The following is a 49,558-nucleotide window of genomic DNA, read 5'->3' on the forward strand; positions in this document are numbered from 1 at the left end:
CAATAAAAATATTTTGATTTCTGTTGAACCGACTAAGCAAGAAAAAGCCGGTGTTATTGATTTCTCTTTAGCCGAAGATTTACGTGATGTTAAATCTATCGGTAGCGGCTCAAAAGATGCGACAGGCACTGCGGCACGTTTAAGCTTTAATAGTAAAAACGGCGATACCGCTGCCAACATTACGGCTAGCAATGTGAAATTAACCGGTTTAGCCGATGGTGATATTAGCAAAACTTCCAGCGATGCGATTACCGGTAAACAAATCTTTAATATTATTGGTGCTAACAATAGCGAACATGGCACTATTACTGATCGTTTGAATGATTTGGAAAGTGGTTTAAGAGGCACTGTGGTTTATACCGATAAAGACGGTAATAAACTGGTGAAAGTGACCAATGCAACCGGTGCAAGTGAGTTCTACAAAGCGACAGATGTTGCCGGCAAACATTACTACAATGGTCAATGGTATGAGACGACAGCGTGGAATGATGCTGAGGGTAAACCCACTGCCGAAGGTACAGGGACAGCTACTGTAGCAACGGTTAACACCGACAATATCTTGCTTTCATTGGTAAGTGCAAAAGATGGTGCAACCACCACCCCAATTACTTTAGCTAACTTGGCAAGTGCCTTGGACTTACCAACCAGTAACTCAGCGACGGCAGTAACTGCCGATATTGCCAAAACCAAAGTGACTGATTTATTAACAAAATCAGGTGCAGGTCTTGGTCGTGCAGCGACTGTAGCGGATTTGCAAGCGATTGCTCAAGCTGGTATCAGCTTCTTGGGTAATGAAGCTGATACTAATGCTATCCACAAAACGCTCGGTTCTGTGATGAAAATTGAAGGTAAATCAGGCGCTACTTATGGCTCTGGAGATAGTGTAGCTACTAACTATTCTGCTGATAATCTTATTACCTATAAAGATGGTGATGTGCTTCGTATCGCAATGAAAACTAAACCAACTTTCCAAGGCGTAAGTTTACAAAATGGTACAGATCCAGAGATTAATTTAACACCAGGAAAAACCGATAACAATTCGCCAACATTAACCGTATCTTCCGGTACTGACAGTAATTCAAAAGATGTTGTTCTCAATGGTATTGCTGCTGGTACTGAACCAAATTCTGCAGTGAATAAAGCTCAATTGGATGTGGTGGCTAACGCGGTGGGGCTTAATGGCGAAAATGGTATTAATGGCGTAGATGGTGCTAATGGTCCATCTGGTCAAGACGGTTTAAACGGTCAAAGCCTAGCCAACAAAGTACAAGCTTTGCGTGACGGTTTGGCTGGTACCGTGGTGTATACCGATGCCAAAGGAGTTCGGGTAATGTCTGAAGATGGTAAATATTACTATCCAGAAACCTTAACCAAAAATATGAAGAAAGCTAATGACGGCTTATGGTATGTTGCCAGCAATGTGAATGCCGATGGTACGGTGAAAGAAGAGGGTAAAAATACCGGTAAAAAATTAGAAGCTTTAGATGGGGCTGGTGATAAAAAATTGGATGCCAATGAAGTTATTCTTTCAGCGGTTAATGCAACTGGCAATACCACCACACCGATTAGTGTGTCTAATTTAGCCAGTGTGTTGGGAGCTATTCCAACAACAGTCACAACGATTGATGCAAAATTTAACGATGCTAAAGCCAAAGTGGGTGCATTATTAGCGGGTATTAACCCTACGGATAAAGATAAAGAACCTGAGCAACAAACTAAAGTAGATCTAGATCGTGCTGCTACAGCGGCTGATCTTCAAGTGTTGGCTCAAGCTGGCCTTGCTTTCCAAGGCAATGATGAGGCGGTAGTCAATCGTGCTTTATCACAGACTTTAAGCATTAAAGGTGAGGGCATAACAAAACAGAATTACTCTGCTTTCCAAAGTGCCTCAGGCAATATTGTGGTGGGTAAAGATGCTAGCGAAGGTACTTTAGTGGTGAAATTAGCTAAAGATCTTAATAATATCCACTCGATTGGCGCGGGCGCTTTAGGCAATGGCAATTCTGCGCGTATCACCTTTACAGATAAATCAGGTACGATGACGGCACCTGAGATTTCTGTGAATAATGCCAAACTTAAACAAGTGGAGAATGGTGAAATCAGCGCAAGTAGTCAAGATGCGATTAACGGTCGTCAATTAAACACCTCTATTTCCAGTTTTGCGACAGTATTGGGCGAAGACTTTAGCAATAAAAATGGCTCAATAAGCTATACAGGCGAAAAAGGTATTGGCGGCACCGGTAAAAACACTGTGGCAGAGGCGATTTCTGCGTTAAATACAAGTGTTACTAGTACGGGCATTACCTTTAAAGCCGAAGGCCCTTCCAATGCACAAACCATTACCAAAACACTGGGTCAAACGCTTGAATTTGTGACCGAAAATGACGCGACAGATACCAGCTTCAAAGGAGAGAATATCGTCACTGCGATAAAAGATGGCAAGGTAAATATTGCGCTTAAACAAGCCAGTGCACAGGATGTAAAAGATGGCAAAGGTGGTCTTGTTACTTCTGATGTGCTTAAAAAATATGTCACTGACCAAGTGGGTACTGGTCAATTGGCTTATAAAGCCAATGGTGAAAATCCAACTAAACATGTGGCTTTAAATACTGGATTGACATTTGCTGCGAGTGCAACCAATGGTAGCGGAACGACTAATTTAACGGCGAGCACGGCAGATAGTGGTGTTGTGAATTACAAACTTAATGATGTCTTAACAGGCATTACCTCTATCTCTGGTGAAGGGGGCAATGACTTAGCAGCTAAATTAAGCTTTATTAAAGGTGTGGCACAATCAGGCGATACGCCTGCACAAGCGCCACAAATTTCTGTCAACAATGCCAAAATCACCAATGTGGCTAATGGTGTTGAAGATAGCGATGCGGTTAATATGGGGCAGTTATCTGCGGTGAAAAAATCTATTACGGATTTGCAAACTGCCAGCAATAGTGCTTCTATTGCGTATAAAGTTACCGATAGTAAAGGGGTAACCAGCGATGGCGGTAAGACACCGTTGACTACCGGCTTTAACTTTACCAGCCTTTCTGACAATATCGAGATTAGCAAAGGGGCGGATAATGGTGGTCAAATTAAGTTTAATCTTAAAGATCAGTTGACCGGTATAAGTTCTATCCAGGGACCAAAAACCTCAAGCACACCATTGTTGATCACATTGGGCGAAGGTATCCTAACCTTAAGTGGTAGCGGTACTAAAAATGGCGCACAAATCAAGGGTGTGCTTAAAGGTGTGGATGACACGGATGCTGTGAATATGGCTCAACTTAAAACGATGGCAACAACAGTAGGTGCTAAAGTGGGTCCAGATGGTGAAATCACGGCACCGACATTTGATACCGCTGTCAAAGGTAGTGGTACTAATAATACAGCACCGGAAAAACCAGAAAGCTTGAAAGGTGCGGTAGATGATTTAATCACTGCCAATAATAAAGGGCTTACCTTTAGTGATGGTAAAAACACTACGACGAAGTATTTTGGGGATACTTTAGTGGCGAAATCCGCTGATTTGAGTGATACCGCTTACAAAGGCAAAAATCTCAAAACAGAGGTGCAAGACGGTAATTTATTGCTTGCAATGAAAGACAAGCCAGAATTTGCCGCGTTGGCTTTAAAAGCAGGCGATAATGCGCCGATTATTAACCTTACTCCGAATACAGATGCCAATAAACCTGCAATTAGTTTATCTTCGGGTACTGATGGTAATTCAAAAGATGTCGTTCTCAATGGTATTGCAGCCGGTACTGCTGATAATTCTGCAGTTAATCTTGCACAATTGAACAATTTGAGAAATTTTATTGGTGTGGGTAAAGACGGTAGCAACGGTGTTAATGGTGTAGATGGTGTCGATGGTAAAAATGGTACGCCTGCTATTGGTCAGCAAGGGGTTCCAGGCAAAGAGGGACAAAATGGTCAAAGACTCGTAGGAGCAGCGGGTCAAGATGGCTTAAATGGCACCACTGTCATCAACAAAGTACAAGCCTTGCGTGATGGGGTAGCCGGCACTATGGTGTATACCGACACAGCAGGTAATCGTTTGATTGCCGAAAACGGCACTTTCTACAAAACAGACTTGGTAAATAATTATGCCAAAGCCAATGATGGCTTATGGTATGCCAAAGACAAAGTTAATGCTGACGGTTCTGTCGCGACAGATGTTGCTGGTCAAGGTAAATCCTTAAAAGAGCTTGCTAAGTTAGCTGGCAATGAGGATTTGATTGCGAAATCCGATAAGGTGATTCTTTCTGCGGTCAATGCCGATGGTCAAACTACGCAACCAATCACGATTGCCAACTTAAAAGACAATCTTGTGGTTGCTGAGGTAACTTCTGCAGAGCAGGCAAATGCTGAAAACTTAGCCAAAGCTGCCAATGGCGGTAAAGACTTGACTGACGAGCAAAAAGCAGCTGTCGCCAAGGCTTTAAAAGAGCAAAAAGTAAATGCCACTGTTGCTAGTTTATTAGCCAACACCAATACCAATACCAATGAGCTTAGCCGTGCTGTAACCTTGCGTGACTTACAAACTGTGGCGCAAGCCGGTTTAAGCTTTGCCGGTAATGACAGCAACAATCCAATTCATCAAGCGTTAGGCACAACCTTGTTGATTCAAGGTAAATCTGGTGCGACCTATAGTGAGGCTGTTTATTCAGCGGATAATTTAATTACGCGCAATGATAAAGGCACACTTCGCATAGAAATGAAGAAAACTCCAACCTTTGATGGCATTATCTTGGATGGTAAAGGTCAAGACGGTAAAGATGGCAAAGACGGTTATATTGGCGTCGATGCTGAGGGTAATGTTGTCGTGAAAAATGGTGTGGATGGTCTTGCTGGTAAAGATGGTAAAGACGGTGTTGATGGTGCTTCAAAAGTCCTCACTGAGGGTAGCGTCAATGCTTCTGCACAATTGACCTACAAAGCCGAAGGTCAAGGTTACACCGATAAAGACGGTCAAAAGGTTGATAAACCAACCGTTTCACTTGCCGATGGTCTTAACTTTAAAGGGGATAGCAATATCAAAACTGCGGTCAATGCCAACGGTGAAGTTGATATCACCTTAAATAAAGACTTAACCGTAGATTCTATTGGTGGTGGTAAAGATAAAGGTAGTTTGAGTTTTGGTTCAACTACCGATACAAATGATAAAGGTGAGGAAACCATTGTCAAAACCATTAATGTTAATAACTCACGTATTATCGGTATTGCGGACGGCAAAAACCGAGGCGATGCGGTGAATAAAGGTCAAATGGATGACGCAATTGGTGCAGTGAATACCAATATCAACAACATTAAAAATGAGGTTGTGAATAAAGGTATGAATTTTGCGACCAGCAATGATGGTGGTAAAACAAAGAATTCACAAACAGCGAAATTGGGCGATACTGTAGTGGTGAAAGCCGGTTCGAATGTTAGTATTTCTGAAGTGAAGAAAGATGATGATAAAGGAACATTCAGTTATACCATTAGCGTCAAAGGTATTCCAATGACCTATGTTGATGCGGATGGTAAACCGTTGGTTCAAGTCGGTGATGACTTCTATCATTTGCAGGAAAACGGTGCAGTCAACTTTGCCTCTACCGCAACACCGGCAGGTGTTAAAGTGGTGAAAGATACCACTAAACTTAATGACAAAGCGGTTGTTAACGATCAGTTGAGTACGGTTGATGTTGCCAAAGGTGAGATCAAAAATGGTTCACAACAGGCGGTAACCGGCGGTCAAGTGGCAGATCTTTTAGGTGTGACAGTTGATAAAGACGGAAAAGTCAAAGACAGTAAAAGTGGTGAAAACGGTATTGGTGGCACTGGTAAGAATACTATGAGTGAAGCAATTTCCGAAACAGTGAAGATTGCTAAATCCAGTAATACAGAAGTGAAAGCAGGCAAGAATGTGATTGTAACTAAAGGTACAGGCACAAATGGAACAACTGCTTATACCGTAAGTATGGATACTAGAAATTTGGAAGTGGAAAAATTGATCCTAGGTAAAGGAGACAATAAGACCACGATCTCGGTTGTTAACCAGTCACAATATCAAGGCAGTGAAAAAGCGATTGATGTTGGTGGTACACGTATTACCAATGTTAAAGATGGCATTGATCCGACCGATGCGGTTAATATTCGTCAAATGAATAAATTGGCGAATGCAACCAGCAAAGCGATTAACAATGTTAATCGTCGTGTTGACCACTTAACCCAAGAATCAAGAGCCGGAATTGCCGGAGCAATGGCAACTGCTGGATTGCAGCAAGCCACTGAACGTGGACGTACTACGGTTTCTGTTGGCTCAGCGGTGTTCAAAGGTGAAAGTGCAGTGGCGTTAGGGATTTCCAAACTTTCTGATAGCGGTAAAGTCGGCATTCGTATTTCCGGTATGACCACCAGTAACGGTGACACTGGCGGTTCGGTCAGTGTTGGTTATACTTGGTAGTTTTTGCCACAGCTATAAATGAAAATAGAAGAAGTGCATTGCGAAATGTACTTCTTTTTTGAGTATAAAATAGTGAGTTAAGTGAAATTAGCGCAAGCACAATTAACCGATATTTTTAATATAACCTCCTTGAATCTGTTGCACTGCACCGAGAATTTCCAGTTCCAATAGATCGGTAAGAATTTGATCGATAGGGCGATTTAATGCAGTCGAAAGTTCATCCGGTGAAATCGCAGTTGCACTGTTTAATTGTTGCATTAATGCTTGATGTTGTGGCGGAATATCAAGTTTGATCACCGCTTTTTTGTTGATGGTCGGCGGCGTGTAACCGGATTTTGCTTGTGGTGATATTGCGATCGTGCTTTGTGCAGTAGAGCTATTGCCGGTTGGCGTTTGTATCTCCATTGCTGGTGTAAACGGCATTAATGATGAAATTTGCGGTGTTAGAATCTCTAATACATCCTGTGCATTTTCAATTAACCACGCCCCTTGTTTGATTAAGTGATGGCAACCTTGACTCAATGGATTGTCCAATGCACCTGGAACGGCGAACACTTCGCGATTTTGTTCCAATGCCAGACGTGCAGTAATTAATGAACCGCTTTTTTGCGAGGCTTCGATGACGATGGTGCCGAACGAGAGACCGCTGATAATTCGGTTGCGGCGTGGAAAATTTTCTGCAATGGGAGGTGTGTCGGGGAACAGTTCCGACAGCAATGCACCGTTGTTTTCTAGAATCTGTTGTGCCAATTTTTTGTGGCGAGCCGGATAGAGTTGATTCAATCCACTACCCAAAACGGCAATGGTTTTACCGTGATTATCCAAAGCGGCACGATGACAAATGCCGTCAATGCCTAAGGCTAAACCACTGTTGATAGTAATTCCGCTATGTACCAATTCGCCGGCAATAGTTTGGGCGTAATGTTCGCCATAAGGTGAACAATAGCGACTACCTACCATAGCGATTTGTGGAGAAGAAAGTACATCAATGTTACCTTTTACAAACAGCAATGGTGGTGCGGAGCGAGTTTGTTTCAACAAGAATGGGTACCTGTGATCAAAATAGTGCAGAATATGATTTCCTGCCTGTTGCTGCCAATTTAGAATGGAGTCAATAATTGCTTGTTGCGGCGAGTACCAAGCTTGAATTTGAGTGCTATTCCAACCAATATCTATCAAATTTTTCTTATCATAGGTGAGTAAGGTTTCGATTGTTATCTGTTCAATTAATTGTTGAATTCTAATCGCACCAAAATTTGGTAATAATGATAAACGTAAAAGCGTGGTTAATGTTTGCATAGTAGAAAAAAGATTGAAAAAAATGCACTTTACCTCATTAATAGAGGTTGTCAGGAATATCATTGAAAAAATGTGAAGCTGATCGAAAATTAAAGATAAAACGATTTTTACGTTATAATTTGCGGTGTTAATTGCTGAAAAAATCAGTAAAATGCGAGATTTTAAAAAAGGATGAGAATATGGCGATATTAGATGTGTTATGTTTTCCCGATGAACGTTTGAGAACAGTTGCAGCACCAGTGGAAAAGGTGGACGATGAAATTCGGGAGTTTATCGATAATATGTTTGAAACAATGTATCAACAAGAGGGGATTGGTTTAGCTGCAACACAAGTTAACCGTCATCAACGTATTATCACGATTGATGTTGAGGGCGATAAAAGTAATCAATTGGTTTTGATTAATCCGGAAATTGTCGAGAGTGACGGCGAAACCGGAATTGAAGAGGGATGTTTATCAGTACCCGGCTTTAGAGGTTTAGTGCCACGTAAAGAGAAAGTTACAGTTAAAGCGCTGGATCGCAACGGCGAACCGTTTACGCTTGAGGCTAGCGATTTGTTGGCAATTTGTATTCAACACGAAATTGATCACTTAAATGGTGTGATGTTTGTTGATTATTTGTCTCCGCTAAAACGAAATCGTATTAAAGACAAGCTAGTGAAATATAAAAAACAATTGGAACGTGCTAATAAGTAATAAAAAATATTCGCTTAATGCAAGATTTCAGGCTGTTGACAAACCTACGATATTTCATCGTAGGTTTTTTTATTTCTTAAATATTTTAATGCTTTTCAATTTAAATTAGGATTAAAAATGTTTAGTGAGGTTTTATTAGATATTGTGATTGTGAAGTAGTTTTTATCAGATTGTGCCGTAAAATTCTGTCCTTAAGTGCGGGGATATAAGGTACAAACGGTGTGAGCCGTTTCAAACCTAACTAATAGGATGTTTGTTGTTGCTCGATGTATTGGCGAATATATACACATTAAAAATACAAGGTTTGCTGTGTCTAATTTCCTTTTCTTTTTTCATAGACCAAGTGTAGAATGCGGAAAAATTACATTCTAAATCTTGTTAATGCAACTACGCAAAGCCTTTAAGTTTGAGATAATGCCAAATGGCAGCCAAATCCGCAGAATTAAGCAGTTCTGTGGTTGTTCTCGTTTTGTGTTTAATAGGGCGTTAGCGTGGCAAAATGAGCAATACAAGCAAGATAACAGCTTCAAATTTAGCTACACCAAAATCGCTAACTTGCTTCCGCAATGGAAAAAAGAGCTACTTTGGCTTAAAGACTGCCATTCTCAAGTGCTGCAACAGTCGTTAAAAGACTTAGAAAGTGCGTTTAAAAATTTCTTTCAACAGCGTTCTGATTTCCCGAAATTCAAGAAAAAAGGCTTGAAAGAGTGCTTTCGCTTTCCGCAAGGTTGCAAACTAGAACAACAAAATAACCGCTTGTATCTGCCAAAAATTGGCTGGGTTCGCTACCGCAACAGCCGTGATGTCGTAGGCGAAATCAAAAACGTTACGGTGGGCCACAAGTGCGGTCGCTTTTTTGTTAGTATTCAAACGGAATTTGAATACGAAATCCCTACTCATAAAAGCGGAGAAATCGGTATTGATATGGGTGTTGCACGTTTTGCAACGCTTTCAAATGGAGAATATTTTGAACCGTTAAACGCCTAAGGAAAATCGCCAAGCACAGGCTGATTTTGAGTGTGTAGAATGTGGCTACACAGAAAATGCAGATGTCGTTGGAGCGTTAAATGTTATTGGTGCGGGGCGAGTAGTCGTCCAAGCGTAAAAATATCAGGCTGGGACACAGTCATCGAGCTTGTGAAGTGAACCGCATTAGCGGTCAGCAGCAAGAACCCACCGAGAGTAGCCGATTGTTTGAAATGGGCACTGGTAGGAATCCCCGTCCTTTAGGACGGGGAGGATGTCAAAATATTTGATGGTTTGTTAGGAGGCAGTGAAATGAAAGATAGACATAATTTAATTTTAGAAATGGTTAATCAGCAAGGTAAGATTTCGGTTAATGAGCTAGTTGAGAAATTGAATGTTTCAGTTGAAACTGTGCGGAGAGATTTAGCTTTATTATCAAAACATCAATTACTTTATCGTACTCACGGTGGAGCGTTGAGCAAAAAGACGAATGATATTGGCAGTGCATTTCATATTCGTCAGCGTACCAATGCAGAGGCAAAAAAGGCTATTGCACAGCAAGTCGTGGAGTATATATATGAGGGAGTTGTTGTTGGATTAGATGCAAGTAGCACTAGTTGGTATGTGGCGCAACTTCTACCCGATATTCCTTGTTCAGTAGTGACTAACTCAATGCGTAATATTACAGCATTGGTAAATAAACCGAATATTAAAACAATTGCGACAGGTGGAGTTTATTCCGCAAAATATGATGCTTTTTATGGGCCGTTATCCGAACATTTACTTTCTCGTTTGCATATTCATATTGGTATTTTTTCTTGTGTTGGAGTAGACAATGAGGGAGGCATTTGGGAGTCTAATGAGTTAAATGCATCGATGAAACGTAAAATGATGGATATGTCTGAACAAAAGTTTTTATTGGTTGATCCCTCTAAATTTGGCAAGCAAAATCTGGTTAAGCTAGCTGAGGTTTCTCAGTTAGATATGTTATTTACACAGGGAACAGTTCCTAAAAAACTGCAACATTATTGTGAAAAAATGGCAGTGAGCCTTTCTATTGTTTAAAATGACTGAATTGACCGTTTTGTATAAAAAATAGTTTAATCAGTCATATTTTAGTGCAAAAAAATGAATTTTTTGCCTGTTTTCTGTGATAACCCTCACAAAAAAATACCTTTCTCAAAAAAATCCTTTGAATTACCGTATTAGGGGTAGAAGATTTCCTTAGTGAATTTTTACTGCGTGTAAAACATTTATTTACAGCGTCAAACTAAGGAGATAGCTATGCAATCAACAAAAATTAAAATTGGTATTCGTCCAACGATTGATGGTCGTCGTATGGGGGTTCGTGAATCATTAGAAGTACAAACGATGACAATGGCTCAATCTGTTGCCGATTTGTTACAAACTCACGTTCGTCATACAGACGGTTCATTTGTTGAGTGTGTAATCGCCGATAGTTGTATCGGTGGTGTTGCAGAAGCTGCACAGTGTGCAGAAAAATTTAAAGCACAGAATGTCGGTGTTGTCATTACCGTTACCCCTTGTTGGTGTTATGGTTCGGAAACGATTGATATGGATCCACATATGCCAAAAGCAATCTGGGGATTTAATGGTACAGAGCGTCCCGGAGCGGTTTATTTGGCTGCTGCCTTAGCTGGACATACCCAAATGGGATTGCCTGCATTTTCTATTTATGGCACAGAAGTTCAAGAGGCTGATGACACCACTATTCCTGATGATGTGAAAGAAAAACTGTTACGTTTTGCTAAAGCGGGTTTAGCTGTGGCAACGATTCGAGGTAAATCTTATTTATCTATCGGTTCTGTATCAATGGGAATTGCTGGCTCAATAGTAGATCAATCTTTCTTTCAACATTATTTAGGAATGCGGAATGAATATGTTGATATGACAGAAATTAAACGCCGTCTTGATCGTGAAATTTACGATCCTGAAGAAGTTAAATTGGCATTGTCTTGGGTGAAGCAATATTGTCAAGAGGGTATAGATGTCAATAAAGAAGAATATCAGCGTACAGCAGAGGAGAAAGAAGCACTTTGGGAAACTGTTGTTAAAATGACCATTATTGCGCGTGATTTGATGATAGGAAATCCAAAGTTGGCTGAGCTTAATTTTGGCGAAGAAGCATTAGGACATAATGCTATCGTTGCTGGCTTCCAAGGTCAACGTCATTGGACAGATCACTTGCCAAATGGTGATTTTATGGAAGCAATGCTTAACTCCACTTACGATTGGAATGGCGTTCGCCCACCTTTCATTATGGCGACTGAAAATGATTCACTTAATGGTGTCACGATGTTACTCGCTCATCAATTAACTGGACAAGCACAAATTTTTGCTGATGTACGAACTTATTGGAGTGAGGATTCTGTTGAGCGCGTTACAGGCTTCCGTCCGACATCAGGTTTTTTGCATTTATTAAATTCAGGATCAGCCGCATTAGATGGTACAGGCCAACATTTAGATGAAACAGGAAATCATTTGATCAAACCGGTATGGGAAATTACTGAAGAGGACGGTAAACGTTGTCTTGCTCATACTCGGTGGTGTGCTGCGGTACACGAATATTTCCGTGGAGGCGGTTTATCCTCTCAATTTCTCACCAAAGGTGGCTTACCATTCACAATGAGTCGTATCAACCTTGTTAAAGGGCTTGGGCCAGTGCTACAACTGGCAGAAGGATGGTCAATTGAACTACCTGAAGAGGTACACAATACCTTGAGTCAACGTACTAATGAAACGTGGCCTTGTACTTGGTTTGTTCCTCGTTTAACAGGACAAGGTGCTTTTAAAGATGTTTATTCAGTAATGGCTAATTGGGGAGCAAATCACTGTGTAGTGAGTTATGGACATATCGGTGCTGACTTGATCACATTAGCATCAATGCTCCGGATTCCTGTTTGTATGCATAATATTAAAGAAAGTGACATTTTCCGTCCGAGTGCTTGGAGTGCTTTTGGTCAAGATAAAGAAGGACAAGACTATCGTGCTTGCACTAATTTTGGACCTTTATATAAGTAATGGAAATCACTTTTCAAGTGCAGTGTTTAAGGCTGCACTTGAATGAAATATCGGAGGGATTATGTCAATTTCGCTGATTTTAGATTGCGGTGCGACGAATGTGCGAGCCATCGCAATCGATCAACAAGGACAAATCATCGCTAATGCACATCAAGCAAATCAAACCACTGAAGATCCGCAACATAAGGATTATCAAATTTGGGATTTTGAGCAGATTGTGGAAAAACTTTTTGCTTGTGCAAAACACGTCTGTCAACAGTTGCGTGAAAAACAACTGTCTGTTGATGTGATTGGTGTTACTACTTTTGGAGTGGATGGGGCATTTTTTATCAATGGTAAACAAGCTACGCCAATAATTTCTTGGAAATGCCCGAGGACGATCAGTGTAATGCAACAGCTTGCTGATCAATTTGATGTTGCCGCCTTATATCAACGTAATGGTATTGGACAATATAGTTTTAATACGTTGTACAAATTACGTTGGTTACAACAAAACGATGTAGAACATTATGCCAGTTTTGAACAATTCTTGTTTATTTCTTCGATGCTTACTTATCGTTTAACGGGTGTGCTAAGCACTGATAGCACAATGGCTGGCACTTCAATGATGACAGATTTGCAAACGCAAGATTGGGATTCGGAAGTTTTAGCATTGCTACAACTTGATAAGAGTCAATTCCCACCATTAGTCAATGCTGGTCAAAAAATTGGTACGTTGTTATCTGAAATTGCTAAACAATGGGGCTTGTCATCAGGAATTCCGGTTATTTCCTGCGGACACGATACGCAATTTGCGATATTAGGATCGGGTGCAGCATTAAATCAGCCTGTATTAAGCTCAGGAACATGGGAAATTTTGATGGCAAGAACTGAACGAGCTATCGTTCGCCCAGATTACCTTTCACAAGGGCTGACCACAGAATGGGATAGTGTCAAAGGTCTATTTAATCCGGCAATTCAATGGGTGGGTTCAGGTATTTTGGAATGGGTTGGTAGGTTGTTATTCAGTGATTGTTATGGCAAAGAAAATTATTACCGAACAATGATTGATGAAGCAACTGTAGTTGGTGAAAGCACCGTATCTTTACAAGGTAATTTTGAATTTAACCAACAATCATTACAGCTTGGGCAATTTCTTGGTCTAACAATGCATACTACTCGAGGTGAGATTTATCGAGCTACTTTGCAATATTTAGCAAATAAATTGAAACAGAACCTAGCTTTATTACAGCAAGTGGGACATTTCCAAGCGGAAAGTTTGATTTGTGTTGGTGGTGGTGCGAAGAATGCTTTGTGGAATCAATTGCGTGCCAATACTTTGGGATTACCTATTGACGTTGTACAGGTTTCTGAGGCTACTGCATTAGGGGCAGCGATGACGACATTTACTGGCATTGGTGTTTTTCCTGATATTAATGCTGCCCAAAGTGCAATGCAATCTTTACGGCAACGTGTTGAACCTCAAATATAAGGAGTTGCAATGTTAAAAGGTATCGATCCTGTTATTTCACCAGAATTACTTAAAGTATTAGCTGAAATGGGTCACGGTGATGAAATTGTGTTTGCTGATGCTCATTTTCCAGCACACCAATTGCATCATCGGGTAATTCGTGCAGATGGTATTGGTATTCCCAGATTATTATCAGCAGTTAGTCCATTAATTGAATTAGATCAATATGTGGACGCACCGTTAATTATGATGCAAGCCGTTGCAGGCGATCAGCTAGATCCATCAGTAGAAGGTCGCTATTTAGTAGCAATGCAAACAGCAGGCGAATCTATTTTGCCTAATATCAAGCGAATTGAGCGTTTCGCCTTTTATGAAAAAGCAAGGCAAGCTTATGCCATCGTGGTAACAGGTGAAACAGCAAAATATGGCAATATTTTGATTAAAAAAGGGATTATCCCTGTTAAGGATTAAATTATGAATCGACAACAACTTTCACAAAAAATTATTGATACTTGTTTAGAAATGACTCGCTTAGGATTGAACCAAGGTACAGCGGGTAATGTTAGTGTGCGTTATCAAGATGGAATGTTGATTACGCCAACGGGAACACCTTATGAGCAAATGACAGTGGATAGCATTGTTTTTGTCGATAAAAATGGGCGTTATGAACAAGGAAAACTACCATCAAGTGAATGGCATTTTCATTTAGCCGTTTATCAATCACGACAAGACGTTAATGCCGTAGTACATAATCACGCAATTAATTGCGCGGCAGTTTCTATCTTAGAAAAATCAATACCACCTTTTCACTATATGATCGCTGTAGGAGGGACAGATCATATTCCGTGTGTACCTTATGCTACCTTTGGTACACATCAATTAGCTGAATATGTAGCAGATGGTATTAAAACTTCAAAAGCCATTTTATTGGCTCATCACGGCTTGATTGCAGCTGAAAAAAATCTTGATAAAGCACTATGGTTAGCCCACGAAGTGGAAGTATTAGCCGAATGGTATATCAAATTATTGGCAACAGGATTAGATATTCCACTATTGTCAAAACAACAAATGGCTGAAGTACTGGAGAAGTTTAAATCTTACGGATTACGTATTGAAGAGTAATAAGGTATTAAAAAAGGAGACTATATTATGAAAGCAAAAGTGTTAGAAAAACAGTATGTGATTCCCTTTATTCTTCTGACGACATTATTTGCATTATGGGGATTTGCAAATGATATTACTAACCCAATGGTGGCGGCATTTCAGACTGTAATGGAAATTCCTGCATCGCAAGCAGCATTAGTACAATTTGCCTTTTATGGTGGCTATAGCACAATGGCGATACCTGCTGCTCTATTTGTGAGTCGTTTTAATTATAAAGCAGGGGTGTTATTAGGATTAGCACTATACTGTGTTGGGGCTTTATTATTTTACCCGGCAGCAAAATATGAAATGTTCTCATTTTTCTTATTTTCGCTTTATATTCTCACATTTGGTTTGGCTTTTTTAGAAACAACAGCAAATCCCTATATTTTATCAATGGGTGATCCTCAAACAGCAACTCGTCGTTTGAATTTAGCTCAGTCTTTTAATCCTTTAGGATCTATTTTGGGAATGTTTGTTGCATCACAATTTGTTTTGACAAATTTAGATTCAGATAAGCGTGATGCCGCTGGGAATTTGATATTTCCAACATTATCTGCTGCAGAAAAAACAGTGATTAAAACACACGATTTAGCAGTTATTCGTGATCCTTATATTATTTTAGGTTTTGTTGTTTTGGCGATTTTTATCATCATTGCATTATATAAAATGCCTAAAACACGCACGGAACAGCAACCTAAAATTAAATTTGGTGAAGCACTTGGTCGATTATCAAAGAATGCTAAATATCGAGAAGGGGTAATCGCACAGGTTTTTTATGTTGCAACACAAATTATGTGCTGGACCTTTATTATTCAATATGCAGAACGTTTAGGTTTTACTAAAGCGGAAGCACAACATTTCAATATTATGGCTATGGCTCTTTTCTTAATCAGTCGTTTTGTTAGTACAGCCTTGATGAAGTATTTAAAAGCTGAATTAATGTTGATGTTATTTGCATTGGGCGGATTAGTTACGATTTTAGGAGTTATTTTCAGTGATAGTGTTGTTGGTGTATATTGCTTAATTATGACTTCAGGCTTTATGTCACTAATGTTCCCAACAATTTATGGGATCGCCTTATGTGGTTTAAAAGAAGAGTCCACTTTAGGGGCAGCAGGATTGGTAATGGCTATCGTAGGTGGTGCATTGATGCCTCCATTACAGGGTGCAATTATTGATCTCGGTACAGTAGCTGGTTTGCCAGCAGTGAATGCATCATTTGTTCTACCATTAATATGCTTTATTGTGATTGCTATTTATGGTTATCGCTGTTGGAAGGTATTGAAATAATAAATAATATTGACCTGCACCTTAAAATATTTAGAAACATAAGGTGCAGGTTTTTTCTGTTTGATTGACAGTCGTCATCATTCTGTAAAGGTATTAGCTAGTAAAATTTTGACTTCCGTCCCTCCTGTTGGGCGGCGTTGAATAGTTAAGGTAGCATTCAGTTGAGCAGTACGTTCCTGCATAATATTTAAGCCGTAATGTCCCTCCGGTTCATCCAAAGAAGGAATGCCGATACCGTTATCGGCAACGATAATTTCATTTTCGCCGTCTTGATTGGTATGTGCGATCACCTCAATTAAGGTCGCTTCAGAATGTTTAATCGCATTCAGTAACGCCTCTCTCACAACTTGTAGTGCGTGTACCAACTGTTGTGCCGTGAAAATTTGTGATGGCAGTGAACATTCTAAGGTAATTTGGGCATCACTTTGATTGCGTAATGATTCAATCACCTGTTCCAACGCCAATTTGAGGTTGGCTTCCTGAATGGTTAAGCGGAAAGTGGAAAGTAGTTCGCGCAGCTGTACATAACCATCGTTCAGTGCTTGTTCAAAATCGGCGATAATTTTAAAACTCTTCTCTTTGGCTTGCGGATCGCTGCTTTTTAAGGCGTGTTTCAACAATGTCAGCTGAATTTGTAAAAATGCCAACACCTGTGCCAACGAATCGTGCAATTCTCTGGCGATAATTGAGCGTTCTTCCATTAATACTAATTGTTGTTGCTGGCGTTGAGTTTGAATAAAGTAAATTGCTCGCCCAAGCATTTGTGCAACACTTTGCATTAGGCGTAAATCAGGGCAAGGTAAGCCTGCTTGCCAACGTAAACAGGAGAGAATTTTGCCGTTGACACTGATTTTTTGCTCTTGCCACGGATAATTCTCTTCCGCTTTGCCTGATGAGAGATCAAGATGCTCTGCGCCATAAACAATCAGTTTAATATAGCGTAAATGTTCACTGGCGCGAATTTCGGAGATCACTTCAGTTAATTGATTGTAATCCAGATCAATGTGGGTAATTTTTTGTGAAGTATGAAACAACATTGAGAGTGTACGATTTAATTGACTTAATTTTTTCGTTTTTTCGTTCACTTTTTCTTCTAAGAACCAGTAAAGTTTCTGTAACTCGTTAGCCATTTTGGTAAAAGTTTCAGAAAGCGTGCCAAGTTCGTTTGGTTTATCCACATCTAACGGAATATGTTTAAAATGTCCGTTTTGAACTTGCGTACTCGCTTGTACTAATTTTTCGATTGGGTTCAGCACTTCACGCTTCATATACCACAGCATATAAGAGCCGATCAGCAAAATAGTGATAATTGAGAAGATACTAATTAGTATCGCCATAATAATTTTACGTTCGGAGAAATGTTGCAATTCAGCGACAAAATCATCTACCTTAGTAACATATTGATCGACTTGAGCTTGATATTGGTTAATTTGCTGTTGTCGAACAAAACTACTCATCTGCTGCCAATTATTGACTACATTTTGATAAGCAGCTTTTACATTATCTGGCACAAAGTAGCTATTTTTTAGATCATTTAATGTTTTTTCTTGCAAAGTTTGTGTATATTGCTGCAAATTGTGTGCAACTGTATCTCTCTCGTGTTCCATTTGGTAAATCAGGCGATAAGCCTGCATACGCAGTGAACCGGCTAAATTGATCGCTTCAGCATCACTTTGACTACTGATTAAAAGCGCAAATACTAAGGAAATACAAAAACTTGCCAATAAAATAATACCGATTAAATATTTTGCAATGCGAGTTAAAACCGAATACTTCGCCACGTTTTTCTCCGAATCGTTAAAAAGTAAGGCTGGCATTTTACTCCGGTGACAATATTATGGCGATAACTGACCACTGTTTTTGTAAAAAATAGGAACTCGTTGTTTTGATTTATCTCAAGAAAAAAGCAAAAAAACATAATATACCTCATAGCGGTTACTGACTTGCGGTAGTTTATTTCGATAATAATAACCGGTTAATTAATCGTTATAAAGCTTGCGTAAATTATGCAGAATGTAGACTTATCTCGGCGAAAATTCCTTAGTGGAAAGATCCGTGAATCAACAGTGGTAGTAAATAAAAAAACGATTTTACCGCCGTGGGCGGACAAAGAGATATTTTTCCAACAATGTACACAATGCGGAGATTGTATTACGCAATGTGAAACGCAGGTGTTAATCAAGGATGAATGCGGTTATCCGCAGGTTTCTTTTCAGCAGTCGGAATGTACATTTTGTCAGAAATGTGTTGAAGCCTGTCAACAACCGATATTCCGGCCGACCACAACTGAAGCTTGGCAACATAAAATTTCAATAGCAGATAATTGTTTGACTAATAAACAGGTTGAGTGCCGTAGTTGTCAGGATAGTTGTGAGTGGCGAGCGATTTTTTTTAAACCGATGTTAGGAAAAGTTGCCCAGCCACAATTGGATTTGCAAAGTTGTAATGGTTGTGGTGCTTGTGTAGCGGCTTGTCCGGTGCAGGCAATTTCAATGTTAGTACAGAATCAGATATAGAAAATGACTGAAAATATTTCTATGGAAAATGCCCAAGAGTGGCACGTATGCGGTGTGGTGGTGCAAGGTCGTCCGGAAAAACTGGATCAGATTTCCGCCGCGTTGTTAGCAGTTCCGCATACTGAAATACACGGTTCCGATCCGAAGTTGGGAAAATTAGTGGTAGTAATGCAGTCACATAACCAACGGATTTTATTGGAAAATATGGAGAACGCGCGCAATATTGACGGCGTGATCAATGTTTCTTTGGTCTATCATCAACAGGACTTAGGCGAGTGATTTTTTAGTGGGGAGATGATGATGAATTTAAGTCGACGCGATTTTATGAAAGCCAATGCGGCAACAGCAGCCGCAGCGGCGATCGGTATGACAATTCCTATCAAAAATGTTGAAGCGGCAGATACTTCAATCAGATGGGAAAAAGGGGTATGTCGTTTCTGTGGTACCGGATGCGGCGTATTAGTGGGGACTCAAAATGGTCGAGTTGTGGCATCACAAGGTGATCCGGATGCGGAAGTAAACCGCGGTTTAAACTGTATTAAAGGATACTTCTTGCCAAAAATTATGTACGGAAAAGACCGTTTAACCCAACCGATGTTAAGAATGAAAGACGGTAAATATGCCAAAGATGGCGAATTCCAGCCGGTAAGTTGGGATGTTGCTTTTAAAACAATGGCGGAAAAATTTAAAGCGGCGATGGCGAAAAATGGTAAAAACGCTGTTGGTTGTTTCACTTCCGGACAATCTACTATATGGGAAGGTTATGCTTTAAATAAATTATTTAAAGCCGGTTTGCGTTCTAACAATGTTGATCCGAATGCGCGACACTGTATGGCTTCTGCTGCAGTTGCCTTTATGCGCACTTTCGGTATTGATGAGCCTATGGGCTGTTATAACGATATTGAACAGGCGGATGTCATGGTGCTTTGGGGCTCAAATATGGCGGAAATGCACCCTATTTTGTGGTCACGTATTTCCGACCGTCGTTTATCCAATCCGGATTGCAAGATTGCCGTACTTTCTACTTTTGAACATCGCAGTTTTGAATTAGCGGATTATGGGTTGGTATTTACCCCGCAATCTGACTTGGCAATTTTGAACTATATCGCTAACTACATCATTCAAAATAATGCAGTCAATGAAGATTTTGTCAGCAAACACGCCGTTTTCAAAAAAGCAGCGACCGATATCGGTTATGGTTTGCGCCCAACTGATCCGCGTGAAAAAGCAGCGAAAAATCCGGGCAGCGACAAAATGGAAAACTTCACTTTTGAAGAATTCAAAGCATTTGTTTCCGAATATACATTAGAGAAAGCACACGAACTCAGTGGTGTGGATAAAGGCTTATTGGAAGAATTGGCGAAAATTTATGCCGATCCGAATAAGAAAGTGGTCTCTTTCTGGACAATGGGCTTTAACCAACATACACGTGGCGTGTGGGTAAACCAAATGATGTACAACGTGCATCTATTAACCGGCAAAATCTCTAAACCGGGTTGTGGGCCGTTCTCGTTAACCGGTCAGCCTTCCGCTTGTGGTACAGCGCGTGAAGTGGGAACTTTCGCTCACCGTTTGCCGGCGGATTTAGTGGTCACCAATCCTAAACATCGTGAACACACAGAACAACTTTGGAAGATTCCGGCTGGTGTTATTTCCGATAAAGTCGGTTATCACGCAGTGCTACAGGATCGTATGCTCAAAGATCGTAAGATGAATGTGCTTTGGGTAATGTGTAATAACAATATGCAGGCTGGGCCGAACATCAATCAGGAACGTTTGCCTGGTTGGCGTGATCCGGAAAACTTTATTATTGTTTCCGACCCATATCCGACATTAAGTGCGATTTCTGCCGATTTGATGTTGCCAACCTCAATGTGGGTAGAAAAAGAGGGAGCTTACGGTAATGCGGAACGCCGTACTCAATTCTGGCATCAGATGGTGAAAGGACCGGGTGAATCTAAATCCGACTTGTGGCAATTAGTAGAATTTTCTAAATATTTCACCACTGATGAAATGTGGCCGGCAGAAATTTTAGAGAAAAATCCTGAGTTTAAAGGTAAAACACTTTATGAAGTGTTGTTTACCAACGGTCAAGTTAATAAATATCCGAACAGCGAAATCGGTGATCATCCGAATGATGAAGCGGAACATTTCGGTTATTACATCCAAAAAGGATTATTTGAAGAGTACGCCTCTTTCGGTCGTGGTCACGGTCACGATTTAGCACCGTTTGATATGTATCATAAAGCGCGCGGTTTACGTTGGCCGGTGGTTGACGGTAAAGAAACATTATGGCGTTACCGTGAAGGCTATGATCCATATGTTAAAGCCGGTGAAGAAGTCAGCTTCTATGGTAAACCGGACAAACGTGCCGTCATTCTTGCTGCACCTTATGAGCCGCCTGCGGAAGTACCGGATCAAGAGTATGATTTGTGGTTATCGACCGGTCGTGTTCTTGAACATTGGCATACTGGTACTATGACTCGTCGTGTGCCGGAATTGCATCGTGCATTTCCTACTAATGTGCTTTATATGCACCCATTGGATGCAAAAGATCGTGGGTTACGTCACGGCGATAAGGCTGTGATAGCTTCTCGTCGTGGACAGATGGAAACCATTATTGATACTCGTGGACGAAATAAACCACCAAGAGGTTTAGTGTTTACTACATTCTTTGATCAAGGACAGTTAACCAACTTGCTGACATTGGATGCAACGGATCCAATTTCTAAAGAAACTGATTTTAAGAAATGTGCGGTTAAAGTCACTAAAATCTAAACAAAATTAATAGTTTAGTTGGAGTGGTGATGAGTAAAGAGCGTGTAATTACCCCAGAACGTCGACGTTTCTTAAAAGATGCTACTAAAACAGTCGGTGGATTGGCAAGTTTAGGTATTTTGCTTGGATTGCCGCAAAAGCAGAGCTTAGCGAAAGATGGCGTAGCATTACGCCCTCCGTTTGCTTTGAGTGATGAGCAACAGTTTGCCGAAGCCTGTATTCGCTGTGGACAGTGTGTGCAGGCTTGCCCATACGATATGCTTTATTTAGCATCGTGGGTTTCTGATTTACAGGCAGGAACTCCCTATTTTATTGCGCGTAAAAAACCGTGCGAAATGTGCGAGGATATTCCTTGTGCGAAAGCTTGCCCGAGCGGTGCATTGGATGCGAATGCCGATGATATTAATCAGGCAAGAATGGGGTTGGCGGTGCTGCTTGATCACGAAACCTGCCTTAACTGGCAAGGTTTACGCTGTGATGTTTGTTATCGTGTCTGCCCGTTAATCGATAAAGCGATTACGCTGGAAATGCAACATAACGAACGCACCGGCAAACACGCCTATCTCATTCCGACAGTGCATTCCGATGCCTGTACCGGCTGTGGTAAATGTGAAGAGGCTTGTGTGTTGGAAGAAGCGGCGATCAAAGTGTTGCCGATGCAGTTGGCAAAAGGGGTTCTCGGGCATCATTACCGTTTCGGTTGGCAAGAAAAAGATAAGGCAGGTCATTCGTTGTTTGAAGGCGAAACCATCAGTTTGCCAGTACGACAACCGGAGGTGAAATAATGGCGAACTCACCAAAAGAGGCAGGAAAAGAGGCTAGACAAAAATTGGGTTGGTGGCACGCCAATCGTTTTTTGTTGTTACGTCGTTTAAGTCAATTCAGTATCTTGGCGATGTTTTTGAGTGGGCCTTTATTTAATGTTTGGATTTTAAAAGGAAATTATAGTGGCAGTATGCTGCTAGATACTATTCCTTTAACTGATCCATTAATTACTTTGGAGAGTTTAGCCAGTGGTTTTCTTCCAAGTTTGACGAGCTTAATCGGCGTTGTCATTGTGATTGCCTTTTATGCGATTGTCGGTAGTAAAGTGTTCTGCGGCTGGTGTTGCCCTTTGAATGTGGTCACCGACAGTGCGGCTTGGTTACGGCGCAAATTGGGCTGGCGACAAACATTAAAGCTTTCACGTAATTTACGTTATTGGCTGTTAGCCTTAATTTTAATTGGCAGTGCAATCAGCGGCACATTATTGTGGGAGTGGCTGAATCCGGTGGCAGCGTTAGGACGCGGCTTAATCTTCGGTTTCGGTGCCGGTATCTGGTTGATTGTGGCTGTATTTGTGTTTGATTTATTAGTGGTGGAACACGGTTGGTGCGGGCATTTATGTCCGATTGGCGCAACTTATGGCGTGATTGGTGCCAAAGGCATTATCCGCGTAAAAGTGATCGATCGGCAGCGTTGTGATAACTGTATGGATTGTTATAACGTCTGTCCTGAACCACAAGTTTTACGTTCACCATTACACGGTAAAAAAGACGAAAGCCAACTTGTGCTTTCCAAAGATTGTATCAGTTGCGGACGTTGTCTTGACGTATGTGCTGAAAATGTTTTTAAGTTTTCGACAAGATTTAATCCTTCTCAGGAGTGAAAAATGGTAAAAAAAATCAAAGTATTCTCTGCCACCGGTTTGTTGTTGGCGAGCTTATTCTCTGTATCGGTACTTGCTGCAGAAGAAAATCCCAATAATGTTCCTTTAGAAAAAGAGGGTATTCCTATGGCAAATGCGGCAGAAAATGTTGCACCAGCAGTGCATAATGTACCGAAAGAACAGAATGCACCAGCATTAAACTATGTGAATCAGCCACCGCTTATCCCTCATAGCGTTAGCGGTATGCAGGTGACTAAAAATGTAAACCAATGTTTAAATTGCCATAGTGTGGAAAATTCGCGTATTACCGGGGCAACTCGTATCAGCCCGACTCACTTTATGTCACGTGACGGTGCGATTTCGCCGAATACATCGCCAAGACGTTATTTCTGTTTGCAGTGCCACGTGCCGCAAACAGATGCTAAAGCGATTGTGCCTAATGAATTTAAACCGTTGCCGGGTTACGGACAATAAGAGGTAAACTATGACAACAGAAAAAAAACCGAATATTATCAAGCGTTTTTGGAAATGGTTTAGAAGCCCGAGCAAAATTGCAGTCGGTACGTTGTTAGTGGTGGCGTTTATTGCCGGTATCGTTTCTTGGGTCGGATTTAACTATTCACTTGAGCAGACCAACACTGAAGAGTTCTGTGCAAGCTGCCATACCAACGATGTCTATCCGGAATATTTGCATACCGCGCACTATCAAAACCGTAGCGGTGTCAGTGCAAGTTGTCCTGATTGCCACGTTCCGCACGAATTTATTCCGAAAATTGTGCGTAAAATTAAAGCGGCACGTGAGGTTTATGCCTATTATATGGGTTACACCGACACGTTGGAAAAATTCAATCAGCGTCGTGCGCATATGGCAGAACGTGAATGGGAGCGTATGAAAGCCAACAATTCACAGGAATGCCGTAACTGTCATAAAATTGACCGTATGGACTTCTCTCAACAAAAATCAGTGGCTGCCAGAATGCACGAATTGGCGATTAAAGAAAATCGCACTTGTATTGACTGCCACAAAGGTATTGCACATCAACTTCCTGATATGAAAGGTTTACCGCCAACATTCAGTAATGTGAAAGAACAGGATAAATAAGCGTTAGGCGCTTGGTGGAAAAAAGGAATGGTGTCGAAATTTCGACACCATTTTTTTGTTTAACACAGAGAGAAATGGTAATCGTATTAAGCAAAAAAGTTCTTAAGTATGTGCAAATCGATGCGCAAAGTTTGCCACTTTTATTAGCCTAGTGCTGTAAAACTCTGTCCTTCATGATAGGGAGGATGTCAATGATAAAAAGGTAAACAAATTTGTCTATTAAAATGATAGATTTTACTGGGAAGTGCTAAACGACAAAAGCCAAGTCAGTAACGACTTGGCTTAAATTTAAGATAAATAAGAAAATTATTTAATTAATTGTTTCGCTTCTTCAATTGCTTCAGCGACACGTTGCGGTGAAACACCACCTTTAGCACAACGTTTATTTAAACAGGATTCCAAAGAGAGAATCGCATACACATCTTCGCTGATGACATCGCTGAAACGTCTAAATTCATCGACACGTAACTCTTCCAACGCTTTGGATTTGCTAATCGCATAAACCACTGCTTCACCGACAATATGATGAGAATCACGGAAAGGAACACCCTTCGCAACTAAATAATCGGCAAGTTCGGTGGCATTTGAGTAGCCTTTCAAGGCGGCGTTACGTGTTTTTTCTTGATGCACTTTGATGTCTTCAAGCACTAATGCCGCCATATCAAGGCAAGCGTGCCAAGTGTCAAGCGCATCAAAAATGCCCTCTTTATCTTCTTGCATATCTTTGTTGTAGGCGAGCGGTAAACCTTTGACCGTTACCAACATTCCGTTTAATGCGCCGATAACACGTCCGGCTTTACCACGAATTAATTCGCAAGCATCCGGATTTTTCTTTTGTGGCATTAATGAAGAACCGGAGGTGACGCGATCGGATAATTCAAGGAAATTGGCTTCACCGCTGTTAAAGATAATTAAATCTTCGGCATAACGGGAAAGATGCACCATACTTAACGAGGCGGTTGCCAACAGTTCAATGATGTGATCACGATCGGAAACGCTGTCTAAGCTGTTGCGAGTGGCACGTTGAAAACCGAGATCTTTCGCCAACTGCTCACGATCGACTGCATAAGCTGTTCCTGCCAAAGCACCCGAACCTAACGGGCAGGTGTCCAAACGGCGATAAGCATCGGCAAGGCGAGAAAAATCACGTTCCAACATTTCAAAATATGCCATACACCAGTGGGCAAAAGTGATTGGTTGAGCGCGTTGTAAATGCGTGTAGCCCGGCATTACCGTATTTTGGTTATTTTCCGCAGTAACAATAAGTTGGCTTTGTAAATGGCGAATAGATTGTTGCAAAGAGGTGATCTCCTGTTTGCACCATAATTTAATATCCAACGCCACCTGATCGTTACGGCTACGACCGGTGTGCAATTTTTTACCGAGATCGCCCACTTTTTCAATCAGCTTACTTTCCACCCAACTATGAATATCTTCCGCATCATCCTGCAGAATCATTTCCGGGTTATTTGCCACCGCCTCTTTCAGTTCAAGCAGTGCCGCTTCAACCTGTTTCTGTTCCGCTGCGCTGAAAACATTCACGCTGACCAGTGCTTTCGACCAGCCAATAGAACCTTCGATATCCTGTTGTGCCAACCGATAATCGAAACGTAATGAATCATTAAAATTTTTAAAACGTTGATCCGCCGCTTGTGTAAAACGACCGCCCCAAAGTGCCATAATTTATTCCTCAAAAAACGAAACCGCCAAAGCCGGCGGCATGCTTTATCATTAAGATCATTAAGTTTTTTTGCACCGAATTAAGGTGCAATTCTTGTGCCAATACGTTGTCCGGAAAATAAATCTACTAATTTTTCCGGTTTTTTCCAGTTTGCAATTTCAATGGCTTGATTTAATGCTTGTGCTGCAGTTAGAGCCGCTTTCACCTTGACAATCATACCATCTGTAATCACTTGTTCTGCAATTAATTTTTCGATTTGATCCGTATTCAGTTCGGCAATCAGGTTTTTTTGCTGATCAAGCACACCATCAACATCAGATAACATCACTAATTCGGCTTGCAACAAAGTTGCAATCGCGGTGGCTGCCTGATCGGCATTAACATTCATTAGCCGACCGTCATCATCAATCGCAATTGAGCTGATAATCGGTAGAAAATCCGCCTTTAAAAGGGTATTTAATAAAGCAGCCTGTTTAGGTTGAACGGTTGCAACGTGTCCTAATTCCGCATCAAGTTGTGTTGCAGTGGTTAAATTACCATCTCCCAAGCTTAAACCTACAGCTATCAAACCAGCAGTTTTTGCCATCGCAACCAATTTTTTATTGGCAATTCCGGCTAATGCACCGGTAATAATATCAATTTGATCTGCCGGTGTAACGCGTAAACCCTGTTTTTTCTTTACCGGCAGATTTAAACGTTGCATTAGTTCGTCAACAATACAACCGCCGCCGTGGACAATCACAATTTGTCGCTGTTGTGTGCGTTTAAATTGTGCCAATGTTGAAATCAGATTTTGCATAGCTTGCGGTGTATCCAGCAATGCACCGCCAACTTTAATAACTAATGGTTTCATTGTGTTAAATTAATCCTAAAGTTGGTTCAAAACCGAAACGAATATTGGCACATTGAACCGCTTGTGCCGCTGCGCCTTTTAATAGGTTGTCTTCCGCACCGACAATAATAATATGTTGATCTTTAATCGCAAAAGCGATATCGCAATAAGGCGTGAATTCCACCGCTTTAATGCTTGGAAAACCTTTGTCATAAAGACGCACTAACGGTTTATCGTGATAAGCCTGTTCAAATGCAGATTTCACTCGTTGTGTATCGACATTCGCTTTTAATTTTGCCGTAATTGTCGCCAAAATACCACGTTTAAAGTTGCCCAAATGTGGGGTGAAAATCACTTCTCTGCCTAAATGAGTGGCGATTTCCGGTTGATGGCGATGGGTAAATACGCCGTAAGGATTGAGGCTGACTTCGCAAAAACTGGAGGTGAGGCTGGCTTTGCGACCGGCACCGCTGACACCGCTGACCGCATTGATGATCGGTAATTGTTGTTCATCTAACAAGTCATTTTCAATTAACGGTTTAAGGCAAAGTTGTGAAACGGTCGGATAACAACCGGCAACGGCAACCAAATCGGTTTGTTTAATCTGCTGTTCATTCCATTCCGCCAAACCGTAAACCGCCTTTTCCAATAATTGTGGATATTGGTGTTCAAAGCCGTAAAATTTTTGGTAGAACTCGGCATTGTTCACGCGGTAAGCACCGGATAAATCGAACACTTTGCAATCACCGGCTAAAAAGATGGGTGCGAGGCGGTGGCTTACTTCGTGAGCAGTAGCAAGAAAAACGCAATCTGCATATTTAGCCAATTCAGTTAAATCTTGTGGTAATGGTTGTAAAGGTAAATCAACAACGTTTTTTAGTTGTGGATAAATCTCGGAAATAGGTTTATCTTTATCCAGACTGTTTTCAGAAACATAGAGTCCGCAAAGTTCAAATTGTGGATGTTTAGTAATAATGTTGGCGAGTTCAGCTCCTGTATAACCACTCGCCCCAATGATGAGTGTTTTTAGCATAGTAAATAAAATAATGATTAATTATGCTAATATTTTGCATAATTATTTTATTTGAATCAATGTTTATTTGAGGTAAATATGGCAAATCTTCCCGATTTTCTTTCTTTATATTCACAACTTATTGAAATTCCGACAATCAGCAGTACAGATAATCCTAAACTCGATCATAGTAACCAACTGTTAATTGAGAAATTAGCAAGTTGGTTGCACGATCTTGGTTTTAAAGTCGATATTTTACCAATTGCTGGTTCAAATTATAAATTCAATTTATTAGCGACTTATGGCGAAGGTGCTGGTGGATTATTGTTGGCAGGGCATAGTGATACCGTGCCGTTTGATGCTGGTCGTTGGCAGTTTGATCCTTTTAAACTAACTGAGAAAGATGGGCGTTTTTATGGCTTAGGTTCAGCCGATATGAAAGGTTTTTTTGCCTTTATTGTTGATACTTTGCGAAATATGGATCTAACAAAATTGCAAAAGCCATTGCGTATTTTGGCAACAGCGGATGAAGAAACCACAATGTTGGGGGCAAGAACGTTTGCGCAGCACGCGGAGATTCGTCCGGATTGTGCTATTATCGGTGAGCCAACTTCGTTGCAGCCGGTGCGCGCTCATAAAGGACATTTCGGTGATAGCGTGACAGTAATCGGACGTTCCGGACATTCTAGTGATCCTGAAAAGGGAGTGAATGCGATTGAAATTATGCATCAAGCGACAGCACATTTAATTGAATTGCGCAATGAGCTGAAAGCGAAGTTTCATAATGATTTTTTTGCGGTACCGTATCCGACAATGAATTTTGGCTCTATTCACGGAGGTGATGCCGTTAATCGTATTTGTGGTTGTTGTGAACTACAGTTTGATATTCGACCGTTGCCGAATATGGGATTGGAATCATTGGATGAAATGGTGCAGGAAAAATTACAACCGTTGATCGAACAATACGGTGATATGATTCAGATTAAGCACCTTCATGATGGTATTCTGGGTTATGAATGCTCACACAAAGCAGAAATTGTGGCTGTGGTAGAAAAATTATTAGGTAAGCCTTGTGTGTCTGCTAACTATTGTACTGAAGCGCCGTTTATTCAACAGCTTTGTCCAACTTTGGTGTTAGGGCCGGGTTCAATCGAACAGGCGCATCAACCAGATGAATTTTTATCGGCGGAATATATTCAACCGACCAAAGCATTATTAGAAAAATTGATTAGGCATTTCTGTGCCTAAGCAATTTGTGATAATAGTTAAGAAAAATAAATTATTGAACTGTTTTGAATTTTTAAGAAGTTTTATTATGTTAGATATTGTCCTTTATGAACCTGAAATCCCACAAAATACGGGAAATATTATTCGTCTTTGTGCTAACTGTGGCTTTCGCTTGCATTTGATTCATCCGCTTGGCTTTCAGTGGGATGACAAGCGTTTACGCCGTTCCGGTTTGGATTATCACGAATACACCACAATTAAACATCATCAAAGTTATGCTGAATTTCTAGAGAGTGAACAACCTAAACGGTTGTTCGCTTTAACCACTAAAGGCGGGCCAGCACACAGTCAAGTGAAGTTCCAGTTGGGAGATTATTTGATGTTCGGGCCGGAAACAAGAGGCATTCCGATGGCTATTTTAAATACAATGCCGATTGAACAGAAAATTCGTATTCCGATGTGTGCCAATAGCCGCAGTATGAATCTCTCCAATTCAGTGGCGGTTACTGTTTATGAGGCTTGGCGACAGCTGGGTTATCAAGGTGCGGTTAATCTTTATCAAGGAGAAGTATGAACGCTTTTATTCACGGCGTGTTAGTTACAGGCAGTTTAATTGTTGCTATCGGTGCACAAAATGCCTTTGTGCTGAAACAAGGATTGTTGAAACAGCATATTTTTACGGTTGCTTTAATCTGCTTTTTGTGTGATGTGATGCTGTTTACCCTCGGCGTTTTGGGGTTGGGAACCTTTATCAGTAACAATAATGTTGCTTCCGTTACATTAGCTTTCATTGGAGCTGGTTTTTTATTGATTTATGGTTTGCGAGCGTGGCGCAGTGCTTATAGCAGCAATACCGGTTTACAACTGCAAGCTGGGGAAAATAGTGCGTCTTTAGCCAAAACCATCTTATTAACCTTGAGCGTCACTTTGTTGAATCCGCACGTTTATATTGATACGGTGGTTATTATCGGTGGTATTGGTGGCACATTGGTGTGGCAGGAAAAGATCGCTTTCTTAATTGGCGGACTTTGTGTTTCAGCCACTTGGTTCTTCGGTTTGGCGTACGGTTCAACATTGTTAGCACCGCTATTTCGAAAAGCGCTCACTTGGAGAGTTCTTGATTTTGTGATTGGCGTGATTATGCTAATGATTGCTTGGAGCTTATTTCAATATGGAATAACGCTGTTGAGCTAATCCTCGACAATTTGTTGCAATTAGGGCTATAATCGCAACGTTTTTATAGGGCAATGCCTTATAAAATGCCCTATATACTGAATGATTAACTTTTCTTAGAAGGAATAAAAAATGGGTTTAAAAAATGTACCTGCTGGTAAAGAATTACCAGATGATATTTATGTTGTGATTGAAATTCCGGCAAATTCAGATCCGATTAAATATGAAGTTGACAAAGAAACCGGTACTTTATTTGTTGACCGTTTTATGGCAACTGCAATGTTCTATCCAGCAAATTATGGTTATATCAACAATACTCTCTCTTTAGATGGTGATCCTGTTGATGTTTTAGTACCAACGCCATATCCGTTACAACCGGGTTCAGTCATTCGTTGCCGTCCGGTCGGTGTATTAAAAATGACTGACGAATCAGGTCAAGATGCAAAAGTGATTGCCGTACCACACAGCAAATTAACGAAAGAATATGATCACATCAAAGATGTGAACGATATTCCGGCATTATTAAAAGCACAAATCCAGCATTTCTTTGAAAGCTATAAAGCTTTAGAAGCTGGAAAATGGGTGAAAGTAGACGGCTGGGAAGATGTTACTGCAGCACGTGAAGAAATTTTAGCTTCTTTTGAGCGTGCTAAAAAATAATCTTTTGATTTAATGTAATTAAGCCGTTACTTTTTTCAGAGTAACGGCTTTTGTTTTTTTAGATGTGTTGAACTTAATTATTATTTTTCCACGCTTCGTGTGCATCGAGAACACGTGCGGAATAAACCATTGCTGCGCCGGTATTCATTGCGATCGCCACGCTTAATGCCGCTGCAATCTCCTCTTGTGTACAACCAGCTTTAATCGCTGCATCGGTATGCACGCTAATACAACCATCGCAACGAGTTGTTACTGCACAAGCCAAAGAAATCAACTCTTTAGTTTTCAAATCCAACACGTCATTGCCTGCTTTACTGAGCAGTTGATAAGCCTGCATCGTATTCGGTTGTAATTTGCCTAATAAGCCTAAACGATTCATTAATTGAGTGCGTAATTTTTTCCAATCTAACATAAGATGCTCCTTAAAATTCTTCATATTGTTGTCTGATGGGCGCTATTTTGCACGATGTTGATTAGACGATAAAGCTGCTAAAATAGCAAAAAACTATGTTTTCGTCTTATTTTGTGAATATGGACAGTATTGATAAATTTTTGGAACTTTTAGATTTAAAAACAGAAATTGATGTTTTTTGTAGCTTCCGTTCCCCTTATTTAATGCAAGCACCGCAAGCGGAAAAAGGGAAAGCTTGTTTCCATTTACTGTTGAGTGGTCATTGTCAAATGCAATCGGATAAAAGCGTACACCGTTTACAAGCTGGTGATTTCTGTTTATGGACGCAAGGCAGTATGCACAAAATTGGTGATGCAGAGGAATATTCTTCAGTGCAGGTAGAGCAACAAAACGGTATTTTGTATCGACATAACTGCCAACAGGATCCTTCATTACAGATGATTTGTGGACATTATCAAGTGGGGAATCAAGCTGCTGCCGGTTTGTTATCATTGCTGCCTGAGCCTTTGATTGTTTCGTTAAAACAGATTCCGCAGTTAAATGCGTTGTCTAGCTTAATTTATCAGGAAGCGTTAGCTCGTTATTTAGGTAGTGCTACGGTAATTAAATCGATGTGTGAAATTTTATTGCTGTTTGCCTTGCGTCATTTATCTTCATTGTCGGAACAGCAGAGTTTAATTCGTCTATTTTCAGATCCTTTCTTAAGTAAGGCTATGACGCCGATTTTTCACAATTTGGCAGATAATTACACCATTGAGCAGTTAGCACAAAAGGCTTATATGTCGCGATCCACTTTTGCGCGCCGTTTTCAACAGTTAAGCGGAATGGGGGTGCAAGCCTTTATTCGTTTGTTGAGAATGTCGATGGCGGCGAAGTTATTGCGACAGACAAATTTGTCATCAAGACAAATTATGGAGCGGATTGGCTATCAGTCGGAGGCAGCATTCTTTGATGCTTTTAAAGCTCAATTTGGCACAACGCCGGCACGTTATCGCAAAATTTACTGATGAATAGGTGAAATGTTAAAAAATTGCTATTGATCTTTAGTAGAAAAAAAGAAATGATAATTGGCATTTTACCGAGATAAAAGGAGTAAAAAGATGATTTTATCGACTATCTCTAAACGTATTTTAACCGGTTGTTTTATATTATTTTTAGTGGCAAGTTGTGCTGATACCCGCACAATGAATCAGAATGCGGCGAATCAATATCGTCAAGCGATTGCGACGGAAAAGCAAAAAGGTAATGTTGATACCACCTCAACAACGGCAAAACGTGTTCATCGAGTTTTTAATCGAATGGTGCCTTATGCTCGTCAATACAATAAAACTGGCGTGCCTTTTTCTTGGGAAGTGTCGGTGATTAAATCAAATGAAGTGAATGCGTGGGCAATGCCGGGTGGAAAAATGGTAGTTTATACTGGATTAGTCGACAAATTAGGTTTAAGTGATGAAGAGATTGCAGTTGTGATGGGACACGAAATGGCACATGCTTTGTTGGAGCACGGGAAAAGCCAAGCAAATCGCCAAACCGCAGTTGGTGTAGTAGCTGCGATTGTTTCTGTTTCATTAGCATATCAGGGAATGGATAGCAGCTTGTCTCAGGATATGGTTGGTACAGTAGCTGATCTTGGGGTAATGAAACCTTTCTCTCGTAGTGCAGAAAGCGAAGCAGATGAGATTGGTTTAATGTTGAGTGCGCAAGCCGGTTATAATCCTCAGGTTGCTCCGGGGTTATGGGATAAAATGCAGCGATTGGGCGGTGGTGGTAATGTGCCAACGATTTTTTCTACTCACCCGAGCGATCAGTCGCGTAAAGCACATTTAGAAAAATTAATGCCGAAAGCAATGGAGTTATATCAGGCATCAAAAAAATAATCTCATCATATTGAGGAAATTTTTATGCAAAAACAAAAGCTTGCAGTTCCGGGTATATTAATCGGTTGCGTTGTTTTCGGTTTAGGCAGTCTTATTGTTGCCCACGTTCCGGTGGGCGCTTATGCTATTGCTTTTTGGCGTTTATTGATTGCGGCGATAATCTTTTTTATTTTAGCAAAACTTTTCAAACAACCGTTCCCGAAGTCAAAACAGACAATTCGTTATGGTTTACTGGCAGGTGTATTTTTAGCTTTTGATTTGGGATTGTGGCACGAAAGTGTGTATGCGGTCGGGCCGGGAATTTCCACCTTATTGAATAGTTTGCAGATTTTCTTTCTTGCCGCTATCGGCTTTTTCTATTTCAAAGAGAAACAGTCCACCGTACAGTTGTTTAGTCTAGTGTTGGCGGTTATTGGTGTTTATTTGATTACTGGTAGTGAATTCCAGTATAACGATAATGCATTGTGGGGCTTTATTAGCGGTATTTCATCCAGTTTGTTGTTGGCGTTATCGATGGTTTTTATTCGTAAAACGCACGAAAGCGAGCCAACAGCAATTTTCCCATTAATGTTATTGGTCAGTATTGGCGGTATTCTGTTCTTGATTATCCCCTCTTTGCTTTTTAATTTTGATAATCTGTATCCGACAACAGCATTGGATTGGCTTTGGGTGTTTATTTATGGTGCGGTAATGCAGTGTTTTGCTTGGGGAATGATCGCCTATTCGGTGCCATTATTGTCATTAGCGGTAACCGGTTTGTTGTTGCTTTCAGAGCCTATTGCTGCTTTAGTGATTGATTATTCTGTGTTGAATAAACCAATCAACTTGATTCAATGGTGTGGTGCGGCAATTACTCTGTTCGCTATTTATCTTGGTTCGGTCTTTTCACGACCAAAAAAATCGAAAATTCGTTCGTTGAAAGGACAAAATAAGGGTTGAAATTGTTTTAAATTCAACCCTTTAATAATCGGAAGGTGATTTGTTAGTTGCCTACATATTCAAACACAATAATTGAACCTGGGTTTGCCATTTTGGAAGTTGGTGTGTCATCTAATTGACGACCGTTGCCCATATTGTCTGTTACCACATAGATTTTGCGGGTATCAGGGCTCACTAACGCATTGCGATAACGGTTTGCACTGGTGAAATATTTTCCTGTGTCCCCTTGCACATTGCTTGCGTCTTCATTCATTTTTACTTGATAAATCGAACCGCTCTTATAGGTTGCTAACAATAATGAATTACGGAACTCAGGAATAACGCCGTCTTTCGGATAATATACCGCATTACCTGGGGCAATGGTTGGCCAGCAAATATAAGCTAATTTACCACAAGTAGCGTTGGTGTAATTGTAGTCATTGTTCACGGTGAAGAAGGTTTTCACAGGATCAACCACTGGCTCTTTATAATCTGTTTCTTTTTGCGTTGGCACACTTTCAGGAATGACATTTGGATCAAATTTCACATTCGGGCAGTTTTTCGCCGCAGAATAATTTGCATAAACATAAGCTAAATCATCTTTAAAGCCTGCAACGTGTGGCCAGCCATAGTTTCCGCCAGCTCCAAGTTTGTTCAATTCATCATCACTTGATGGGCCTTGTTCTGTGCTATAAAGGTTATTGCCCACCCACACTAAACCTTGTGGATTGCGGTGTCCATAAGTATAAACGTGGCTTTTCACGCCTTTAATTACAGGGTTATCATCAGGGATTGAGCCGTCTTTGTTGATACGCAAGGTTTTGCCATTATAAGCACTGTGATCGTGATTTTTCACTTGCTCAGCCGTTGGCAATTTTTGTGAAGTGATTTCATCACAAACGTGTTTACCTTGGTTATAACCTAAATCACCTGTGGTGTAATAAAGTTTGCCATCTGGGCCGAATTTAATGCGTCCTGCATTGTGATCCACGCCGGCAATAATGCCATCAAGAACGATTTTTTCCTCGCCCAACTTATTCGCTTTGGCATCATAAGTTAAACGAACAATACGAGCGAATTTTTTATCGCCATCGTTGTAAGTATAAGCGGCATAGGCATAAGGCTCGCCAGCCTCAAAGTTAGGATCTAATGCCAAGCCTAGCACGCCTTGATGAGGGAATTGCTCATAGGCATTGGCAAAATGATATAACACAGTTTTTTCTCCTGTTTTGGGATCAATGCTAACAATGTTTTTCCCAGCACGTTCAGTCAGCCAAAGTTGTTCTTTCGGCCCCCAAATCATTTCCCAGCCACCATCAACATTGTTAGTCAAAACCGTAGCTTCAAAATGTGAACCAAAATCCACTTTGCCATCTTTGCTCACCACATCGATTGCATTTACGTTAGTCGCTACAAGGGCAAATAAGGCTCCTGCAAACATTAGTTTTTTCATTATATTCTCCTATTCTTTAAGAAATCCTGGATTATATGCAGAAAATATTCTCTTTCAATGTGAGATAATGAAACTAATTGTTTCTTAATTGGAAATGATTGATATGTTTTAAGTGTTATAATTTACAATTTATTGCGTTATTAGTATTGAATAGACAAAAATCATTGAAGAATGAAAACAATACTTTCTTAGTACATATATAAAATATGAAAGTAGAAAAAGGATACAGTGAAGTCCATTTATAGATTTTATCTAATTGAGTAAATCCACTTTTCTGATGAGTTCGGCAACATTTTTTGCGTGCATTTTTTCCATTATGTGTGAACGGTGAACTTCAACGGTTCTAACAGAAATATTTAGGCGTTCTGCGATCTGTTTGTTGATATTCCCTTCAATAATGAATGCTAATACCTCTTTCTCTTTTTCACTAAGTTGATCGTAACATTGCTGAATTTGATATTGTTGAAAGCGTTTTTCACTGCGAATGCGAGCATTTTCTAATGCAGTTTTAAGCTGATCAAAAAGAATCGGTTTTTGTAAAAAGTCGATAGCACCTTGCTTTAATTCATTGACTGCCATATCCACATCGGCAAACGCTGTCATAATAATAACTTGTAATACGCTGTTTTTTTGTTTGAGCATTTTATGCACTTGGCGACCGTCAAAATAGGGCATTCGCATATCCAACAGCACTACTCCCGGTTCAAAAGGGTTAACCTGTTCTAAAAAAGTTTTACTGTTTGACCAACTGACAACATCATAACCTGCTTGAGTAAGCAGAAATGTTGCCGCATCGACCACCGTTTCATCATCATCTAAGATATGTACTTTCACGAGAAACTCCTATTGTTTGCCACCAACTCCCTGATTAAGCGGTAATTCCAGAATCACCATCGCACCCTTGCCGGCAGGACGATTTTTGAGATAAATTTCACCTCGCATTGAGTGGATTAGGCGCTGACATAATGTTAACCCAAGACCTAAGCCCTCTTTTTTTCGGCTGCGGAATGGTACAAATGGAAATGCCAATTCGGTTTCTGAAAAACCTTTACCGTTATCCACAATCAAAATTTGGATGCTGTTCTCCTTTGCTTGCACTGTCATCACAATTTTATCTGCTTGTGCTTGCAGCGCATTGAGTAAACAGTTGCAGATAATCTGTTCCAACATCGTTTTTTTTACACAAACTTGCCACTGTTTTGCACAAATCAGTCGTATTTTGGAACTAGAATTATAGTATTGGTGGATAAAATCGATTGTTTTTTCTAAGCAAGATTTCAGCTCAATATTATGTAACTTTTCGTCTTCTCTGCCTTTAGCCCAGCCGGTAAGGTTGCGCATAATTTGCCGACTGCGATCAACCTGAATTTGTATTTTCTCTAAAATTTGTAATTCAGATGTTGCATTGACTCGTTGTTTTAACTGTTGTTTCAATCCCTCACTGTACATTCCGATAGCCGTAAGCGGTTGGTTAATTTCGTGCGCAATACCGGCACTCATTTCACCTAAAATACTTAAGCGGTCAGCTTTTATAAGTTGTTGTTCATAAAGGCGCATTTCTTGATAAGCTTGGGTTAACGCTTTACTTTTACGATGAACCTGATAACTAATCCATAAGTAATTGAAAATAATAAAAAATAGAAGCAACAATAATTGCCACTGGTGCTGATTAATCCAATATTTTACGCTTTGCCATAAATTTTGTTGTTGTGGATGACGGAAAAGGTTTCGCAAAATATTATCTGCTTGTTGGTCGGAGTAAGGCGGATTCCATTGCGGTAAATCTTCCGGAACATCGCCGAGTAGAATAGTCATCAGTTTTTTTACTACATTATTCGGTACTTGCTTCATTGCTGCTAACGACCAGTTTGGTAACAGCGGTGTGCTGGAGACACAGCCTAAGTCGTTACTTTGTGGCGCTAACACACGGAAATCCGAGAAATTGGCTTTCCCTTCACGGGCTAAATCTTCCAAGATACAAACAGGCACAATGGCAGCATCAACTTTATGCTGTTGCAGCCAGAAAACGGTGTTATCAACCGGAAAACCGCTGAAGCGGAAAAAAATGTTTTTACCTTCAACTAAACCTTGTTGATATAACACGTTGTAGCCTAGTAAGAAACCACCAAAGGCATTTTCGCCAACTGCACTTAATGTTTTCCCTTTTAAATCAGTGATTTGATAAAAATCACTATCTGTATTAACTAAAATTGCACTGCCAACTTTACCGGCATTGGTGTGTTGCTGACGAGGGGATTGCAATGTTGCCAACCAACGGACAGGCTGATCATTGAGATAAAAAAATTGCGATTGATTGGTTAAAATAAAATCAATGTTGTCGGCTTTATCTTGGGAAAGATCATCAAGTTGCAACGGCACCAATGAAAAATGCTGTTGTGGATAACGCTGGTTTAACCAATTTATCCACGGTTGCCACTGTTGTGATAAAAAGGTTTCACCACGCTGTGCCAAAATACCGATTTTCCAATTATCTGCTCCGGCGAAAAAGGGAAAGAGCGACAGCATTATATAAGTCAGTGAAAGCACAATGAATTTCCTCAAAATTGCCTCCTATTTTTTGACTCAAATCAATACCCATACTATTTATGTGGAAAACCACAATAGATACCGATTTTAGGGTAAACCACAATACGATAGAACCAACAATAGCACAAAACGACAATAGTGGGGAAATTATGGATAGTGTTAAACGAACAGCACTTAAATCGCTGACCGCACTCACTTTCGGCGCAAGTTTGATTCCGCTTGAAAGTATTGCGTTTCAGCCACCTAGACGTGGCGGTGATCAACAGCACCGTTATGCGATGATTATTGATTTACGCCGTTGTATCGGTTGTCAATCTTGTACCGTCAGCTGCAATATCGAAAATCAAACACCGATAGGCGAATTTCGTACAACGGTACGTCAATATGAAATTACCGATGGTAAGCAGACAGTAAACAACGTGTTATTACCACGATTATGCAACCATTGCGATAATCCGCCGTGCGTGCCAGTTTGCCCAGTGCAGGCAACTTATCAACAAAAAGATGGCATTGTCGTTATTGATAATGAACGTTGTGTCGGTTGCGCTTATTGTATTCAAGCTTGCCCTTATGATGCCCGTTTTATTAATGAAGAAACTAAAACAGCAGATAAATGCACCTTTTGTGCGCACCGTTGGGAGGCAGGTTTATTACCGGCGTGCGTGGAAAGTTGTGTTGGTGGAGCACGAATTATTGGTGATCTTGCCGATCCGAACAGCCAAATCAGAAAACTGTTTGATAGTCATAAAGATCAATTAAAAGTGTTGAAACCTGAAGCAGGAACACAGCCGCACGTTTTCTATTTAGGGCTTGATGATGCGTTTGTAAGCCGTGTACAGGGACAGCCTATGCTTTGGCAGGGTAAGGGGGAATAATGATGATTCGCGAAGTTTTAGTTGAACCGCAAGCTATTGCGTGGCTACCTTGGGCAGTAAGTTATTTCTTCTATATCGGCTTGGCATTATGTGCCATTATTGTCGCACTTTGTATTCGCTTTTTTGTTAAACCTTATCAGCCTAAGTCGGAATTGATAGCGTTGTTAGTAGCATTAAGCTTTGCCATTGTTGCACCGATTGCGCTAACTGCGGATTTACATCAGCCGGGAAGAGTGTGGTATTTTTATGTTTATTTGGCTAATTGGTCGTGGATGGCGTGGGGCTCAATTTTCCTACCAATTTTTATGTTGAGTTTGGTTGGTTATATTCTGTTTTTATTGCGTCAATTACCGCAACGTCCAACACAAAAATGGTTGGTATTGCTTTATGTCGGCAATTTAAATAACACACTTTGGTGTTGGATTTTTAGAATTTTAACTATCATCAGTAGTATCTTAATTCTGCTTTATACTTCAATGGAAGTATATAACGTTGTTGCGCGTCCGTTGTGGCATCAACCTTGGCTCATTCCATTGATTATTTTCAGTGCGTTACCGAGCGCAATTCTGTTGACACATTTTGCGGTTTCTATGATTAACGGTACAAATAATAAAGTGCTAATGAAACCATTAGTGATTGCTTGTTTGCTGTTATTAGCCACAACCGTTGGTGCTATCTATTATCACTCATCAGAAACTGCCTTGGATTTATCCATTTTGTGGCAAGCTCGTCCGGCGGTTGCATTCACTGCTATTATTTGGGGATTAACTTTATTATTGGCACTGTTCACCACACAAGCAAAAACAATGCAATGTCTGTTATTAATTGCTTCACTTATCTTAACCGCAATGGTTCGTTGGGTGCTATTACTTGAAGTGCAAACTGTCGCAAAATATAACGTATTAATGAACTCATATCAGTTTAATTGGGGCGTTGACGGCGGATTAGGAATGCTTTCGGTAGCCGGTTTATGGGTGACTGTAAGTGTGATTTTGTGGCAATTATTTGGATTCATTAATAAGGAGCAGCGTAATGGATAATAAACGTCGTAATTTACTTAAAGGTGGTTTGGCTGTTGGTGGTGCTGCTGCTTTTGTAGCCGGTTATTCACCAAAAGTGAAAGAAATTGCTAATGGCGTTTTCACAGGTTCTTCCGGTGAAAAAACCAAACATAACATTCACGGTAATTCACTCGCACCGGAATATAAGGTTGAGAATAATAAAGTGATGCCGAATTCTGATCAAGTTGTGTGTAATACTCAATGTATGGGATGTTGGACACTTTGCGGTTTGCGTGCCAGAGTGGATTTGAAACAAAATAAAGTTATTCGCATCAGTGGTAATCCGTATCATCCGCTTTCTGCCGATGAATATTTGAATTACAACACCTCACTACAACAAGCAGAATTAAGTGTAGCAGGCGAAAACGGTTTGGAAAATCGTTCCACCGCGTGTGCGCGTGGTGCGGCGTTTATGGAAGGAGTAAACAGCCCTTATCGCATTACGCAACCATTAAAACGTGTGGGTAAACGTGGCGAAGGTAAATGGAAAACCATTAGCTTTGAACAATTAATTGAAGAAGTGGTGAATGGGGGTGATCTGTTTGGTGAAGGTCATATTGATGGCTTAAAAGCAATCCGTGATTTGAAAACTCCAGTAGATGCGGAGAATCCGGATTTTGGCCCGAAAGCGAACCAGCTTTTCGTGACTTTTGCCGGTCCGGAGGGTAGACAGCCGTTATTGCAACGTTTTGCGAATAACAGTTTCGGCACTATTAATTTTGCTTCTCACGGCTCTTATTGCGGTTTGTCCTATCGTGCTGGTTCCGGTGCGGTGATGAATGATTTGGATAAAAATTCACACGCAAAACCGGATTGGGATAATTGTGAATTTATTCTCTTTATGGGAACTTCACCGGCACAGTCAGGCAACCCGTTCAAACGTCAGGCACGTCAATTAGCGAAAAAACGTGTGGGAGATAATTTTGATTATGTGGTGGTTTCGCCTCGATTGGAATTAACTTCAACACACGCTACGAAAAACAATCGTTGGATACCGGTTTTACCGGGCGGTGATTTAGCGTTGGCATTGGCAATGTTGCGTTGGATTATTGAAAATGAACGCTTTAATGCAGATTACTTATCATTACCGAGCCAATTTGCAATGCAGCAGGCAGGTGCAGTAAGCTATTGTAATGCCTCTCATTTATTTATCGTTGAACCACAACACCCACGCTTTGGTCAAGCATTGACAGAACAGGATCTGTTTGATGTTGCACCGGATGTGGAAGATAAAGTGGTAGAAAATTATGATTTAGTCAAAAATGCGGAAGATGCTCAATTTGTTGCCGCTAAATCGTCGGCAAAAGCGCAAATTTGGGTGGATGAAACCGTTATCTTAAAAGATGGCTCTGCTGTGGCAGTGAAGTCTGCCTTGACTCTATTAAAAGAGTCTTGCTTTGAACATACATTGCAAGAGTATGCAGTTTTGTGCGGAGTGCCGGTGGCAACAATCGAAGCTTTGGCAAAAGAATTTACTTCACACGGACATAAAGCGGTTGCCATTACTCACGGCGGCACAATGCAAAGCAATGGTTTTTATACCGCGTGGGCGATTTTATTGCTCAATGTGATGATTGGTAATATGAACAAGAAAGGCGGAATGAGTGTCAGCGGCGGTAAATTCAAAGATTTTGCGCCCGGTCCTCGTTACAATCTAGCGACTTTCCCGGATATGGTGAAACCAAAAGGCACCAATTTAGCGCGCAGTAAACGTGCGTATGAAAAATCAAGTGAGTTTAAACGCAAAGCGGCTCAAGGTTCACCTTATCCTGCACGTGCAGCCTGGTATCCCTTTGTTGGCGGTCAAATGTCGGAAATGATTACTTCCGCCTTGCAAGGTTATCCTTATTCATTAAAAGCGTGGATTAGTCATATGACCAATCCATTATATGGTTTAACTGGTATTCATCATATTGCTGAAGAGAAGTTACGTGATCCGAAAGTGTTGCCGTTATTTATTGCTGTGGACGCTTTTATGAATGAAACCACTGCGTTGGCGGACTATGTTGTGCCTGATACACATAACTTTGAAAGCTGGGGTTTCAGTACGCCGTGGGCAGGTGTGCCGACTAAAACTAGCACAGCACGTTGGCCGGTTATTCAATCTGCAAATGCTAAGAATGCCGATGGTGAAACTATCTGTATGGAAAGTTTTATTATTCACGTTGCTAAGGCAATGGGCTTGCCGGGATTTGGTGAGAATGTCATCAGCGATAATCAGCAGCAAACTTATCCATTAAACTGTAGTGAAGATTATTTTTTACGAGCAGCCGCCAATATTGCTTTTGACGGCGAACAGCCGGTTAATGATGCGACACAGGAAGATCGTTTATTGTCTGGGGTTGAACGTATTATGCCGTTGCTTAATAAAACATTAAAACCAGAAGAGGTGTTGAAAGCTGCTACGATTTTCTGTAAAGGAGGGCGTTTTTCACCGTTTAATAGTGCGTGGAATGGTGAAAATATGACGGCGAAATGGAAAAAGTGTTTACAGATATGGAATCCTACTGTGGCGAAAGCGAAAAATCATCAAAACGGTGAACATTATCACGGTTGCCCAAAATATTTTGCACCACAATTTGCGGATAACAGTGCCGTTGAAAGTCGTTATCCGAAAGCAGAATGGCCGTTTGCTTTGATGTCGTTTAAATCGAATTTGATGAGCAGCATTACTGCGCCATTGTTACGCCTTCATAGCATTAAGCCAAGCGGCATTGTGGTAATGAACAGCCAAGATGCGGTTAAATTTAAAATTGCTCACGGTGATTTGGTGGAATTGGCGACACCTGGCGGCAAAGTGAATGTGCAAGTAATGGTTATTGACGGCGTGATGCCAGGTACAATCGCGATTGAGCACGGTTATGGACATAAACAACTTGGCGCAACCGGTTATGAAATTGATGGCAAGGTGATTGCTGGCGATGAGCGCATTAAGCGAGGCATTAATATTAATGACCTTGGCTTGATTGATGATACCAAATAGATCGCTTCACCTTGGGTTGATTGGGTTTGTGGTTCAGCTGTGCGACAAGGATTACCAGCAAAAATCACTAAGATTTAATAATCACTCTACATAAACTTAATAAGGTGCGCTTTGGTGTACCTTATTTTTTGTAAAGGAATTTATTTGACATAAAAGTTTAACAAACTTTATACTTATCGAGAATTAGTCGGGGTGCTTTGAGGCTGAGAAAATACCCGTTAACCTGATTCAGCTAATGCTGACGTAGGGAACTAATGCGAAATTTCTTTATATTTCAATTTGATATTTGAATCTTCTATTTTATTTCTCCTCAGTTAGTCTCTTTATCAATTTCAAGGAAGTGTTTATGCAAATTTATTATTCTCAACAAAAATTTATTAAAAATATGTTATTAAAAACGCTGATTTTTTCTGGTTTATTGGTAATGTTTATGCCAGTTCATCAGGCAAAAGCTGAAGGTCAACTTACTATTTACTGTAGTGTTCAATATCGGGTTTGTGAAAGAATGACACAGATTTTTAGTGAAAAATATAATGTTGATGCGAAATTTGTACGTAACAGTACTGGTTCAACTTTATCTAAAATTAAAGCAGAAAGAACAAAACCACAAGGTGATATTTGGTATGGAGGTACGCTTGAACCACATTTCCAAGCTGCAGATTTAGGGTTACTTTATCCTTATCGTTCCCCCAAGCAGGCAGAAACTATTCCTCAATTGAAATCATTATTGGATAAGCACGGTGAATATACTTCAATTGGCTATATGATTGTGCTAGGAATGGGAGTAAATACGGAAAAATTTAAGCAATTAGGGATTAAAGAGTATCCGAAATGTTGGAAAGATTTGATTGATCCGAAGTTTAAAGATCAAGTACAAATGCCGGATCCGAGAAGTTCCGGTACGGGTTATACTTTTATTGCAACATTGGTACAGTTATTTGGTGAAGATGAAGCATTCCGTTATTTGAAAGCTTTGCATAAAAATATTTCAAATTATGCTCAAAGTGGAACAGAAAAAACCAATCTTTCGCGAGGTGATGCTGCGGTAACTGTCGGTTTTATTCATGGCTATGAGACTGAAAAAGAAAAAGGTGCACCGGTTAAAGCAATTTTACCTTGTGAAGGGGATAGTTATTCTTTAGGTGGTATCAGTATTATCAAAGGCGCACGTAATTTAAAAAATGCTAAATTATTTATGGATTGGGCATTGAGTGCAGAAGCACAGGAAATACCGTGGCGTAAGGAAAAAATGTATCAAATTCCAACTAATATTTACGCAGAAGCTTCTCCAAATTCAGCTGATCCAAAGAAATTACATTTAATTAATTTTGATTTTGATCGTTTCGGTTCGGATGAAGAAGGTAAGCGTTTAACAAAAAAATGGTTGGATGAAGTGAAATTGAAATAGATCACGTTGGAATGGGAACGAGAGATTGCACTCTCGTTCCTTTTTTAATGACGTTTAGAAGTAGTGACTTACACCAACCTTCACATTGCGACCGGTTCCTTCCATTGAGTTAAATGCTGATACATAATGTTTATCAAATAGGTTATCAATAGCTAAATCAATACGTATATTTTTTAAACTTCCCGATAGTGGCGAAAAGCTAGCTGTTAAATCCGTTAATGTATAACTTGGATAAGATGTATAACCTTTAGGGACACGATCCTGTTTTGCATAGTAACTGATTCTTGCTCCCAGCTTGAGTGCGTTTGCGAATAAAGCATAATCAATAGCGGCTGAATATTTATCGGCGTTGATGTTTTCTAAATATTCCCCACTATTTTTATTTTTACCGTGTGTTTGACCATAACTGAGTGCAAAAGAAAGATTGTTTATGCTGTATTTGCCTTCTATTTCAAACCCTCGCAAACGAGCGTCTGCAATATTACGATATTGTGAAAGATCCGGCATAAAATTAAATGTGCTATTCGGATTTGAATAGTAGGTTTCGAGATTAATAAGATTTTTCACATCATTTTGGAAAAAGGTGGTGGTTAATTCCGCTTTATCATTTTGTGTGATGAAATTATCAAAATGAAAATATGCTGAAATTTCTTTATTTTTTGCCACCTCAGGTTTCAAATTAGGATTAGAGATAAATTTATTTGAGGTTGCTTGACTACGACTACTATAGCCAAAATGGTTTCCGGAAGTAAATTTTTCTTGTAATGAAGGGGCTCTGAAGGCTTCATTATAACGTGCGGAAAGATCTAACCAATCTGTGGCTTTCCATAACAACGCTAAAGAAGGAGACCAGCGATGTTCCGAATAATTTCCTTGGCTTTTTTCTTTGCTTCGATAATTGCCATAACGAATACTTGGTGATAGTACTAATTTATCATTAAACATTGGAATATAGCTTAATAAATAAGTACCAACTACATCTGATTGAGCATTATAGTTATTAGGGCGGAATAAGCCGGCTTCCGTTTGATTGGTTTGTCTAAATGTTTTTGCTTTATCTTGATAATAATCAACTCCATAGGTTAATGTGATGTAATCAAATGCACTGTTGTTTTGTAAGTTAAAGCCCCAAGTCGAGAATTTTGTTGTGTCATGGAGATCATTATCTATTTGATCTTCTAACTCTTTTGTGTTGTTGTGATAGAGTGTAAATTGGGTATCGATATATTTGGAGTCAGGATTAAGACTATAGTTTAACTGGATGCTGCGATCTGTAATTTTTTGCTCGTCGTCGTTTTAGTGCAATGGCGAAAGTTGAGGAAGTTGTTAAAGATAGTGAAAAATGGATAGTAGGAACACAATTATTACGCCAACGATATGGTGACATTATGTTGGAGTTAATAGAATTTCAAGATTTTTCGCTGTTTCACTTAATTCCGCAACAAGGGTTATTTGTAAAAGGTTTTGGGCAAGCTTTTGAAGTAAAGCCGAATAAGCAAATTGATGTGGTTCACCTCGATCAAGGTCATATTAAGTAGAAAGTAATAAACCGTGCTTGTGTGATAATTTGAGGCAAATACAAGCACTATTTTTCCCTGTCATCTACTCCAATCAATAAATATTCCCCCTCTATATCACTTAAACTGCGAAAACCAATATTAAAAATTTGATATGGACGAGGGCGAGTTTTAAGTGCCGTGTAATTAAAATTATCGTGGTGATGACCGTGAAAAATTTTTTTCACCCCCATTTTTTCTGCAAGTTGATTAATAACAGAAAAACCAGAGGGATGAGGTTTTGGCGCTTCGTGACAAATAAGGATATCCGCTGTTTGCTGTTCTAATAATTCAAAATCGGAAGGAAAGATGGAAGTACGATGACGTAACGGTAAACCACCTTGCCAAATTTTTTCTTGTGAACAATATTGGCAATAGTGGATTGGATCAAAAAATAGTGGTTTATTTGGTGGCATCCAGATCTGACCTCGGAAAACACCACCTAACCCAGCAACTTTAACTCCTTCAATTTCTGCCACTCGACCGTGTAGATTCCTACTTTTCCATTCGCTACCCCAAATCGCTTTAAATGCTGCTGGTGTTTTACTATCGTGATTGCCGTGAATAAACCAGAGGTCGCAATAATGTGCTAGTTTATCTAGCTCTCGACAGTCAGTAAGTTGAAGATCACCCAAGATAATCAATGACACAGATTGATTACCCTGAATAAATGGATAAAGATGTTCAAATGAACCGTGGGGATCACCAGCGAATAACAACATTAAGCTCTATTTCTCCTTGTACTCAACGGAATCATAAACTGATTCGTCATTTAAGATGCGTTCCACAATTTGTTTTACCTGAGCATAACGTTCTAAATAGCTAGGAGATTCAATTTCAATATAAGGGACGTTGTATTTTTCCAATAATTTCTTTAATAGCTGTTGAAAACGTTGGCGTTGTTGTTGAGTGCCTAAGCTACGCATACCGTCATCGACCCATTTTGTATTATTATTTAATAAAATAGTAACATCAAAAGGATACTCTTTAATCATTGAATCTAAGAATGGATGCGCTTTACCTTCGTACTGAATACAAAAAGCTTGTGTAGTAATAAAATCAGTATCAATAAAAGCAATTTTATTGGCGTGGCGTAATGCGTAATCGACATAATGTTGATGGCCAAGCGCCATTAGTGGATAGTCTGAATATTGCATAGCCTGTTCATTACCACCCAGCTTTTCAAAAACAAATTCTCTACCATATTCCCAAGCAGAAGTTGTATTGAAAACAGCAGATAACTTATTCACTAGAACAGTCTTACCACTACTTTCTCCACCTAAAATAGCGATAGTTTTGGCAAAGAATGGACGCACTTCTTTTGGGATAAATTTCCAATATTGAAATGGGTGGGTTCGGATTTTTGTTGCGGAAACATTAAAAAATGTGCGTTCCGGATCAACCAATACAACATCTAAATGTAGATATTTTTCGTAAGGGATTTTATCCTGTGGTTCACTAGTAAAAACTACGCTTGGATTAAAATGTTTTTCGTTGAATAAAGCCTTAACGCGATCAGACCAAGCCTGCCATCCGTTTGGATAGGCGGGTATGCCATCTTCGATTAAATTATGAATAAAAATTTGTTTCTGTTGATATTTGAAGATCTGTTGCATCCAACGTAAACGATCCTGCACAGTTGGCATTTTCTTCATTTTACTGTCGTAGTAAAGTTTTAAATCACGCTCTGTGTCACTGCAAACTACAATATGTAATTCATCCACCTTGCTGAAGGCTTCATAAATCATATTAATATGACCGGTATGAACAGGATAAAATTTTCCAAAAATAACACCTACTTGTTTATTAGGGGTATCGGTGATCTGCAAAGCGTGATGAATGGCATTTAATTTTTTTGCACTCGGATTTTGAATTTTACCACCGACGAGTTGATTATAGTACGCGCGAGTTACTTGTGCTTTTTCACATACTTCCGCAACCTTCATTCCCAATTGTTTGCGTTTTTGTTGTAAATAAAGAAAATCAGTCATTTTCTGCACCTTATAAATAGAATATCAGAAAGTTGAAACTCAGCGCTGAAATAATTTATGCGCTACAACAGATTTATTTATTGTTATCTTTTTTAATAGATAATACAAATTATTATTAACAGAGAAAGTTAAGTAATAATTATTATGTTTTATTAAAATGATAAGATTATTTTGGCTCAACATCATTGTGTTGTTGCAGTAAGGCGTCAACTCTAGCCTCTAAAGCTGTTAATTTTTCACGAGTACGCAATAAAACTTGAGTTTGTACATCAAATTCTTCACGTGTCACTACATCAAGTTTAGCTAATTGTGCCTGCAAAACTTGTTTTAATTTTGATTCAACATCGCTACCGATATCTTTAATGCCTTGTGGTAAATTGTTCTGAACTTGTTGAATAATCTCTTCTATTTTTTTTGGATTTAACATATGTACCCCACTAAATTTTTCTTGGTTAATTGTAGGGGAAAAAATAGAATTTTACTAGGCAAGTATCTGTTTTTCTTTTATACTTTTCCCCGCATTCTCAGGGCGGGGTGAAATTCCCCACCGGTGGTAAACGAAAGTAAGCCCACGAGCGTTCATATTTTTTATGAAGTCAAGCAGATTTGGTGAAAATCCAAAGCCGACAGTAACAGTCTGGATGGTAGAGAATCGCGGTATTGTTGTAATAAGTGAGTTATGTATTATTTATGTAATTCGCTTTTTAATTACGTTTAAAAACGCATTATTGTAATGTGTCTTACCGTATTTCCCTCAAGCCCTGATTCTAGTAGCGAAAAATATCAAATTAACAAAGGAAATTACTATGAATCAGTCAATTCTTTCTCAATTCGGTACGCCGGAACAACGTGTTCTTAATGCAATTTCTGCTTTAAAACAGGGCAAAGGCGTTTTAGTGTTGGATGATGAAGATCGTGAAAATGAAGGCGATTTGATCTATCCGGCGGAAACGATTACAAAAGAACAGATGGCGAAATTAATTCGTTATGGCAGCGGTATTGTGTGCCTTTGCATTACGGATGAATTGTGTAAAAAACTTGATTTACCGCCAATGGTTGAACATAACACTAGTGTTAATCGCACCGCATTTACCATCACCATTGAGGCGGCAGAAGGCGTGACTACCGGTGTTTCTGCTCAGGATCGTGTTACCACAGTAAAAGCGGCGGTGGCAGATAATGCTAAACCGAGCGATTTACATCGTCCGGGGCATATTTTCCCATTACGTGCTAATGATAAAGGCGTTTTAGGTCGCCGAGGTCACACCGAGGCTTCTGTGGATTTAGCCGAAATGGCAGGTTTTAAACGCGCCGGTGTGATTTGTGAAATCACCAATGATGACGGCACAATGGCAAGAGCACCGGAAATTGTTAAATTTGCTTTAGCTCAAGGCTATCCGGTGGTCACTATTGAAGATTTAGTGGCATATAAACTTAGCCATTAATTGGGCAATAGTGAGCTAAAACAGAATAAAGAGTAGAAAGGATACGGCTAGCGTATCCTTTTTTATTGGCATA

41 protein-coding genes, 2 pseudogenes and 2 riboswitches (1 of these 45 running past the window's edge) are annotated in these 49,558 nt (G+C 40.1%); of the genes and pseudogenes, 30 read left to right on the forward strand and 13 right to left on the reverse strand.

Features of this window, described 5'->3' with window-relative positions; translation table 11 throughout:
• A protein-coding gene (locus JP36_RS04695; protein WP_039172449.1) for a YadA-like family protein crosses the window boundary here: on the forward strand, positions 1-6,442 show its 3' portion. The gene continues 6,695 nt to the left of window position 1, outside the view; only the last 6,442 of its 13,137 coding nucleotides appear in the window; the start codon falls outside the window, past its left edge; the stop codon is at positions 6,440-6,442.
• A gap of 102 nt (positions 6,443-6,544) precedes the next feature.
• Here JP36_RS04695 and dprA read toward each other — a convergent pair whose 3' ends face one another.
• Positions 6,545-7,741: a DNA-processing protein DprA gene (gene dprA, locus JP36_RS04700; protein ID WP_039172452.1), complete on the reverse strand. Its 1,197-nt coding sequence runs from the start codon at positions 7,739-7,741 to the stop codon at positions 6,545-6,547.
• A gap of 179 nt (positions 7,742-7,920) precedes the next feature.
• Here dprA and def point away from each other — a divergent pair, with 179 nt between their 5' ends.
• From def to fucP, 9 genes and pseudogenes are all read left to right on the forward strand, one after another.
• Entirely contained in the window at positions 7,921-8,436 is a 516-nt protein-coding gene (def, locus tag JP36_RS04705; protein ID WP_013746032.1) for a peptide deformylase, read from the forward strand.
• 414 nt (positions 8,437-8,850) lie between these two features.
• Positions 8,851-9,423, forward strand: coding sequence for a transposase (locus tag JP36_RS04710; protein ID WP_234702148.1), 573 nt, complete (start codon positions 8,851-8,853; stop codon positions 9,421-9,423).
• Between the two features lie 37 nt (positions 9,424-9,460).
• A pseudogene (locus JP36_RS11955) lies at positions 9,461-9,541 on the forward strand (transposase); the annotation flags it as partial.
• A 173-nt stretch (positions 9,542-9,714) separates the two neighbouring features.
• Positions 9,715-10,467: a DeoR/GlpR family DNA-binding transcription regulator gene (locus JP36_RS04715; protein WP_021461604.1), complete on the forward strand. Its 753-nt coding sequence runs from the start codon at positions 9,715-9,717 to the stop codon at positions 10,465-10,467.
• Between the two features lie 219 nt (positions 10,468-10,686).
• On the forward strand, positions 10,687-12,444 hold the full coding sequence (fucI, locus tag JP36_RS04720; RefSeq protein WP_013746034.1) for an L-fucose isomerase: 1,758 nt from the start codon (positions 10,687-10,689) through the stop codon (positions 12,442-12,444).
• 61 nt (positions 12,445-12,505) lie between these two features.
• Positions 12,506-13,915: an L-fuculokinase gene (gene fucK, locus JP36_RS04725; RefSeq protein ID WP_039172455.1), complete on the forward strand. Its 1,410-nt coding sequence runs from the start codon at positions 12,506-12,508 to the stop codon at positions 13,913-13,915.
• Between the two features lie 9 nt (positions 13,916-13,924).
• Positions 13,925-14,365: an L-fucose mutarotase gene (gene fucU, locus JP36_RS04730; RefSeq protein ID WP_039087123.1), complete on the forward strand. Its 441-nt coding sequence runs from the start codon at positions 13,925-13,927 to the stop codon at positions 14,363-14,365.
• A gap of 3 nt (positions 14,366-14,368) precedes the next feature.
• Positions 14,369-15,016 carry an L-fuculose-phosphate aldolase gene (gene fucA, locus JP36_RS04735; RefSeq protein ID WP_013746037.1) on the forward strand — a complete coding sequence of 216 codons (648 nt, stop codon included), beginning with the start codon at positions 14,369-14,371 and terminating at the stop codon, positions 15,014-15,016.
• A 27-nt stretch (positions 15,017-15,043) separates the two neighbouring features.
• Positions 15,044-16,330, forward strand: a complete 1,287-nt coding sequence (gene fucP, locus JP36_RS04740; RefSeq protein ID WP_013746038.1) for an L-fucose:H+ symporter permease — start codon at positions 15,044-15,046, stop codon at positions 16,328-16,330.
• 77 nt (positions 16,331-16,407) lie between these two features.
• Here the strand turns inward: fucP and narQ are convergent, their stop codons facing one another.
• Positions 16,408-18,147, reverse strand: a complete 1,740-nt coding sequence (gene narQ / locus JP36_RS04745; RefSeq protein WP_052119446.1) for a nitrate/nitrite two-component system sensor histidine kinase NarQ — start codon at positions 18,145-18,147, stop codon at positions 16,408-16,410.
• A 189-nt stretch (positions 18,148-18,336) separates the two neighbouring features.
• On the opposite strand from narQ, the gene napF reads away from it, so the two are divergent.
• The 7 genes from napF to JP36_RS04780 are packed head-to-tail and all read left to right on the forward strand — an operon-like array spanning position 18,337 to position 24,374.
• A complete protein-coding gene (gene napF / locus JP36_RS04750) occupies positions 18,337-18,846 on the forward strand; it encodes a ferredoxin-type protein NapF (protein ID WP_039172459.1) in 510 nt (169 codons plus the stop codon).
• Between the two features lie 3 nt (positions 18,847-18,849).
• A complete protein-coding gene (locus JP36_RS04755; RefSeq protein WP_013746041.1) occupies positions 18,850-19,125 on the forward strand; it encodes a chaperone NapD in 276 nt (91 codons plus the stop codon).
• A 21-nt stretch (positions 19,126-19,146) separates the two neighbouring features.
• Positions 19,147-21,624, forward strand: coding sequence for a nitrate reductase catalytic subunit NapA (napA, locus tag JP36_RS04760; RefSeq protein ID WP_039153398.1), 2,478 nt, complete (start codon positions 19,147-19,149; stop codon positions 21,622-21,624).
• A 29-nt stretch (positions 21,625-21,653) separates the two neighbouring features.
• Positions 21,654-22,409 (forward strand): ferredoxin-type protein NapG, encoded by a 756-nt coding sequence (napG, locus tag JP36_RS04765; protein ID WP_039172464.1) that lies wholly within the window; start codon positions 21,654-21,656, stop codon positions 22,407-22,409.
• Positions 22,409-23,272 carry a quinol dehydrogenase ferredoxin subunit NapH gene (napH, locus tag JP36_RS04770; RefSeq protein ID WP_039172466.1) on the forward strand — a complete coding sequence of 288 codons (864 nt, stop codon included), beginning with the start codon at positions 22,409-22,411 and terminating at the stop codon, positions 23,270-23,272. The genes napG and napH overlap by 1 nt, the downstream gene beginning before the upstream one ends.
• Before the next feature lie 3 nt (positions 23,273-23,275).
• A complete protein-coding gene (locus tag JP36_RS04775) occupies positions 23,276-23,746 on the forward strand; it encodes a nitrate reductase cytochrome c-type subunit (RefSeq protein ID WP_039172469.1) in 471 nt (156 codons plus the stop codon).
• A gap of 10 nt (positions 23,747-23,756) precedes the next feature.
• Entirely contained in the window at positions 23,757-24,374 is a 618-nt protein-coding gene (locus JP36_RS04780; RefSeq protein ID WP_039172473.1) for a cytochrome c3 family protein, read from the forward strand.
• Between the two features lie 306 nt (positions 24,375-24,680).
• Here the strand turns inward: JP36_RS04780 and argH are convergent, their stop codons facing one another.
• From argH to argC, 3 genes are all read right to left on the reverse strand, one after another.
• Positions 24,681-26,054 (reverse strand): argininosuccinate lyase, encoded by a 1,374-nt coding sequence (gene argH, locus JP36_RS04785; RefSeq protein ID WP_039082663.1) that lies wholly within the window; start codon positions 26,052-26,054, stop codon positions 24,681-24,683.
• Between the two features lie 80 nt (positions 26,055-26,134).
• On the reverse strand, positions 26,135-26,908 hold the full coding sequence (gene argB, locus JP36_RS04790) for an acetylglutamate kinase (RefSeq protein ID WP_039172476.1): 774 nt from the start codon (positions 26,906-26,908) through the stop codon (positions 26,135-26,137).
• Positions 26,909-26,912: 4 nt separating this feature from the next.
• Positions 26,913-27,920, reverse strand: coding sequence for an N-acetyl-gamma-glutamyl-phosphate reductase (argC, locus tag JP36_RS04795; RefSeq protein ID WP_039172480.1), 1,008 nt, complete (start codon positions 27,918-27,920; stop codon positions 26,913-26,915).
• A 78-nt stretch (positions 27,921-27,998) separates the two neighbouring features.
• Between argC and argE the strand changes: the two genes are divergently transcribed.
• The 4 genes from argE (at position 27,999) to ppa (ending at position 30,959) form a co-directional block, all read left to right on the forward strand.
• Entirely contained in the window at positions 27,999-29,147 is a 1,149-nt protein-coding gene (gene argE, locus JP36_RS04800; RefSeq protein WP_039172484.1) for an acetylornithine deacetylase, read from the forward strand.
• A gap of 67 nt (positions 29,148-29,214) precedes the next feature.
• Positions 29,215-29,700, forward strand: coding sequence for a tRNA (uridine(34)/cytosine(34)/5-carboxymethylaminomethyluridine(34)-2'-O)-methyltransferase TrmL (trmL, locus tag JP36_RS04805; RefSeq protein WP_039162479.1), 486 nt, complete (start codon positions 29,215-29,217; stop codon positions 29,698-29,700).
• Positions 29,697-30,320, forward strand: coding sequence for a LysE/ArgO family amino acid transporter (locus JP36_RS04810; protein WP_039172486.1), 624 nt, complete (start codon positions 29,697-29,699; stop codon positions 30,318-30,320). The genes trmL and JP36_RS04810 overlap by 4 nt, the downstream gene beginning before the upstream one ends.
• Before the next feature lie 111 nt (positions 30,321-30,431).
• On the forward strand, positions 30,432-30,959 hold the full coding sequence (gene ppa / locus JP36_RS04815) for an inorganic diphosphatase (protein WP_039091130.1): 528 nt from the start codon (positions 30,432-30,434) through the stop codon (positions 30,957-30,959).
• A 73-nt stretch (positions 30,960-31,032) separates the two neighbouring features.
• Here the strand turns inward: ppa and JP36_RS04820 are convergent, their stop codons facing one another.
• Positions 31,033-31,371, reverse strand: a complete 339-nt coding sequence (locus tag JP36_RS04820; RefSeq protein WP_039172488.1) for a carboxymuconolactone decarboxylase family protein — start codon at positions 31,369-31,371, stop codon at positions 31,033-31,035.
• Positions 31,372-31,466: 95 nt separating this feature from the next.
• Here JP36_RS04820 and JP36_RS04825 point away from each other — a divergent pair, with 95 nt between their 5' ends.
• From JP36_RS04825 to JP36_RS04835, 3 genes are all read left to right on the forward strand, one after another.
• Positions 31,467-32,378 (forward strand): cupin domain-containing protein, encoded by a 912-nt coding sequence (locus JP36_RS04825; RefSeq protein WP_039172491.1) that lies wholly within the window; start codon positions 31,467-31,469, stop codon positions 32,376-32,378.
• A 93-nt stretch (positions 32,379-32,471) separates the two neighbouring features.
• The gene (locus JP36_RS04830) at positions 32,472-33,248 is read left to right on the forward strand and encodes a M48 family metallopeptidase (protein ID WP_039172494.1); all 777 of its coding nucleotides are present in this window, start codon (positions 32,472-32,474) and stop codon (positions 33,246-33,248) included.
• A gap of 24 nt (positions 33,249-33,272) precedes the next feature.
• Entirely contained in the window at positions 33,273-34,187 is a 915-nt protein-coding gene (locus JP36_RS04835; protein WP_039172498.1) for a DMT family transporter, read from the forward strand.
• A gap of 43 nt (positions 34,188-34,230) precedes the next feature.
• On the opposite strand, the gene JP36_RS04840 is transcribed toward JP36_RS04835, so the two are convergent.
• From JP36_RS04840 to JP36_RS04850, 3 genes are all read right to left on the reverse strand, one after another.
• Entirely contained in the window at positions 34,231-35,619 is a 1,389-nt protein-coding gene (locus JP36_RS04840; protein ID WP_039172501.1) for a glucose/sorbosone family PQQ-dependent dehydrogenase, read from the reverse strand.
• A 252-nt stretch (positions 35,620-35,871) separates the two neighbouring features.
• On the reverse strand, positions 35,872-36,453 hold the full coding sequence (locus JP36_RS04845; RefSeq protein ID WP_039172505.1) for a response regulator: 582 nt from the start codon (positions 36,451-36,453) through the stop codon (positions 35,872-35,874).
• A 9-nt stretch (positions 36,454-36,462) separates the two neighbouring features.
• Entirely contained in the window at positions 36,463-38,181 is a 1,719-nt protein-coding gene (locus JP36_RS04850) for a sensor histidine kinase (protein ID WP_039172508.1), read from the reverse strand.
• Between the two features lie 134 nt (positions 38,182-38,315).
• On the opposite strand from JP36_RS04850, the gene ttrB reads away from it, so the two are divergent.
• The 4 genes and pseudogenes from ttrB (at position 38,316) to JP36_RS04870 (ending at position 44,493) form a co-directional block, all read left to right on the forward strand.
• Positions 38,316-39,041, forward strand: coding sequence for a tetrathionate reductase subunit TtrB (ttrB, locus tag JP36_RS04855; RefSeq protein ID WP_039172511.1), 726 nt, complete (start codon positions 38,316-38,318; stop codon positions 39,039-39,041).
• On the forward strand, positions 39,041-40,081 hold the full coding sequence (nrfD, locus tag JP36_RS04860; RefSeq protein WP_039172514.1) for an NrfD/PsrC family molybdoenzyme membrane anchor subunit: 1,041 nt from the start codon (positions 39,041-39,043) through the stop codon (positions 40,079-40,081). The genes ttrB and nrfD overlap by 1 nt, the downstream gene beginning before the upstream one ends.
• Positions 40,074-43,163 (forward strand): annotated as a pseudogene (locus JP36_RS04865) (tetrathionate reductase subunit A). Before nrfD ends, JP36_RS04865 begins: the two are co-directional and overlap by 8 nt.
• Positions 43,164-43,263: 100 nt before the next feature.
• Positions 43,264-43,352: riboswitch (TPP riboswitch) on the forward strand.
• Positions 43,353-43,470: 118 nt separating this feature from the next.
• Positions 43,471-44,493 (forward strand): ABC transporter substrate-binding protein, encoded by a 1,023-nt coding sequence (locus tag JP36_RS04870; RefSeq protein ID WP_209434473.1) that lies wholly within the window; start codon positions 43,471-43,473, stop codon positions 44,491-44,493.
• Between the two features lie 54 nt (positions 44,494-44,547).
• On the opposite strand, the gene JP36_RS11315 is transcribed toward JP36_RS04870, so the two are convergent.
• Positions 44,548-45,771 carry a TonB-dependent receptor domain-containing protein gene (locus JP36_RS11315; protein WP_081964340.1) on the reverse strand — a complete coding sequence of 408 codons (1,224 nt, stop codon included), beginning with the start codon at positions 45,769-45,771 and terminating at the stop codon, positions 44,548-44,550.
• 26 nt (positions 45,772-45,797) lie between these two features.
• On the opposite strand from JP36_RS11315, the gene JP36_RS04880 reads away from it, so the two are divergent.
• On the forward strand, positions 45,798-46,031 hold the full coding sequence (locus JP36_RS04880) for a heme iron utilization protein (protein ID WP_039172518.1): 234 nt from the start codon (positions 45,798-45,800) through the stop codon (positions 46,029-46,031).
• 47 nt (positions 46,032-46,078) lie between these two features.
• Here JP36_RS04880 and JP36_RS04885 read toward each other — a convergent pair whose 3' ends face one another.
• From JP36_RS04885 to ubiK, 3 genes are all read right to left on the reverse strand, one after another.
• Positions 46,079-46,771 (reverse strand): metallophosphoesterase family protein, encoded by a 693-nt coding sequence (locus tag JP36_RS04885; RefSeq protein WP_039172520.1) that lies wholly within the window; start codon positions 46,769-46,771, stop codon positions 46,079-46,081.
• Between the two features lie 6 nt (positions 46,772-46,777).
• On the reverse strand, positions 46,778-48,040 hold the full coding sequence (gene nadR / locus JP36_RS04890) for a multifunctional transcriptional regulator/nicotinamide-nucleotide adenylyltransferase/ribosylnicotinamide kinase NadR (protein ID WP_039134812.1): 1,263 nt from the start codon (positions 48,038-48,040) through the stop codon (positions 46,778-46,780).
• A gap of 166 nt (positions 48,041-48,206) precedes the next feature.
• The gene (ubiK, locus tag JP36_RS04895; protein WP_039134815.1) at positions 48,207-48,467 is read right to left on the reverse strand and encodes a ubiquinone biosynthesis accessory factor UbiK; all 261 of its coding nucleotides are present in this window, start codon (positions 48,465-48,467) and stop codon (positions 48,207-48,209) included.
• An 89-nt stretch (positions 48,468-48,556) separates the two neighbouring features.
• Positions 48,557-48,697, forward strand: a riboswitch (FMN riboswitch).
• Positions 48,698-48,846: 149 nt separating this feature from the next.
• Between ubiK and ribB the strand changes: the two genes are divergently transcribed.
• Entirely contained in the window at positions 48,847-49,485 is a 639-nt protein-coding gene (gene ribB, locus JP36_RS04900; protein ID WP_013746072.1) for a 3,4-dihydroxy-2-butanone-4-phosphate synthase, read from the forward strand.
• Positions 49,486-49,558 lie beyond the last annotated feature (73 nt).

The organism is Gallibacterium genomosp. 1 (genome assembly GCF_000771875.1).
Classification (GTDB): Bacteria; Pseudomonadota; Gammaproteobacteria; order Enterobacterales; family Pasteurellaceae; genus Gallibacterium.

What these genes read in the sequence shown, in the direction of transcription:
- napG (WP_039172464.1), top strand. Translation starts at nt 21,654, where the DNA reads ATGAGTAAAGAGCGTGTAATTACCCCAGAACGTCGACGTTTCTTAAAA.
- nrfD (WP_039172514.1), top strand. Translation starts at nt 39,041, where the DNA reads ATGATGATTCGCGAAGTTTTAGTTGAACCGCAAGCTATTGCGTGGCTA.
- JP36_RS04830 (WP_039172494.1), top strand. Translation starts at nt 32,472, where the DNA reads ATGATTTTATCGACTATCTCTAAACGTATTTTAACCGGTTGTTTTATA.
- JP36_RS04715 (WP_021461604.1), top strand. Translation starts at nt 9,715, where the DNA reads ATGAAAGATAGACATAATTTAATTTTAGAAATGGTTAATCAGCAAGGT.
- JP36_RS04840 (WP_039172501.1), bottom strand. Translation starts at nt 35,619, where the DNA reads ATGAAAAAACTAATGTTTGCAGGAGCCTTATTTGCCCTTGTAGCGACT.
- JP36_RS04885 (WP_039172520.1), bottom strand. Translation starts at nt 46,771, where the DNA reads ATGTTGTTATTCGCTGGTGATCCCCACGGTTCATTTGAACATCTTTAT.
- ttrB (WP_039172511.1), top strand. Translation starts at nt 38,316, where the DNA reads ATGGATAGTGTTAAACGAACAGCACTTAAATCGCTGACCGCACTCACT.
- JP36_RS04825 (WP_039172491.1), top strand. Translation starts at nt 31,467, where the DNA reads ATGTTTTCGTCTTATTTTGTGAATATGGACAGTATTGATAAATTTTTG.
- argC (WP_039172480.1), bottom strand. Translation starts at nt 27,920, where the DNA reads ATGCTAAAAACACTCATCATTGGGGCGAGTGGTTATACAGGAGCTGAA.
- argB (WP_039172476.1), bottom strand. Translation starts at nt 26,908, where the DNA reads ATGAAACCATTAGTTATTAAAGTTGGCGGTGCATTGCTGGATACACCG.
- napA (WP_039153398.1), top strand. Translation starts at nt 19,147, where the DNA reads ATGAATTTAAGTCGACGCGATTTTATGAAAGCCAATGCGGCAACAGCA.
- JP36_RS04710 (WP_234702148.1), top strand. Translation starts at nt 8,851, where the DNA reads ATGCCAAATGGCAGCCAAATCCGCAGAATTAAGCAGTTCTGTGGTTGT.
- ribB (WP_013746072.1), top strand. Translation starts at nt 48,847, where the DNA reads ATGAATCAGTCAATTCTTTCTCAATTCGGTACGCCGGAACAACGTGTT.
- JP36_RS04835 (WP_039172498.1), top strand. Translation starts at nt 33,273, where the DNA reads ATGCAAAAACAAAAGCTTGCAGTTCCGGGTATATTAATCGGTTGCGTT.
- fucU (WP_039087123.1), top strand. Translation starts at nt 13,925, where the DNA reads ATGTTAAAAGGTATCGATCCTGTTATTTCACCAGAATTACTTAAAGTA.
- napF (WP_039172459.1), top strand. Translation starts at nt 18,337, where the DNA reads ATGCAGAATGTAGACTTATCTCGGCGAAAATTCCTTAGTGGAAAGATC.
- JP36_RS04810 (WP_039172486.1), top strand. Translation starts at nt 29,697, where the DNA reads ATGAACGCTTTTATTCACGGCGTGTTAGTTACAGGCAGTTTAATTGTT.
- fucP (WP_013746038.1), top strand. Translation starts at nt 15,044, where the DNA reads ATGAAAGCAAAAGTGTTAGAAAAACAGTATGTGATTCCCTTTATTCTT.
- nadR (WP_039134812.1), bottom strand. Translation starts at nt 48,040, where the DNA reads ATGACTGATTTTCTTTATTTACAACAAAAACGCAAACAATTGGGAATG.
- def (WP_013746032.1), top strand. Translation starts at nt 7,921, where the DNA reads ATGGCGATATTAGATGTGTTATGTTTTCCCGATGAACGTTTGAGAACA.
- fucI (WP_013746034.1), top strand. Translation starts at nt 10,687, where the DNA reads ATGCAATCAACAAAAATTAAAATTGGTATTCGTCCAACGATTGATGGT.
- fucK (WP_039172455.1), top strand. Translation starts at nt 12,506, where the DNA reads ATGTCAATTTCGCTGATTTTAGATTGCGGTGCGACGAATGTGCGAGCC.
- fucA (WP_013746037.1), top strand. Translation starts at nt 14,369, where the DNA reads ATGAATCGACAACAACTTTCACAAAAAATTATTGATACTTGTTTAGAA.
- argE (WP_039172484.1), top strand. Translation starts at nt 27,999, where the DNA reads ATGGCAAATCTTCCCGATTTTCTTTCTTTATATTCACAACTTATTGAA.
- dprA (WP_039172452.1), bottom strand. Translation starts at nt 7,741, where the DNA reads ATGCAAACATTAACCACGCTTTTACGTTTATCATTATTACCAAATTTT.
- trmL (WP_039162479.1), top strand. Translation starts at nt 29,215, where the DNA reads ATGTTAGATATTGTCCTTTATGAACCTGAAATCCCACAAAATACGGGA.
- narQ (WP_052119446.1), bottom strand. Translation starts at nt 18,147, where the DNA reads ATGCCAGCCTTACTTTTTAACGATTCGGAGAAAAACGTGGCGAAGTAT.
- JP36_RS04775 (WP_039172469.1), top strand. Translation starts at nt 23,276, where the DNA reads ATGGTAAAAAAAATCAAAGTATTCTCTGCCACCGGTTTGTTGTTGGCG.
- JP36_RS04870 (WP_209434473.1), top strand. Translation starts at nt 43,471, where the DNA reads ATGTTATTAAAAACGCTGATTTTTTCTGGTTTATTGGTAATGTTTATG.
- JP36_RS04820 (WP_039172488.1), bottom strand. Translation starts at nt 31,371, where the DNA reads ATGTTAGATTGGAAAAAATTACGCACTCAATTAATGAATCGTTTAGGC.
- argH (WP_039082663.1), bottom strand. Translation starts at nt 26,054, where the DNA reads ATGGCACTTTGGGGCGGTCGTTTTACACAAGCGGCGGATCAACGTTTT.
- napH (WP_039172466.1), top strand. Translation starts at nt 22,409, where the DNA reads ATGGCGAACTCACCAAAAGAGGCAGGAAAAGAGGCTAGACAAAAATTG.
- JP36_RS04880 (WP_039172518.1), top strand. Translation starts at nt 45,798, where the DNA reads ATGGCGAAAGTTGAGGAAGTTGTTAAAGATAGTGAAAAATGGATAGTA.
- ppa (WP_039091130.1), top strand. Translation starts at nt 30,432, where the DNA reads ATGGGTTTAAAAAATGTACCTGCTGGTAAAGAATTACCAGATGATATT.
- JP36_RS04780 (WP_039172473.1), top strand. Translation starts at nt 23,757, where the DNA reads ATGACAACAGAAAAAAAACCGAATATTATCAAGCGTTTTTGGAAATGG.
- ubiK (WP_039134815.1), bottom strand. Translation starts at nt 48,467, where the DNA reads ATGTTAAATCCAAAAAAAATAGAAGAGATTATTCAACAAGTTCAGAAC.
- JP36_RS04755 (WP_013746041.1), top strand. Translation starts at nt 18,850, where the DNA reads ATGACTGAAAATATTTCTATGGAAAATGCCCAAGAGTGGCACGTATGC.